This window comes from Mesorhizobium sp. M1295 (assembly GCF_040318135.1).
Classification (GTDB): Bacteria; Pseudomonadota; Alphaproteobacteria; order Rhizobiales; family Rhizobiaceae; genus Mesorhizobium.
In genome coordinates, this window is sequence record NZ_JAMYLU010000003.1 from 113,397 (window position 1) to 169,761 (window position 56,365).

Annotated in this window: 56 protein-coding genes (2 of these 56 only partly in view); 15 read left to right on the plus strand and 41 right to left on the minus strand. The window is 63.3% G+C overall.

Translation table 11 applies throughout. The features are described from left to right. Positions 1-683 carry the 3' portion of a GntR family transcriptional regulator gene (locus NKH29_RS05830; protein ID WP_352591855.1) on the plus strand. It extends 64 nt beyond the left edge of the window, so only the last 683 of its 747 coding nucleotides appear in the window; the start codon falls outside the window, past its left edge; it ends in the stop codon at positions 681-683. A 66-nt stretch (positions 684-749) separates the two neighbouring features. Here the strand turns inward: NKH29_RS05830 and NKH29_RS05835 are convergent, their stop codons facing one another. The 5 genes from NKH29_RS05835 to NKH29_RS05855 all read right to left on the minus strand — a co-directional run bounded on the left by NKH29_RS05835 (position 750) and on the right by NKH29_RS05855 (position 5,782). Further along, positions 750-2,408 carry an FAD-binding dehydrogenase gene (locus NKH29_RS05835; RefSeq protein ID WP_352591858.1) on the minus strand — a complete coding sequence of 553 codons (1,659 nt, stop codon included), beginning with the start codon at positions 2,406-2,408 and terminating at the stop codon, positions 750-752. 59 nt (positions 2,409-2,467) lie between these two features. Further along, on the minus strand, positions 2,468-3,454 hold the full coding sequence (locus NKH29_RS05840; RefSeq protein WP_352484691.1) for a Gfo/Idh/MocA family protein: 987 nt from the start codon (positions 3,452-3,454) through the stop codon (positions 2,468-2,470). Between the two features lie 154 nt (positions 3,455-3,608). Then, positions 3,609-4,184, minus strand: coding sequence for a YceI family protein (locus NKH29_RS05845; RefSeq protein WP_352484690.1), 576 nt, complete (start codon positions 4,182-4,184; stop codon positions 3,609-3,611). A gap of 68 nt (positions 4,185-4,252) precedes the next feature. Continuing rightward, positions 4,253-4,831, minus strand: a complete 579-nt coding sequence (locus NKH29_RS05850) for a cytochrome b (protein WP_352484688.1) — start codon at positions 4,829-4,831, stop codon at positions 4,253-4,255. A gap of 60 nt (positions 4,832-4,891) precedes the next feature. After that, positions 4,892-5,782 carry a LysR family transcriptional regulator gene (locus NKH29_RS05855; RefSeq protein WP_352484687.1) on the minus strand — a complete coding sequence of 297 codons (891 nt, stop codon included), beginning with the start codon at positions 5,780-5,782 and terminating at the stop codon, positions 4,892-4,894. Between the two features lie 105 nt (positions 5,783-5,887). Here NKH29_RS05855 and NKH29_RS05860 point away from each other — a divergent pair, with 105 nt between their 5' ends. Further along, complete coding sequence (locus tag NKH29_RS05860) at positions 5,888-6,883, plus strand: aldo/keto reductase (RefSeq protein ID WP_023718302.1); 996 nt, start codon at positions 5,888-5,890, stop codon at positions 6,881-6,883. A 267-nt stretch (positions 6,884-7,150) separates the two neighbouring features. On the opposite strand, the gene NKH29_RS05865 is transcribed toward NKH29_RS05860, so the two are convergent. From NKH29_RS05865 to infC, 7 genes are all read right to left on the minus strand, one after another. Next, positions 7,151-7,753 carry a nucleotidyltransferase family protein gene (locus tag NKH29_RS05865; protein ID WP_352484467.1) on the minus strand — a complete coding sequence of 201 codons (603 nt, stop codon included), beginning with the start codon at positions 7,751-7,753 and terminating at the stop codon, positions 7,151-7,153. A 39-nt stretch (positions 7,754-7,792) separates the two neighbouring features. After that, entirely contained in the window at positions 7,793-10,201 is a 2,409-nt protein-coding gene (gene pheT / locus NKH29_RS05870; RefSeq protein WP_352999191.1) for a phenylalanine--tRNA ligase subunit beta, read from the minus strand. A 106-nt stretch (positions 10,202-10,307) separates the two neighbouring features. After that, the gene (gene pheS / locus NKH29_RS05875) at positions 10,308-11,393 is read right to left on the minus strand and encodes a phenylalanine--tRNA ligase subunit alpha (protein WP_023718300.1); all 1,086 of its coding nucleotides are present in this window, start codon (positions 11,391-11,393) and stop codon (positions 10,308-10,310) included. 96 nt (positions 11,394-11,489) lie between these two features. Next, positions 11,490-11,891, minus strand: coding sequence for a 50S ribosomal protein L20 (rplT, locus tag NKH29_RS05880; protein ID WP_006201247.1), 402 nt, complete (start codon positions 11,889-11,891; stop codon positions 11,490-11,492). Between the two features lie 147 nt (positions 11,892-12,038). After that, the gene (gene rpmI / locus NKH29_RS05885) at positions 12,039-12,242 is read right to left on the minus strand and encodes a 50S ribosomal protein L35 (RefSeq protein ID WP_006201248.1); all 204 of its coding nucleotides are present in this window, start codon (positions 12,240-12,242) and stop codon (positions 12,039-12,041) included. Between the two features lie 178 nt (positions 12,243-12,420). Then, positions 12,421-13,062: a methyltransferase family protein gene (locus NKH29_RS05890; RefSeq protein WP_023718299.1), complete on the minus strand. Its 642-nt coding sequence runs from the start codon at positions 13,060-13,062 to the stop codon at positions 12,421-12,423. Between the two features lie 202 nt (positions 13,063-13,264). Further along, positions 13,265-13,801, minus strand: coding sequence for a translation initiation factor IF-3 (infC, locus tag NKH29_RS05895; RefSeq protein WP_023677573.1), 537 nt, complete (start codon positions 13,799-13,801; stop codon positions 13,265-13,267). 214 nt (positions 13,802-14,015) lie between these two features. Between infC and NKH29_RS05900 the strand changes: the two genes are divergently transcribed. The 4 genes from NKH29_RS05900 (at position 14,016) to NKH29_RS05915 (ending at position 17,383) form a co-directional block, all read left to right on the plus strand. Next, positions 14,016-14,786 (plus strand): alpha/beta hydrolase, encoded by a 771-nt coding sequence (locus tag NKH29_RS05900; RefSeq protein ID WP_352999193.1) that lies wholly within the window; start codon positions 14,016-14,018, stop codon positions 14,784-14,786. Between the two features lie 4 nt (positions 14,787-14,790). Next, on the plus strand, positions 14,791-15,933 hold the full coding sequence (locus tag NKH29_RS05905) for a benzoate/H(+) symporter BenE family transporter (protein WP_352484470.1): 1,143 nt from the start codon (positions 14,791-14,793) through the stop codon (positions 15,931-15,933). A 116-nt stretch (positions 15,934-16,049) separates the two neighbouring features. After that, positions 16,050-16,526, plus strand: coding sequence for a DUF2852 domain-containing protein (locus tag NKH29_RS05910; RefSeq protein WP_352495238.1), 477 nt, complete (start codon positions 16,050-16,052; stop codon positions 16,524-16,526). Between the two features lie 98 nt (positions 16,527-16,624). Then, positions 16,625-17,383 (plus strand): M48 family metallopeptidase, encoded by a 759-nt coding sequence (locus NKH29_RS05915; RefSeq protein ID WP_023718295.1) that lies wholly within the window; start codon positions 16,625-16,627, stop codon positions 17,381-17,383. A gap of 9 nt (positions 17,384-17,392) precedes the next feature. On the opposite strand, the gene NKH29_RS05920 is transcribed toward NKH29_RS05915, so the two are convergent. Then, entirely contained in the window at positions 17,393-17,611 is a 219-nt protein-coding gene (locus NKH29_RS05920; RefSeq protein WP_023718294.1) for a hypothetical protein, read from the minus strand. A 138-nt stretch (positions 17,612-17,749) separates the two neighbouring features. On the opposite strand from NKH29_RS05920, the gene NKH29_RS05925 reads away from it, so the two are divergent. From NKH29_RS05925 to NKH29_RS05950, 6 genes are all read left to right on the plus strand, one after another. Continuing rightward, a complete protein-coding gene (locus NKH29_RS05925) occupies positions 17,750-18,409 on the plus strand; it encodes a phosphoribosylanthranilate isomerase (RefSeq protein WP_352999293.1) in 660 nt (219 codons plus the stop codon). 33 nt (positions 18,410-18,442) lie between these two features. After that, positions 18,443-19,693 carry a tryptophan synthase subunit beta gene (gene trpB / locus NKH29_RS05930; RefSeq protein ID WP_352999195.1) on the plus strand — a complete coding sequence of 417 codons (1,251 nt, stop codon included), beginning with the start codon at positions 18,443-18,445 and terminating at the stop codon, positions 19,691-19,693. Between the two features lie 2 nt (positions 19,694-19,695). After that, the gene (gene trpA / locus NKH29_RS05935) at positions 19,696-20,535 is read left to right on the plus strand and encodes a tryptophan synthase subunit alpha (RefSeq protein WP_352999197.1); all 840 of its coding nucleotides are present in this window, start codon (positions 19,696-19,698) and stop codon (positions 20,533-20,535) included. 95 nt (positions 20,536-20,630) lie between these two features. Then, positions 20,631-21,557 carry an acetyl-CoA carboxylase, carboxyltransferase subunit beta gene (gene accD / locus NKH29_RS05940; protein WP_352999199.1) on the plus strand — a complete coding sequence of 309 codons (927 nt, stop codon included), beginning with the start codon at positions 20,631-20,633 and terminating at the stop codon, positions 21,555-21,557. A gap of 62 nt (positions 21,558-21,619) precedes the next feature. Beyond that, positions 21,620-22,945, plus strand: coding sequence for a bifunctional folylpolyglutamate synthase/dihydrofolate synthase (locus NKH29_RS05945; RefSeq protein WP_352547987.1), 1,326 nt, complete (start codon positions 21,620-21,622; stop codon positions 22,943-22,945). A 62-nt stretch (positions 22,946-23,007) separates the two neighbouring features. Further along, positions 23,008-23,427, plus strand: coding sequence for a VOC family protein (locus tag NKH29_RS05950; RefSeq protein ID WP_023718288.1), 420 nt, complete (start codon positions 23,008-23,010; stop codon positions 23,425-23,427). 47 nt (positions 23,428-23,474) lie between these two features. Here the strand turns inward: NKH29_RS05950 and NKH29_RS05955 are convergent, their stop codons facing one another. The 13 genes from NKH29_RS05955 to NKH29_RS06015 form a co-directional block, all read right to left on the minus strand. Beyond that, positions 23,475-23,756, minus strand: a complete 282-nt coding sequence (locus NKH29_RS05955) for a cupin domain-containing protein (protein ID WP_023718287.1) — start codon at positions 23,754-23,756, stop codon at positions 23,475-23,477. 132 nt (positions 23,757-23,888) lie between these two features. Further along, positions 23,889-24,212: a thioredoxin gene (gene trxA, locus NKH29_RS05960; RefSeq protein WP_023677558.1), complete on the minus strand. Its 324-nt coding sequence runs from the start codon at positions 24,210-24,212 to the stop codon at positions 23,889-23,891. Between the two features lie 73 nt (positions 24,213-24,285). Next, positions 24,286-27,798, minus strand: coding sequence for a double-strand break repair helicase AddA (addA, locus tag NKH29_RS05965; protein ID WP_352851531.1), 3,513 nt, complete (start codon positions 27,796-27,798; stop codon positions 24,286-24,288). Beyond that, positions 27,795-30,932: a double-strand break repair protein AddB gene (addB, locus tag NKH29_RS05970; protein WP_352999201.1), complete on the minus strand. Its 3,138-nt coding sequence runs from the start codon at positions 30,930-30,932 to the stop codon at positions 27,795-27,797. The genes addA and addB overlap by 4 nt, the downstream gene beginning before the upstream one ends. Next, positions 30,929-31,672: a nucleotidyltransferase family protein gene (locus NKH29_RS05975; protein WP_198030473.1), complete on the minus strand. Its 744-nt coding sequence runs from the start codon at positions 31,670-31,672 to the stop codon at positions 30,929-30,931. The genes addB and NKH29_RS05975 overlap by 4 nt, the downstream gene beginning before the upstream one ends. Before the next feature lie 50 nt (positions 31,673-31,722). After that, positions 31,723-33,234: a tRNA (adenosine(37)-N6)-threonylcarbamoyltransferase complex ATPase subunit type 1 TsaE gene (gene tsaE / locus NKH29_RS05980; RefSeq protein ID WP_352495246.1), complete on the minus strand. Its 1,512-nt coding sequence runs from the start codon at positions 33,232-33,234 to the stop codon at positions 31,723-31,725. A gap of 8 nt (positions 33,235-33,242) precedes the next feature. Further along, a complete protein-coding gene (locus NKH29_RS05985) occupies positions 33,243-35,804 on the minus strand; it encodes a sensor histidine kinase (RefSeq protein ID WP_352484479.1) in 2,562 nt (853 codons plus the stop codon). 188 nt (positions 35,805-35,992) lie between these two features. Further along, complete coding sequence (ahcY, locus tag NKH29_RS05990) at positions 35,993-37,393, minus strand: adenosylhomocysteinase (RefSeq protein ID WP_352495247.1); 1,401 nt, start codon at positions 37,391-37,393, stop codon at positions 35,993-35,995. A gap of 168 nt (positions 37,394-37,561) precedes the next feature. Further along, a complete protein-coding gene (locus NKH29_RS05995; protein WP_023718281.1) occupies positions 37,562-37,858 on the minus strand; it encodes an HPr family phosphocarrier protein in 297 nt (98 codons plus the stop codon). Further along, positions 37,855-38,256, minus strand: a complete 402-nt coding sequence (locus tag NKH29_RS06000) for a PTS sugar transporter subunit IIA (protein ID WP_023718280.1) — start codon at positions 38,254-38,256, stop codon at positions 37,855-37,857. The genes NKH29_RS05995 and NKH29_RS06000 overlap by 4 nt, the downstream gene beginning before the upstream one ends. 164 nt (positions 38,257-38,420) lie before the next feature. Further along, positions 38,421-38,867, minus strand: a complete 447-nt coding sequence (locus NKH29_RS06005) for an HPr kinase/phosphorylase (protein ID WP_352516065.1) — start codon at positions 38,865-38,867, stop codon at positions 38,421-38,423. Positions 38,868-38,898: 31 nt separating this feature from the next. Then, positions 38,899-40,683, minus strand: coding sequence for a sensor histidine kinase (locus NKH29_RS06010; RefSeq protein ID WP_352484482.1), 1,785 nt, complete (start codon positions 40,681-40,683; stop codon positions 38,899-38,901). Between the two features lie 22 nt (positions 40,684-40,705). Beyond that, positions 40,706-41,407 carry a response regulator transcription factor gene (locus tag NKH29_RS06015; RefSeq protein WP_023677547.1) on the minus strand — a complete coding sequence of 234 codons (702 nt, stop codon included), beginning with the start codon at positions 41,405-41,407 and terminating at the stop codon, positions 40,706-40,708. A gap of 342 nt (positions 41,408-41,749) precedes the next feature. On the opposite strand from NKH29_RS06015, the gene NKH29_RS06020 reads away from it, so the two are divergent. From NKH29_RS06020 to NKH29_RS06030, 3 genes are all read left to right on the plus strand, one after another. Further along, positions 41,750-43,360 carry a phosphoenolpyruvate carboxykinase gene (locus NKH29_RS06020; RefSeq protein WP_352484483.1) on the plus strand — a complete coding sequence of 537 codons (1,611 nt, stop codon included), beginning with the start codon at positions 41,750-41,752 and terminating at the stop codon, positions 43,358-43,360. A gap of 69 nt (positions 43,361-43,429) precedes the next feature. Further along, positions 43,430-43,867 (plus strand): alternative ribosome rescue aminoacyl-tRNA hydrolase ArfB, encoded by a 438-nt coding sequence (gene arfB, locus NKH29_RS06025; RefSeq protein ID WP_352999204.1) that lies wholly within the window; start codon positions 43,430-43,432, stop codon positions 43,865-43,867. 131 nt (positions 43,868-43,998) lie between these two features. Further along, a complete protein-coding gene (locus tag NKH29_RS06030) occupies positions 43,999-44,616 on the plus strand; it encodes an alpha-ketoglutarate-dependent dioxygenase AlkB (RefSeq protein ID WP_352484500.1) in 618 nt (205 codons plus the stop codon). Here NKH29_RS06030 and NKH29_RS06035 read toward each other — a convergent pair. The 15 genes from NKH29_RS06035 to hisB all read right to left on the minus strand — a co-directional run. Beyond that, positions 44,579-45,280, minus strand: coding sequence for a hypothetical protein (locus tag NKH29_RS06035; RefSeq protein WP_352484484.1), 702 nt, complete (start codon positions 45,278-45,280; stop codon positions 44,579-44,581). The two genes, NKH29_RS06030 and NKH29_RS06035, sit on opposite strands and share 38 nt — an antisense overlap. A gap of 75 nt (positions 45,281-45,355) precedes the next feature. After that, a complete protein-coding gene (locus tag NKH29_RS06040; RefSeq protein WP_352591231.1) occupies positions 45,356-46,849 on the minus strand; it encodes a hypothetical protein in 1,494 nt (497 codons plus the stop codon). Between the two features lie 196 nt (positions 46,850-47,045). After that, complete coding sequence (locus NKH29_RS06045; protein ID WP_023718273.1) at positions 47,046-48,536, minus strand: hypothetical protein; 1,491 nt, start codon at positions 48,534-48,536, stop codon at positions 47,046-47,048. A gap of 73 nt (positions 48,537-48,609) precedes the next feature. Further along, on the minus strand, positions 48,610-49,005 hold the full coding sequence (locus tag NKH29_RS06050) for a GtrA family protein (protein ID WP_023718272.1): 396 nt from the start codon (positions 49,003-49,005) through the stop codon (positions 48,610-48,612). A gap of 7 nt (positions 49,006-49,012) precedes the next feature. Next, the gene (locus NKH29_RS06055) at positions 49,013-49,783 is read right to left on the minus strand and encodes a class I SAM-dependent methyltransferase (protein WP_023718271.1); all 771 of its coding nucleotides are present in this window, start codon (positions 49,781-49,783) and stop codon (positions 49,013-49,015) included. After that, entirely contained in the window at positions 49,783-50,790 is a 1,008-nt protein-coding gene (locus tag NKH29_RS06060; protein WP_031193759.1) for a glycosyltransferase family 2 protein, read from the minus strand. Before NKH29_RS06060 ends, NKH29_RS06055 begins: the two co-directional genes overlap by 1 nt. Positions 50,791-50,866: 76 nt before the next feature. Continuing rightward, the gene (coaA, locus tag NKH29_RS06065; RefSeq protein WP_023718269.1) at positions 50,867-51,826 is read right to left on the minus strand and encodes a type I pantothenate kinase; all 960 of its coding nucleotides are present in this window, start codon (positions 51,824-51,826) and stop codon (positions 50,867-50,869) included. 18 nt (positions 51,827-51,844) lie between these two features. Then, on the minus strand, positions 51,845-52,171 hold the full coding sequence (locus tag NKH29_RS06070) for a phosphoribosyl-ATP diphosphatase (RefSeq protein ID WP_254815934.1): 327 nt from the start codon (positions 52,169-52,171) through the stop codon (positions 51,845-51,847). A gap of 36 nt (positions 52,172-52,207) precedes the next feature. Further along, the gene (hisF, locus tag NKH29_RS06075; protein WP_352999295.1) at positions 52,208-53,002 is read right to left on the minus strand and encodes an imidazole glycerol phosphate synthase subunit HisF; all 795 of its coding nucleotides are present in this window, start codon (positions 53,000-53,002) and stop codon (positions 52,208-52,210) included. Beyond that, complete coding sequence (locus NKH29_RS06080; RefSeq protein WP_023718266.1) at positions 52,999-53,835, minus strand: arginase family protein; 837 nt, start codon at positions 53,833-53,835, stop codon at positions 52,999-53,001. The genes hisF and NKH29_RS06080 overlap by 4 nt, the downstream gene beginning before the upstream one ends. Continuing rightward, positions 53,832-54,581, minus strand: a complete 750-nt coding sequence (gene hisA / locus NKH29_RS06085) for a 1-(5-phosphoribosyl)-5-[(5-phosphoribosylamino)methylideneamino]imidazole-4-carboxamide isomerase (protein ID WP_023718265.1) — start codon at positions 54,579-54,581, stop codon at positions 53,832-53,834. Before hisA ends, NKH29_RS06080 begins: the two co-directional genes overlap by 4 nt. A 2-nt stretch (positions 54,582-54,583) precedes the next feature. Further along, on the minus strand, positions 54,584-54,853 hold the full coding sequence (locus NKH29_RS06090; protein ID WP_352640263.1) for a DUF1330 domain-containing protein: 270 nt from the start codon (positions 54,851-54,853) through the stop codon (positions 54,584-54,586). Between the two features lie 24 nt (positions 54,854-54,877). Beyond that, positions 54,878-55,528 carry an imidazole glycerol phosphate synthase subunit HisH gene (gene hisH / locus NKH29_RS06095; RefSeq protein ID WP_352484488.1) on the minus strand — a complete coding sequence of 217 codons (651 nt, stop codon included), beginning with the start codon at positions 55,526-55,528 and terminating at the stop codon, positions 54,878-54,880. Between the two features lies 1 nt (position 55,529). Then, positions 55,530-56,003 carry a DUF2628 domain-containing protein gene (locus NKH29_RS06100; protein WP_352999205.1) on the minus strand — a complete coding sequence of 158 codons (474 nt, stop codon included), beginning with the start codon at positions 56,001-56,003 and terminating at the stop codon, positions 55,530-55,532. Between the two features lie 4 nt (positions 56,004-56,007). After that, on the minus strand, positions 56,008-56,365 hold the 3' portion of the coding sequence (gene hisB, locus NKH29_RS06105) for an imidazoleglycerol-phosphate dehydratase HisB (protein ID WP_352717183.1). Its footprint extends 242 nt past the window's final position; 358 of the gene's 600 nt are visible here — the last part of the coding sequence; its start codon lies beyond the right edge, outside the window — the gene reads right to left on this strand; it ends in the stop codon at positions 56,008-56,010.

Genomic DNA, 56,365 nt, shown 5'->3' on the forward strand with positions numbered 1-56,365 from the left:
CAGCCGCCGACGTCCTTCGCAGGGAACAGGCATATGAGCAGCTGAGGAACGACATCATTGCCTGCGTGCTGCGCCCCGGCGAAGCGCTGACCGAGAAACAGATCGGCGATCGATACCTGATCAAAAAGGCGACCATCCGCGCGGCGTTGGCCCGCCTGATGCAGGAAGGGCTGGTCAGGAGCGAGCCGCGCCGCGGCTACGTCGTTGCGACGCTCAGTCTGCGGGACGTCAACGAGATCTTCGATGTCCGCAGCTTGATCGAGCCGGAAGTGTTCAGGGTGGCGGCATCGAACATGACCGAGCGCGGGCTGGAGGATATCAGGCTGGCAGCGAAAAAAGTGCTGAAGCCGGAGACGCTACGCAGCCACATTGCCTTCCTTGCGGCCGATCGTGCTTTTCGTCTGGCCCTGGCGGAGCTCTCGGGAAATTTACGACTGGCGCATCTACTGGACCAGATACTCGACCAGTCGGCGCGGGTTCTCCACCTGGGCTTCAAGTCGCGCGACTTCACCCAGTTGATCATCGCCCAGCAAAAGGAACTGGTTCTTGCCTGCGAGGCAGGCGACGTTTCGGCCATCGTGAAACTTGCCCGTGCGCAGTGCCTGTTTTTGAAGAAGCAGGTGCTCGAGGCTTTGCTTGCCGGTTCCAAGCTTCAAGACGTCAATTTGCAGCCCTTCGCTTAGAGGGCGGTTTGGCCAATCGGTGCGACCCCGCCACCCTTGGCGCAACGACTGCCGGCGGGCCTTGTTTCACCTCACCGCTCGCGCCGCCGCTCGTCCGGCACTGCGGCCGGAAAAGATGCAGCCGCCGAGAAACGTGCCTTCGAGCGCTGCATAGCCGTGCATGCCGCCGCCGCCGAAACCGGCGGCCTCGCCCACCGCGTACAGCCCTTCGACCGGTTGGCCGCCGGCGCCCAGCACGCGGCTGTCGAGGTCCGTCTCAAGCCCGCCGAGCGTCTTGCGGGTCAGGATGCCGAGCCTGACGGCGATCAGCGGGCCATTGGCGGGATCGAGCAGCTTGTGCGGTCTTGCGGTACGGATCAGCCGGTCTCCGAGATAGGCTCGCGCGCCGCGCAGCGCGGTGATCTGCATGTCCTTGGAGAACGGATTGTCGAGCTGCCGGTCGCGGGCGCGGATTTCGCGCTCGACCTGCGCCAGTTCGAGCAGCGGCTCGCCTCCGGCCAGTGCGTTCATGCGGGCGACCAGCGCCGGCAGTTCGGGCTCGACGATGAAATCCTCACCCTTCTCCATGAACGCCTTGACCGGCGCGGGCACGCCGCTGGTGGCACGGCCAAGCACCTGGCGCCAGCTTTTCCCCGTCAGATCGGGGTTCTGCTCGGAGCCGGACAGCGCGACCTCCTTCTGGATGATCTTTTTGGTCAGGATGAACCAGGAATAGTCGTATCCGGTGCTCATGATGTGGCTGAGCGTGGCCAACGTGTCGAAGCCGGGATAGAGCGGCACCGGCAGGCGTTTGCCGCGCGCATCGAGCCACAGCGATGACGGGCCGGGCAGAATGCGGATCGCATGATCGGTCCAGATCGGTGCCCAGTTCCTGACGCCCTCAACATAGTGCCACATGCGGTCGCGGTTGATGAGCCTGCCGCCGGCAGCCTCGGCGATCGCCAGCATGCGGCCGTCGACATGGTCGGGAACGCCGGTGATCATGCGTTTCGGCGGCGCACCCAGCCGCTGCGGCCAATTCTCCCGGACCAGCTGGTGATTGGCGCCGATGCCGCCGGAGGCGACGATGACGGCCTGCGCCTTCAACTCGAAATCGGCTGTGATCTCGCGCGAGCTCTTGCGGCCGCGCTCGGCATCACTCGCCGCCAATATGTCGCCGCGCACGCCGTCGACGGCAGCACCCGTCCGGCTCAATTCGTTGACCCGGTGACGGAACCTGAAGCTGATCAGCCCGCGCTTCTCGGCCTCGCGCACGCGCTGCACGAACGGTTCGAGCACACCAGGCCCGGTGCCCCAGGTGACATGGAAGCGCGGCACCGAATTGCCGTGGCCGACGGCGTTGCCGCCGCCGCGTTCGGCCCAGCCGACCACCGGAAAGAATTTCAGGCCGCGCTGCATGAGCCAGGAGCGCTTCTCGCCGGCGGCGAAGCCGAGATAGGCCTCGGCCCAGCGGCGCGGCCAGAGATCTTCCGTGCGGTCGAAGGCTGCAGTGCCCAGCCAATCCTCGAGCGCCAGCTCATACGAATCGCGGATGCGCATGCGCCGCTGTTCGGGCGAATCGACAAGGAAGATGCCGCCGAGCGACCAGAACGCCTGGCCGCCAAGCGACTGCTCCGGCTCCTGCTCGACGATGATGGTCTTCTTGCCGGCCTCAGTCAGTTCGGCCGCCGCGACAAGACCGGCAAGGCCGGCGCCGACAATGATCACATCCGCGTCGTTTGGCATCTATTTGGCCATGATCTCGTCCAAAAACCGGTCCCTCATTTTTTGGGATCATGGCCGGCCTAGACTGTCTCCCAGCCTTCCTTCTCGCCGGCGCGGAAGATGGCATCGATGACCTTCTGGTTGAGCACCGATTCTTCCAGGGTGAAAACGCGGTCCTTGCCGCCCTGTGCCGCCCGCGCGAAGGCCTCGACTTCCAGCCGGTATTGCTGCGTGCCGGGAAAGCGGAATACCTGCGCCTCGCTGTGGTTCTGGTTGTGCAGCTCGACGCGGTGATGGTCATAGAGCCCGGCGTTGAACGGTGAGAACACCTCGATGAATCCCTTCTCGCCGTGGAACACCATCACCTGGCGTGCCGCCATCTGCGTCGACAGGTAGAATGACAGCTCGAAATCGCCGAAATCGGCGCGGATCGAGGAATAGATGTCGGTGCCGAACGTCTTGTCGCGCTCGATCGTCGCCTGGACGCGCAGCGGCTCCTTGCCCGTCGAAAAGCGTGTCGACACCGTCGGGTAGACACCGATGTCGGGCAGCGCGCCGCCGCCGAGATCGAGCTTGTTGCGCATGTTGTTGGGGTCGACATTGTAATAGGAGAACGCGCCCTGGACATGGCGCAGCCGGCCGATGGCGCCGTTGGCGATCAGCTCGCGCACCTTGATCCATTGCGGATGGTAGACGACCATGAAGGCTTCGCAGACCAGCACCTTCCTGGCATCGCGCAGCTTGATCAGCGGCGGAATATCCTTGGCATCGAGCGCCAGCGGCTTTTCGACCAGAACATGCTTGCCGGCCTCGATCGCCTTGGCCGTCCATTCGACATGCTGCGAGGTCGGCAGCGGAATGTAGACGCCGTCGATGTCGCTGGAGGCGAGCAGCTCCTCATAGGAGCCGAAAGCGTGGCGCGCGCCGAAGCGTTCGCCCAGTGCCCGGGCTTTCGACAGATCGCGGCTGGCGATCGCCGACAGCACGCCGTTCTCCGCCTCGACGATTGCCGGCAAAAGCTGCTCGCGGCCGATCTTGGCCGTCGACAAAACACCCCATCGGAACATCAGATTTCTCCTCTCGATTGCAGGCCTGGAGGTTTGCCCTAATTCAGGAGAAAAGCCAATGCGGGAGCCTGGCGGCGAACAGGGCGATCATCTGCGGCTTTTCCGGATGCCGGCGCTGCTCTTGCGGGGGCGACGAACCCAGGTCCTGCAAAGACTATCCCCTTCTACCCGTCAGCGTCATGTCGAAGTCGACGACGTTGGAGTAAATCGGCGTGCCGACATCCATGCCGTAGCGCGACCGCAACACCTTGCCGGTGACATGGAATTTTATCGTGCCCGCCCTGAGGCCGCCGAGCTCGGCCGTGAACTTTTCCTGAAAGGTCTTGCCGCGCGCCGTCAGCCGGCCGGTGACAAGGGCTGACGTGGCGCCGGTGCGTTTGACGCTGGTCGAACGGAACTGGATCTCCGGATTGTTGGCCGCGTCGAAAACCGCGTCCGAGCGAAGAAAGGCGTCGATGCGACTTTGGCCGGTACCGACGCTTTCGGGGAAGATGGTGAAATTGACCTGGGACCGGCCGACATCGCTGTTGTCGATGAGGATACTGCCCTTGAAGCGGGAGAAAGCACCGTCGAGCCCTCCGCCGCCGAGCTTGCCGATCGAGAAGTGGATGCTGGAACTCCCCGGGCTGATGGTGTAGCTGCCGGCCGCGTCGCCAAGGGCGACGGCGGCGAAAACAGGCATAGCAAAACAAGCGGCGGCTGCCGCAAATCCGAAGATGCGCGCGTACATGGAAATGGTCCTCTTGGCAGGCAACGCTTTCTTGCGTCCTCGCCCCATGAACGAATGAGCCGCCCGCTCTATTCCGTGTCGCGATGTGACGAAGCCGTGATCATGCGCATCAGCACGGTATCCCTCAGCCAGAAATGATGACGCAGCGCCGCGGCCAGATGCAAAGCGACAAGTCCGATGCCGGCATAGGCGAGATACCAGTGCGTCGCTGCCCAGAAGCTTTCAGCCACGTCCGATTCGCCAAGCGGCAGATTGGGCATAACAAACAGATTGAACGGCACGCTCGGGATCTCCAGCACCGAGACCGAGACCAGCGCCCAGCCGGACAGCGGCAGAGCGAGCTGAAACGCATAAAGCGCAAGATGGACAAGTGGCGCGATGCGGCGCTCGAACGGGCCGACCGAGCGCGGCAGCGGCGGGGCCGGTCTGCCAAGGCGCCAGGCGATGCGCAGGATGACCAGCCCAAGCAGCAGGAAGCCGAAGGATTTATGCAGCTGGATCAGTTCGAAGGCGGTGCGCTGGCTGGACAGTCGCACCATGACGAAGCCGAGCACGAACTGGCCGATAAAGAGCGCCGCGATCAGCCAGTGAAGGATGATCGCCGTCCAGCCGTAGCCGGTGGCCTGGTTTTTGGGCAGTGCTGACATGGTCGGTGAACGAATGCCAGGTCGCCTTTCTTCCACCTCTCCCTTATGGGGAGGGTTGGCTTACTCGCCGACCTTGAAGAAATCGACAAAGGCCCTGAGCGCCGGCCGCATCTGGCGGCGGCTTGGGTAATAGACGAAGAAGCCGTCGAAAAGCGGGCACCAGTCCTCCAGCACGCGAACAAGCTTGCCGGCGGCGAGCGCGTCGCGGACATAGTCCTCGAACACGAAGGCGAGCCCGGCGCCGTCGACCGCGGCGTTGGCAATCAGATGGTCCTCGTCGAGGATCAGCGGCCCTTTCACCGGGATTTCGATCTCCTCGCCGTTCTTCTCGAATTCCCAGCGATAGAGAATGCCGCTGGAGAAGCGGAAGCGGATGCAGCGGTGACCGGCAAGATCGCGCGGATGCTGCGGCTTGGGCATGGTCTCGAAATAGGATGGCGCGCCGACGACTGCGCCGCGAAGGTCCGGCCCGATGCGCACGGCGATCATGTCGCGCTGCAGGCTCTCGCCCAGCCGCACGCCGGCATCGAAGCCGCCCTCGACCACATCGGTGAAGCGGTCCTCGATGACGATCTCCAGCACGATGTCGGGATAGGCAGCGGCAAAGGCGCCGAGCCTTGGCGTCAGCGTCAGGTGGGCCGCGGTGCGCGGCACGGTCAGCCTGAGATTGCCGGCCGGCCGGTCGCGCGCCTCGATCGCCGATTCCAGCGCCAGGTCGATCTCCGACAGCGCCGGCCTGAGGCGCTCGAGCAGCTGCGCGCCCTCCTCGGTCGGAGCGACGCTGCGCGTGCTGCGCGCCAGAAGGCGCACGCCGAGGCGCGCTTCGAGGCTGGAAACCGCGTGGCTGACCGCCGATGGCGCGATTGCCAGTTCCTTGGCCGCGCCGCGAAAACTGCCGCATTGGGCGACCGTAGCCAGTACAGCGAGCTGTGAAAGATGGGTTCGCTTCATTGATCTATTTTTTGGAACAGCCTGTGCAAATTAGAGCCGATTATCGAACGCAGCGCAAGACGCTATCTCTGCGGCATCACAACCATCACAACAAGGAGATACGTGATGCAAACCCGCAAGCTCGGCAATGAACTTGACGTCTACCCGGTCGGCCTCGGCTGCATGGGGATGAGCTTTGCCTATGGTGGCCAGCCGGAGGCGGACGCGATCGCCACGCTGCGCCACGCTGTCGACATCGGCGTCAATTTCTTCGACACGGCCGAAGTCTATGGCCCCTACGAGAACGAAATCCTGGTTGGCAAGGCGCTGAAGCCGGTGCGTGACAAGGTGACGATTGCGACGAAATTCGGCTTCAAAATCCTGGAAGAAGGCAGCGGCATGGAGCGCATGGCCGGCGTCGACAGCCGCCCGGAACACGTCAAGGCGGTTGCCGAAGCGTCGTTGAAGCGGCTGGATACGGAGGTCATCGACCTCTATTACCAGCACCGCGTCGATCCCAACGTGCCGATCGAGGATACGGTCGGCGCCATGGCCGAGCTGGTGCGCGAGGGCAAGGTGCGGGCGCTCGGCCTGTCGGAGGCGAGTGCGGCGACCATCCGCCGGGCGCATGCGGTGCATCCGATCGCCGCGGTGCAGAGCGAATATTCGCTGTGGAGCCGCGATCCGGAGGAGGAGGTGTTTGCCGTCTGTCGCGAGCTCGGCATCGGCTTTGTCCCCTATAGCCCGCTCGGCCGCGGCCTGCTCACCGGCACGATCGCCAAGCCCGATGTTCTCGGCGCCGACGACTGGCGCCGCGGGTTGCCGCGCTTCCAGGCCGACGCCATGGCGGCCAATGCGGCGGTCGTCGCCGTGCTGGAAAAGATGGCCGCCGAGAAGGGCGTGACGCCGGCGCAGCTGGCGCTCGCCTGGGTGCTGCATCAGGGCGACTTCATTGTCCCGATCCCCGGCGCGCGAAAAATCCGCCATCTGGAGCAGAATACGGCGGCAGCCGATATTGTGCTGAGCCAGGCCGAAGTGGCGTCCATCGGCGACGCGCTGTCGCCGGAAAAGGTGGTCGGCAAGCGCTATACCGAGGAGCTGCTGGCCCTGGTCAACGGTTGAACGGCGATCGACGGCGTAATCGAAACGGGGCGTTTCGGCGCCCCGTTTTCGGTCGCACCGCAATGCAAATAATTGCGAGATATTGGCGCGAGGCACCCCCCTCTGTCCTGCCGGACATCTCCCCCTCAAGGGGGAGATTGGACGTCACCTCGGCTTTCGCCAATCACGGACGTTGCAGGAGCGAGCGGATCGCCGAAGCTGCCGATCTCCCCCCTTGAGGGGGAGATGTCCGGCAGGACAGAGGGGGTGCTGTCCCGCCGACATTTCCTACCAAGGCACGACACTGATCTCCGGCCAGTTCTCCCTCGCACGCGCGCCCTTCATCTCGTGCGTCTGCTGATTATCTAGTGCACGGTTCGGGGTAACGCGAAACGAGAAGATGTCGTCGAGCCCGAACGGCGCCACGAGCGCGAGTTGCCCATCGGTGCCGAATCTAACGCCGACCGCATGGGTTTTCGAAGCGAAATAGGACAGCGCCTCGGCGGACGACGACAGTCTGGGATAGGAACCGCCAAAGCGCGCCTCAAACCACAGATGCACCCGCGCCTGGTTGCGCACTTCGACCGGCAGCGTCAGTCCTTCGAACTGCTTCGCCGCCCGGCGGATGACCGTGTCCTCGGCCTCGTAAGACAGATCGCTCTCATCGAAATAGAACAGATCGACATCACGAATGCCATATCCCGAAGGCTTCGCCGTCAGATGATTCCAGACGCTGTTGTAAAGCGCGCCGGACACGACCAGCCAGTCGGGGAGGTCGAGCGCCCGTACCCGCGACAGCGTCTCGCCGACCAGCGGATCGGCCGAGACGATATCGAGAAAGGCTGCACGCTGTTCCTCGAAGGGCAGCCCTGAATAGCGCAAATGGTTCATCGCCCTTTGGAGGGCGATTCGCCATGCGTCCGCAATCCCTCAGCCGCGCAGCACGCCGCCGGTCTGTTTGCCGACATTCTCGACGATGCGCTTGGCCAGCGCCTCGAAATCCTCGTCGGTCAGCGTCTTTTCGACCGGCTGGATCGAAACTTCGATGGCGATCGACTTCTTCGCCGCGCCGAGCGCTGCACCCTCGAAAACATCGAACACCGAGACGCCGGAAATCAGCTTCCGGTCTGCGGCAAGGGCGGCGCGAACGAGTGTGCCGGCTTCGACCGCCTTGTCGACGACGAAGGCGAAATCGCGCTTGACCGCCTGGAAGGCGGACAGATCGAGCCTCGGCTTTGTCCGCGTCGGCTTGGCCTTCGGCTCGGGCACGGCATCGATGAACACCTCAAACCCGCAAAGCGGACCGGAGACGTCAAGCCCCTCCAGCGTCTTCGGATGGAATTCGCCGAACGTGCCGAGCACGACCTTCGGCCCGAGCTTGATCGTGCCGGACCGGCCGGGATGATACCAGGCCGGGCCGCCGGCCTCGATCTGCAGCCGCTCGACCGGCGCGCCGCAGGCTTCGAGTGCAGCGATGGCGTCGGCCTTGGCATCGAAGACGCCGACGGCGCCGGCACTGCCTGCCCAATGGCGGCCGGAGCCCTCGAGCTTGGCGGTGCCGCGCCGAACGCCGGCGGCAACACGCCGCTGCTGGTCGGCGCCGTCGCCCTCGTAAGTGCCCGACACTTCGAACAGCGCGACATCGCCGATGCCCTTGTCGGCGTTGCGCTGCGCGGCCGCGATCAGGCCCGGCAGCAGCGACGGCCGCATGTCCGACATATCGGCGGCGATCGGGTTGGCAAGCTTCAGCGCCTGCTGGCCGCCGCCGAACAAATCGGCGTGTTTTGCCGGAATGAACGACCAGGTGACGGCCTCCATCATGCCGCGCACGGCAAGTGCCCGCTTGGCGGCGCGGGTGCGGATCTGCAGCACAGTCAGGATCTTGGCGTTGACCGCGTCGTGGCTGCCGAGCGGCTGCGGCGCGATATTGTCGACGCCGTGGATGCGCATGACCTCCTCGACCAGGTCGGCCTTGCCGTCGACATCCGGCCGCCAGGACGGGACCGCCACATTGACGACATCGCCCGTGCCCTCCGGCTTGAAGCCGAGGCGGGCAAGAATGTCGAGGCTCGTCGAGCGCGGCACTTCGATGCCGGTCAGCCGCTTCACGTCCGACAACGGGAACGAGACGATCTTCGGCCGATGGCCGGCATAGCCGACGACTTCGGTTTGCGTCGGCGTACCGCCGCAGAAATCGAGCACCAGCCTCGTCGCCAGCTCCACACCGGGAATCATCATTTCCGGGTCGACGCCACGCTCGAAGCGGTAGCGTGCATCGGTGATGATGCCGAGCGTGCGGCCGGTGCGGGCGGTGGCGATCGGGTCCCAAAGTGCCGACTCGATCAGCACGTCGGTGGTGTTCTCGTCGCAGCCGGAATGCTCGCCACCCATGATGCCGGCGATCGACTCGATACCATCCTGGTCGGCGATGACGCACATCTCCGGCGTCAGCGTGTATTCGCGGCCGTCGAGCGCCAGCACCTTTTCGCCGTCGCGTGCCCGGCGCACGGTGAGATTGCCGGTGACCTTCGCAGCGTCGAAGACATGCAGCGGCCGGCCGCGATCGAAGGTGACATAATTGGTGATGTCGACCAGCGCACTGATCGGCCTCAAGCCGATGGCGAGAAGCCTTTGCTGCAACCATTTCGGCGACGGTCCGTTCTTGACGCCGCGCACCAGGCGCAGCGCAAAGCCGGGACAGAGCTCCGGCGCTTCGATCGTCACCTTGACCGGCGTCTCGCCCTTGCCGGGGATCGGCTCTATCGGCGCGCTCTTCAGCGTGCCGAGCCCGCTCGCCGCCAGATCGCGGGCGATGCCATAAGCGCTGGTCGCATCCGGCCGGTTCGGCGTCAGATTGATTTCGATCAGCGGATCGTCGAGATGGGCATAGGCGGCGAAACTGGTGCCGACCGGCGCATCGGCCGGCAGGTCGATGATGCCGTCATGCTCCTCGGACAGTTCGAGCTCGCGCTCGGAGCACATCATGCCGTGGCTTTCGACGCCGCGGATCTTGCCGACGGTCAGCGTCACGTCGATGCCGGGAATATAGGTGCCGGGTGCTGCAAAGGCGCCGATCAGGCCCGCGCGGGCGTTCGGCGCGCCGCAGACAACCTGCACCGGCGCCCTGCCGTCGCCGGTGTCGACGGTCAGCACGCGCAGCCGGTCGGCGTCGGGATGCTGGACTGCCGTCAGCACCTTGGCGATGACGAAAGGTTTCAAGCTCGCCCGGTCGTCGACATGCTCGACCTCGAGGCCGATCGAGGTGAGACGTTCGACGATTTCCGCCAGCGAGGCATCGGTCTCGAGATGATCCTTGAGCCAGGAGAGGGTAAGTTTCATGACTGTGTTCCGTCTGGTCTGGGCACGCTGGGCTTGAAGCTATGCGGCCGCGCGTCGGACATGTGCAGGAAGGCTAGCTGCCCGCGGATTTGCTGCGGCCCGGTTGTCACGCGCTTAGCCCGCCAAACAGCGTCGGCATGTCGAGCGGCCTAAAACCGTAATGCGACAGCCAGCGCACATCGGCGTCGAAGAAGGCGCGCAGGTCGGGCATGCCGTATTTCAGCATGGCGATGCGGTCGATGCCCATGCCCCAGGCGAAGCCCTGGTATTCGTCGGGATCGAGGCCGCCGTAGCGGAGCACGTTGGGGTGGACCATGCCGCAGCCTAGGATCTCCAGCCAGTCTGAGCCTTCACCGAAGCGCACCTCGCCAGGCCGCGAACGGTCGCACTGGATATCGACCTCGAGGCTGGGCTCGGTGAACGGGAAGAAGGACGGCCGGAAGCGCATCTTGACGCTCGGCACCTCGAAGAAGGCCTTGCAGAACTCCTCCAGTACCCACTTCATGTTGGCGACGTTGGCCGATTTGTCGATCACCAATCCCTCGACCTGATGGAACATCGGTGAGTGGGTGGCATCGGAATCCTGCCGGTAGGTCTTGCCAGGAATGACGATGCGGATCGGCGGCTTCTGCATCTCCATGGTGCGGATCTGCACCGGCGAGGTGTGGGTGCGCAAAAGCTTGCGTTCGCCCTGCTCGTCCGGCTGGAAGAAGAAGGTGTCGTGCATCTCGCGCGCCGGGTGGCCTTCCGGGAAGTTCAGCGAGGTGAAATTGTAATAGTCGGTCTCGATGTCGGGACCTTCGGCGATGGCAAAGCCGAGATCGCCGAAGATCGCCGCGATCTCGTCGATAACCTGGCTGATCGGATGGATGCGGCCGCGCTCGGCCGGCGATTGTCGCACCGGCAAGGTGACGTCGACCTTCTCGGCGGCAAGCCGTGCCGTGATCGCCACATCTTTCAGCTCGGCGCGACGGGCCGAAAGTGCCTCGGTGACGCGGTTCTTGAGGCCGTTGATTGCCGGGCCTTTGACCTGGCGCTCCTCGGCGCTCATCGAGCCGAGTGTCTTCAGTATCTCGGAGACCGAACCCTTCTTGCCGAGGGCAGAGACACGCACCGCCTCGATTGCTTGCTCGTCGGCGGCAGAGGCGATCTCGGCCATCAGGGAATTTTCGAGAGTTTCCATGTCACTCATGTTCCAGACCCGATTGGAAGCAAAGAAAAACCCGCGCCAGCCCTGCCAGCGCGGGTTTCCCAAATCAAGTGTCGAATAGCTTGGGAAGCGCTGGTCTTAAGCGACAGCGCTTTCAAAAGCGTTCGGCGTGGTGTTCTTGAGGTATTCGAGCGCGACCTTGGCCTTGGCCACGAGTGCGGCAAAAGCCTGCGGCTCGTGGATGGCCATGTCCGACAGGATCTTGCGATCGATCTCGATGCCGGCCTTGTTGAGACCGTCGATGAAACGGCCATAGGTCAAGCCATGCTCATGCGTCGCCGCATTGATGCGCTGGATCCACAGCGCGCGGAACGAACGCTTGCGATTCTTGCGGTCGCGATAGGCGTACTGCAGCGACTTTTCCACCGCCTGCTTGGCGATGCGAATGGTGTTCTTGCGGCGGCCGTAAAAACCCTTGGCGGCTTTCAGGACCTTCTTGTGCTTGGCGTGCGAGGTGACGCCTCTCTTTACGCGTGCCATGTCATGATCTCCTTAAAAGCAATTCCAGGAAAAGTGCCTAGCGGTTTTCCGTTCGGAATTGCGTAAAACAAATGCGTGTCCAGACCGAATGCCCTTATTTGGCGCATGATGTTTTCCAAAAAGTTTGCAACTTTTTGGCATCATGCCCTAGAGGCCGTTCGGCAGAAAATTCTTGATGACCTTCTTGCCATCCGGTTCAGCCAGAACCATCGTGCCGCGGGCATTTCGAATGAACTTGTTGGAACGCTTGATCATGCCGTGACGCTTGCCGGCCGCAGCCGACAGAACTTTACCCGTACCTGTGATCTTGAACCGCTTCTTGGCGGCCGATTTGGTCTTCATCTTGGGCATTTTGCTACTCCGTTTATATGCGCACCAATGCGCTTTTTGTTCGCTTCAGTCCGACCAAAGCCCGAAAAGCAAATGAAACCGCCACGGCATGCCCTGCCGGGCGGTTTTTTTGGAACGCGGTCATATACGTCAAAGCGAGGGCGCGCGCAACACCCAGCGCTCAGCAACCTTGTAGTGCTCAGGGGAAACGGAACAGCACCGGTAATATGCCCGACTGCTGGGCGCCGTCGATCAGTTCGAAAGCCGGCAAGGCAAGGAGGAACACCAGCCCGTCCAGTAACGTGGTTCGCAGCAGGCGCGGCTTGAAGCTGCCGGTGTCGCCTTCCTGATACAGTGACAGTTTCGGGAAGAAGCGCGGCACTTTCGCCAGATAGGCCTGGTATGGCGCGCCGAGAACCTCCTTGAGGAATTTCTCCTCGCGCAGGATAACGATGTAAAAGGCACCCGCGCAGAGCGCTCCAAAGCCGATCGTGGCCGCGATGGAGCCGATCTGTGCGCCGACACCAGCGGCAGCTAAAGTGGAGAAAAGGTAGAGTGGGTTGCGCGTGATCGAATAGGGTCCGCCGGTCACCACTTCGGAGGATTTGCGTCCGCCGATGTAAAGCGTCGACCACAAGCGCCCGACGATGCCGAGAAAGATCAGCACGACGCCGACCATTTCGATCGTTTCATGCACTGGCGTATCGGGAGGGAAAACCGACTGGCCGAACAGCAGCGCCGCGAACATCACCATGATGAGAACGGCAAGTACCATCCTGCGCATATGCTGGTAGCTGCCAAGCCCGTGCTTAACTTGCGCGTATCTGACTTCATTGACCATGTCGGGAATCCGATCGTCGAGGGAACCAGAGCGTCGTTGCTCTCGCCGGCGATCGCAGCGTCTGGCCAAGAAAACAGGCGCCCCGCCGATCGCCGGGACGCCTTGCAACATGATTCAGGCGGATTTAATGCATGTCGCCCAAAAGTGCGCAGCGGTTTTGGGACAACGACATGCACAAAACAGAACTAAAGCGCAACGCGCTTTAGCGGGGCGCCAGCACCATCATCATCTGGCGGCCTTCGAGCTTCGGTTCGGCTTCGACCTTGGCGATGGGCGCCACTTCCTCGCGAACCTTATTCAGAAGCTGCATGCCGAGTTCCATGTGCGCCATCTCGCGACCGCGGAAGCGCAATGTCAGCTTGACCTTATCGCCTTCCTCGAAAAAGCGCCGGACGGCCTTCATCTTGGTCTCATAGTCGTGGCTGTCGATGTTCGGGCGCATCTTGATCTCCTTGATCTCGATGACCTTCTGGTTCTTGCGCGCCTCGGCCGCCTTCTTCTGGTTGGCGTATTTCAGCTTCCCGAGATCGAGGATCTTTACGACGGGCGGCACTGCATTGGGCGATATCTCGACCAGATCGAGCCCAGCCTCTTCGGCGAGCAGCAATGCGTCGTTGATGGAGACATCGCCCCGGTTCTGGCCTTCGGCGTCGATTAGCTGGACCCGGGGAACCCGGATATCACGGTTGGAGCGCGGGCCTTCCTTGGTGGGCGCCGCTGCTTTGAAAGGTCTGCGAATGGTCGTGGTCTCCTTGAGCCGTTTCGTTAAGGGGTTCTTCAGTTCAGAATTGCGAACGCGCAATGTGGTGAGCGCGCGGCCGGAGTCAATAGCACAGCATTCTCAGGAAATCACCTGCTCGATGAATGCTCCTCTGCACCAAGCGAAGAAAGTAACAGAGCACTTTTCGTTGAACCCCCGCTTGTGCCAAAAGACCGGCGCGAGGGAATACACCATGAGCACCACCACCCCGATCTTCCTAGACGTCGACGGGACGAGCATCGCCGTCAGGCATGCGGCAGGTACCGAGCCCGGCATCGTCTGGCTTGGCGGCTACAAATCCGACATGCTGGGCACCAAGGCCGAAACCCTGTCGGAATGGACGCGCAAAGACGGCCGGGCCTTCCTGCGCCACGATTATTCCGGCCATGGCGAATCGGGTGGCGCCTTTGCCGACGGCACCATCTCGAAATGGCTGGGCGAGAGCCTGGCGGTTTTCCGCCGCTTCACCCAGGGCAGGCAAATCCTGGTTGGTTCGTCGATGGGCGCGTGGATCGCGCTGCGCATGGTGCAGGAATTGCGTAAGGCGGGCGAGAACAGCGTCGCCGGCCTTGTGCTGCTGGCCCCGGCGCCCGATTTCACGTTCGAACTGGTGGAGCCGGTGCTGACTGGGGCGCAGAAGCGCGACCTCAGGAAAAAGGGTTTCTTCGAAGAGCCGTCGGACTATTCCGTCGAACCGTACATCTACACCCGCGCACTGATCGAGGACGGCCGCAGCAACCGGGTGATGACCGGGCCGGTCGACACGCACTGTCCGGTCCATATCCTGCAAGGCCTGGCCGATCCCGACGTGCCGTCGAGCCATGCGCTCAAGCTGGTCGGCCTGCTGCCGGCCGACGACGTCACGCTGTCGCTCATTCCGGACGGCGACCACCGCCTGTCGCGACCTCAGGATCTCGATATGCTGGTGCGGGCGGTGGACGCGATGGTGCGGCAGGCGGGATAGAGACATGCGCATTTCCATTCCGGTGTCCGCCTTTGTGGCGGCGATCGTCGGCTTCGGCGGTACGCTGGCCATCGTCATTGCCGCCGCCAAGGCGGTCGGCGCAACGCAGGTCGAGACCGCAAGCTGGGTGACGGCACTCTGCCTGGCGATGGCCATCGAGAGCCTGTGGCTGTCGTGGCGCACGAAAATGCCGGTCATCACCGCATGGTCGACGCCGGGCGTCGCGCTGATCGCCGCATCGACCGGCTTTTCGATGGGCGAGGCGGTTGGCGCCTTCATCGTCACCGGGGTCCTGCTGGTCGCCACCGGCCTGTTCGGGCCATTGACCAAGCTGATCGCCAGAATACCGGCTTCGGTCGCGTCCGGAATGCTGGCCGGCATCGTCGTAACCTTCGCCATCAATGCGGTGAAGACCGTGCCCGTCGACCCCTGGCTGATCCTGCCGCTGGTTGCGGTCTTCTTCGTCATCCGCCTGTTCAACCCGGCGCTGTCGGTGCTGTTGGTGCTGATCGGCGGCGGTCTCGCGGCCTTTCTTACCGACCGGGTCGGCGGTCTGCCGGCACCGGAACTCTCGAGCTTGACGCTGGTAATGCCGCAGTTCACCGCCGCTTCGATCATCGGCCTGGCATTGCCGCTCTATCTGGTCACCATGGCCTCGCAGAACCTATCCGGCCTCGCCGTGCTGAGGGCAGCCGGCTATCATCCCGAACCCGGGCCGCTGATCGGCGTCACCGGCCTGTTTTCGCTGCTGACGGCGCCGTTCGGCGCCTCGACGACCAATCTGGCGGCGATCTCGGCGGCGATCTGCACCGGACCCGACGTGCATCCTGATCCGGCCGAGCGCTGGAAGACCGGCCCGTTCTACGCGCTGGCCTATCTTGTCTTTGCCCTGTTCGGCGCCTCGCTGGTGGCGATCTTCGCCGTATTGCCGCAGAGCCTGATCGCGCTGGTCGCCGGCCTGGCGCTGATGGCACCGCTCGCCAATGCGCTGTCGATCGCCTTGAAAGACGAGGACGAGCGGATGGCCGCTACCGTCACCTTCGCCGTCACCGCATCAGGGCTGACGCTGTTCGGCGTCGGCGCGGCGTTCTGGGGCCTGATCGCCGGATTGGTCGTGCTTTTCCTTGAAATGCTCAAAAAGCGATAATCATTTCAGCCGCTTGTCCGGTTTTGGCGGTTGCTGTCTTGAATCGCCGTTTTCTCCATCCCATTTCGATTCCACGCAGCCGGATTTGGCTGTCTCCAACTGAAGGATTGGGAGAAATGAACACATCTGCATTGATCCGTCCGGCCTGGACGCCGGCGACCATCGCGCTGATGGTGATCGGGTTCATGGTGTTCTGGCCGCTCGGCTTCGCCATGCTCGCCTACATCATCTGGGGCGACCGGCTCGACGGCTTCAAGCGCGACGTCAACCGCGCCACCGACGGCATCTTCGCCGGCTGCCGCCGCGGTTCCGACAAGGCCGCGCGCTGGGGGCATGGCTCCGCCCGCACCGGTAACGTCGCTTTCGACGACTGGCGCGAAAAGGAACTCGAGCGGCTTGCCGAGGAACGCCGCAAGCTCGACGAGATGCTGAGCGAGTTCGACGAATATGCCCGCGAATTGCGCCGCGCGAAGGACCAGGAAGAGTTCGATCGTTTCATGGCCAACCGCAACAAGTCGACGTCTCCCACGACCGGGTCGACGACGAACAACAAAACCACCGGCAAGTCCACGCCAGGCCTGCTCGACGAGTAAGGGTCCCGTGCCCAGATAGATAATCCAACGGCGTCGCGTCAGCGGCGCCGTTTCTTTTTTGTTCTAGTCGTTTCCCTCGAATCACGTATCGTCCCGGAATGTCCTTCGGCTTCTTTCGCACCCCGACGAAACCCAAGCCCACGCCCGTCGTGGAGCGCGAGCATTGCGTTGCCGGCCGCACGCTGCCGCTCAAGATCGTCGAGAACGACAGGGCGCGGCGCCTGACGCTGCGCATCGATTCCGGCGGCCGCGGCCTGCGCATCACCGTGCCGCCGGGGCTGCGGCGCGGCGAGGTGGAAAGATTCCTCGACCGTCATCAGGACTGGCTGGAGCAAAGGCTGGCCAAGGTGCCCAACCGGCCGCAGGTGCGGCCCGGCATCAAGATACCGGTGCGCGGTGTGCCGCATCGCATCGTCCATGAACCGTCGAAACGCGGTACAGTCACGCTGTCGCGCGACGAGCGCGGTCCGCTGATGATCGTGCATGGTGAGCGCCTGCATCTGCCGCGCCGCATCGCCGATTTCCTCAAGCGCGAAGCCAAGCGCGAGATCGAGGCGCTGGTGACCAAGCACAGTGCTGCGGTCGGCAAGCGCGCCAAGGCGATCCGCTTCAAGGATACGTCGAGCCGCTGGGGGTCCTGCACGTCGGACGGCAATCTGTCGTTTTCCTGGCGCATCATGATGGCGCCGCGGCCGGTGATAAACTACCTCGTGGCGCACGAGGTGGCGCATCTCAAGGAGATGAACCACGGCCCGAAATTCTGGAAATTATGCGAGCAGCTGTGCCCGGACACCGAGCGCTGCAAGGATTGGCTCAAGCGCAATGGCGGCGCGCTGCAGGCGATCACGTTCGAGTAGTTGTCCGATTCAATCGTCGTTGGCGGCGTTCAACTCCTCCGGCCGCAATCCCTCGTCGACATGGCGCGGCCAGGGCAGGAAATCCTTCTCGAAGCCATCGTTGCTGAAATAAGCCAGCGCCCGATGCGCCTCCGCGCCGTTGAAGGCTGCCTTGTCCATCAAATGAGCGATGACCTCATGGGCCTGCGCCAGCTTTTGCCTGAGTTCCGCGACGGTCTTTTCCGGCATGGTCTTTGTTCTCCCGCCTTTGTGCCTGAGCAAGGTAGCGCGTTCCGCTCTTACATTAGCAAGGTAGCGCGTTCCGCGCCGGCGGCAAACAGGATGCTTTTTCTCGACTCTTTGGTCGTTTCGTGCCAATCCCGCGCCATGGCGCTGGACATCAAGATATGCGGATTGAAGACTGACAAGGCACTGGCCGCGGCATTGGCCGGCGGCGCCAGCCATGTCGGCTTCAATTTCTTTGCCAAAAGCCCGCGCTATGTCGAGCCGGTGGAAGCCGGCCGCCTGCGCGAAGCGGCGCGCGGCAAGACCAAGGCGGTTGCGGTGACGGTCGACGCCAGCGACGCGTTCCTGGACGAGATCTTCGAAAAAATGCAGCCCGACATGCTGCAGCTTCACGGCGCCGAAACGCCCGACCGGGTGGCTGAGGTGAAGGCGCGCTACGGCTTGCCGGTGATGAAGGCACTGCCGGTCAGCGAGGCTGCCGATCTCGAGCGGGTTAAACCCTTCATCGGCATTGCCGACCGCTTTCTGTTCGATGCCAAGCCGCCTAAGGGTTCGGAACTGCCGGGCGGCAACGGTCTTGCCTTCGACTGGCGCATTCTGGCCGGCCTTGACGCCGGCGTCGATTACATGCTTTCCGGTGGGCTCAATGCCGGCAATATCGGCGACGCCCTTCGGCTGGCGAACCCGCGCGGAATAGATCTTTCCTCAGGCGTGGAAAGCGCGCCGGGCGTCAAGGAACCGGCGCTGATCGAACAATTTTTCCGGGCCGTCGGGGCAGCACGCGACAACCGCGCCGCCTGACCACGCTTCAAACCACAGACCAGGAGATCGGCGATGGATAAGCCGGCGATACCGAATTCCTTCCGCACCGGCCCCGACGAGCAGGGCATGTTCGGCATTTTTGGCGGTCGTTTCGTTGCCGAAACGCTGATGCCGCTCATCCTTGAGCTGGAGCGGCACTGGAACGAGGTCAAGAACGATCCGGGCTTCAAGGCCGAACTGACCGATCTCTCGACGCATTACGCCGGGCGGCCGTCGAAGCTCTATTTCGCCGAAGGCTTGACCAGGCATCTTCGCGAGGTTTCCGCAGCCAAGGGCCTCGGGGGCGGCGCAAAGGTCTATTTCAAGCGCGAGGATCTGAACCACACCGGCTCGCACAAGATCAACAACTGCCTCGGCCAGATCCTGCTCGCCAAGCGCATGGGCAAGACGAGGATCATCGCCGAGACCGGAGCCGGCCAGCATGGCGTCGCTTCCGCTACAGTGGCGGCGCGCTTTGGGCTTCCCTGTATCGTCTATATGGGCGCGACCGATGTCGCCCGGCAAAGCCCCAACGTCTTTCGCATGAAGCTTCTGGGCGCGGAAGTGCGGCCGGTGACCGCCGGCCACGGCACGCTGAAGGACGCCATGAACGAGGCGTTGCGCGACTGGGTGACCAATGTCGAGGACACCTATTACCTGATCGGCACCGCCGCCGGCCCCCACCCCTATCCAGAGCTGGTGCGCGACTTCCAATCGGTGATCGGCACCGAGGCGCGCGCCCAGATCCTCGAGCAGGAAGGCCGGCTGCCGGACACCATCATCGCTTGTGTCGGCGGCGGTTCCAACGCCATCGGCCTGTTCCATCCCTTCCTCGACGACAAAGAGGTTCGCATCATCGGCGTCGAAGCCGGCGGCCGCGGCCTCGATGGCATCGAGCATTGCGCTTCGATGAGTGCCGGCGCGCCCGGCGTGCTGCATGGCAACCGTACCTACCTCCTGCAGAACGCCGACGGCCAGATCATGGACGGCCACTCGATCTCGGCCGGGCTCGACTATCCTGGCGTCGGGCCAGAGCACTCGTGGCTGCGCGATTCCGGCCGCGTCGACTATGTGCCGATCCTCGACGACGAGGCGCTGGAGGCGTTTCAGCTGACGACGCGCGTCGAGGGCATCATTCCGGCGCTGGAATCCGCCCACGCCATCGCGCAGGCGGTGAAGATCGTGCCTGATATGGACAAGGACCAGATCGTCATCGTCAATCTGTCCGGCCGCGGCGACAAGGACGTGCATACGGTAGCCAATATGCTGGGCATGGAGATCTGATCATGACCACCCGTATCGACCGCCGCATGGCGAAGCTGAAGGCCGAAGGCCGACCGGCACTCGTCACCTATTTCATGGGCGGCGACCCCGACTACGACACGTCGCTGTCGATCATGAAAGCGCTGCCTGGCGCCGGCAGCGACATCATCGAGCTCGGCATGCCGTTTTCCGATCCGATGGCCGACGGCCCGGCGATCCAGGCGGCCGGCCTGCGGGCGCTGAAGGGCGGCCAGACCCTGGTCAAGACGCTGAAGATGGCCTCGGAATTCCGCGCCGGCGACAGTGAAACACCAATCGTTTTGATGGGCTATTACAACCCGATCTACATCTATGGTGTCGACCGCTTCCTGAAGGACGCGATTGCTAGCGGCATAGACGGGCTGATCGTCGTCGACCTGCCGCCGGAGATGGACGAGGAGCTTTGCATCCCGGCACTCAAGGCCGGCATCAACTTCATCCGGCTGGCGACACCAACCACCGACGACAAGCGCCTGCCCAAGGTGCTGCAGAACACATCGGGCTTCGTCTACTACGTCTCGATGACCGGCATTACCGGTTCGGCGCTGGCCGACACCGGCAAGGTGGCGGCAGCGGTCAAGCGCATCAAGAGCCATACCGACCTGCCCGTCTGCGTCGGCTTCGGCGTCAAGACCGCCGAGCAGGCGCGCACCATCGGTGCCTCGGCCGACGGCGTCGTCGTCGGCACGGCGATCGTCAATGCGGTCGCCAACGTGCTCGGGCCGAAGGGCGAAAAGACCGCCGATCCGGCAGAAGCCGTCGCCACGCTGGTCAGCGGGCTGTCGCAAGGGGTTCGCGCGGCTCGCCTTGCTGCCGCCGAATAGTCTTGATCATCTGGTTGACCATGATCTTTGCCGAAAACCGGTTTCCACTTTTCGGGATCATGGTCTAACTCTTCGTAAGGACAGGAGCCGAAGCGATGAACTGGATCACCAATTACGTCCGCCCGAAGATCAATTCGATGCTCGGCCGCCGCACCGACATGCCGGAAAACCTGTGGATCAAGGATCCCGAGACCGGCGAAATGGTGTTCCACAAGGATCTGGAGCAGAACCAGTTCGTCATCCCGTCCTCCGGCCACCATATGAAGATATCGGCCAAGGAACGGCTGAAGTTCTTCCTCGACGACGGCAAATACGAAACGCTGGAAAACCGCAAGGTGGTGCAGGATCCACTCAAGTTCCGCGACGAGAAGCGCTATGTAGACCGGCTGAAGGATGCCAAGGCCAAGACCGGCATGGAAGACGCCATCATCAATGCGCTGGGTACCGTCGGAGGCCTGCCGGTGGTGGTGACGGTGCAGGATTTTGCCTTCATGGGCGGCTCGCTCGGCATGGCGGCCGGTGACGCCATCGTGCATGGCTTTGAGGTCGCCCTGCAGCGCAAGCGGCCGCTGATCCTGTTTGCGGCCTCCGGCGGCGCCCGTATGCAGGAAGGCATCCTGTCGCTGATGCAGTTGCCGCGGACCACGGTCGGCGTCGACAGACTGAAGGAGGCCGGCCTTCCCTACATCGTCGTCCTGACCAACCCGACGACCGGCGGCGTCACCGCCTCCTACGCCATGCTGGGTGACGTGCACATTGCGGAGCCCGGCGCCCTGATCGGCTTTGCCGGCCCGCGCGTCATCGAGCAGACCATCAGGGAAAAGCTGCCCGACGGCTTCCAGCGCGCCGAATATCTGATGGAACACGGCATGGTCGACATGGTGGTGTCACGGCTGGAGATGCGCCAGACGATTGCGCGGCTGCTGAGAATGCTGCTCAAGCTGCCGGAAGAGCAAAAATCGCAGGAGCCGGAAATCCTGCCGCCGTCGGTGATCCCGGTCGAGGCCAGGCCGCAAGCCTGACACGACATCATGCGGCGCGGGCGGCTGTTGTGTGCCGTTGTGCGCACGCTTAGGATTCCTTCATGACCACGCTTGCCGCCGACCGCGAAATCGAAAGCCTGATGGCGCTTCACCCGAAGGGCTTCGACCTTTCGCTTGACCGCATTTCGCGGCTACTCGAGCGCCTCGGCAACCCGCAGGACCAGCTGCCGCCGGTCATCCACATCGCCGGCACCAACGGCAAGGGCTCCTGTGCCGCCTTTTCACGGGCGCTGCTCGAAGCCGCCGGCTACCGCGTCCATGTCCACACATCGCCACATCTGGTGAACTGGCATGAGCGCTACCGACTGGCCGCCGATGGCGGCGGCAGGCTGGTGGACGACAAGGTCTTCGCCGAAGCCATCGCCCGCGTCGCCAAGGCCAATCAAGGCCAGAAGATCACCGTGTTCGAAATCCTCACCGCAGTCACCTTCGTGCTGTTTTCCGAATATCCGGCCGATGCCGTCATCCTCGAGGTCGGCCTTGGCGGCCGATTCGACGCCACCAATGTCATCGCCGAGCCGGCCGTGTCGGTGATCATGCCGGTCTCGCTCGACCACGAAGCCTATCTCGGCGACCGCGTTGAACTGATCGCCGCCGAAAAGGCCGGCATCATCAAGCGTGGATGCCCGGTCGTCATCGGCGCGCAGGAAAGCGAGACGGCGCAGCAGGTGCTCATCGAAACCGCCGAACGGCTCGACTGCCCCGCCTTCGTCTATGGCCAGGATTTCCTCGCCTATGAGGAAAACGGCCGCATGGTCTATCAGGACGAAGACGGATTGATGGACCTGGCGCCGCCGCGCCTGCCGGGGCGCCACCAATTCGCCAATGCGGCAGCGGCGATCGCGGCGGTCAAGGCGGCGGGCTTCGAGATCAGCCACCGCGCCGCCGAGAAAGCGATGGCCAATGTCATCTGGCCGGGCCGCATGCAAAAGCTGCCGCAGGGGCGGCTGGGCGAACTGGCGCCGAAGGGCGCCGACATCTGGCTCGACGGCGGCCATAATCCCGGCGCCGGCGTGGTCGTCGCCGAGGCGCTGGCCGAGCAGGAGGAAAAGAACCCGCGGCCGCTGTTCCTGATCTCGGGCATGATCAACACCAAGGACCAGAGCGGCTATTTCCGTGCCTTCAAAGGGCTGGTGCGGCATGTCTACACCGTGCCGGTGAGCACGAGCGACGCCGGCGTGCCGAACGACGAACTGGCGACGCGCGCCATCGAGGCCGGCCTGTCGGCCGAACCCGTCAGTTCCGTCGCCAATGCGCTGATGCTGCTGCGCGACACATGGGACGGACCGCCGCCGCGCATCCTTATCGGCGGCTCGCTTTACCTGGCCGGTGCGGTATTGGCCGAAAACGGCACACCGCCGGTTTGAGGCGTGCCTCCACCCGGGCCATGATGACGCCACACCTATCAGATCACCGCGAGGAGCCAATCATGATCAAGGTAAAGCAGCTCGCTCACGTTTGCATTTTCGCGAATGACCTGGAGAAGACGCGAAGCTTCTATCGGGACGTCCTCGGCATGGATACGCAGTTCAATTTCCTGCGCGACGGCAAGATTTTCGGCTTCTATCTCAATTGCGGCAGCCGTAGCCATGTCGAAGTGTTCCAGAAAGACGGCGCGAGCTATAGCGACTTGAACCAGATCAACCACTTCTGCCTCGAAGTGGAAAACATCGACGCCGCGATCGCCCATCTGAGGTCAGAGGGGGTTGATGTCACTTCCAAGAAACGCGCGTGCGATGACACCTACCAGGCTTGGATCCGCGACCCCAACGGCGTGAAGATCGAACTGTTCGAATACACTGAGAAAAGCGCACAATTCGTCGGCGGCGATCGCATCGCGGATTGGTGATCGCGCCTCGCCGGACAATTGTAGCGGCGCAGCCGATGGTTGGTGGACTACTTCAGCTCGACCTCGATGAAGGCGAATTCGCCATCGTTTGCGCTGATGACGTCATGTTCGACGCCCTCGTTGCGGAAATAGGGCGCGCCCTTCTTCATTTCGGCGAAGGATTCGCCATCCTTGGTCAGGAGCTTCACCTTGCCGTCGGTCAACGGCACGATCACATAGTCGTGGCCATGGCGGTGCCAGCCGGTGTTGTCGCCCGGGGCGAAGCGGTATTCGGTGACGATGACGCGCTCATTGTCGATGAAGACGGTGGCCTTGGCGGATCCGGTCATATCGCTTCTCCTTTGTATTCAGAAGAGAAGAATACGGGGCGGCAAGCCGCGAGTGCCAGAGCGGCCCACCAATGACGCCAGCAAAAGAAAGCCCGGCGCGAGGCCGGGCTTTTCTGCAAAATTTTGATCGGATCAGGCGAGACTGCCGTTGATCCAGTGCGACAATGCCGTTTTCGGCGCAGCACCGACCTTCATATCGGCGACTTCGCCGCCCTTGAAGATCATCAGCGTCGGGATCGAGCGCACGCCGAACTGCGCGGCCAGCTCAGGATTCTCATCGATGTTGAGCTTGGCGATCTTTATCTTGCTGCCGAGTTCGATGGCGATATCCTCAAGCGCCGGGGCGATCATCTTGCACGGGCCGCACCATTCCGCCCAGAAATCGACCACGACCGGCTCTTTGGCGTTGAGCACGTCGGCCTGGAAATTGCTCTTGTCGACCTTGACGGTGGCCATGCTGAGATCCTTTCGATTTGTTCGTCGCACCAAATGTGGTGGTGATCGTGTCCGTCTTCAAGCAAGTGTTGTGTCACGCTCCCGTGAGTCTAGCAAGCGCGTCGTCCATTGCGGCCGCCGGCAGTTCGATCAGCCGCGGCGCCTCGGTGAACAGCAGCGCCGCCGAGACCTCGCGTCCCGGATAGAGCGGCTGAAGCAGCGCGCGATAAAGTGCGAGTTGCAGAACATAGGCTTGCGGCACTTCGGCGAGCGTAGCTGGCGCTGGCCGATTGGTCTTGTAGTCGACGATCGAAACCTTGTCCGGCGTTACTGCCAGCCGGTCGATCTTGCCGGAGATCGAGCGCAGTTTGCCCCTCACCTCCAGGCTGCCCATGATGGCGACTTCAGCGCGCGAGTTTGGTGCAAACAGCGGCGCGAAGCGGCTGTCGGCAAGAATTCTGGAAACGCCAGCCAAGGCTTTGTCGCGCTCGTCTTCAGGCCATTGAGCTCCGGCGCGCGCCAAATAGCGCTCGGCGGCATCCTGGCGTTTTCCCTCGGCGATGCCGGGCAGCATCTGCAGCAATTTGTGCAGCGCCAACCCGCGAATCACGGCAAAGCCGGGCTCGGCGTCGGCATCCAATACCGGCGAACGCGTGTCGGCCACCGCTTGCCGCGCCTCGTCGATCAGCACCGAGGCGCCGGACGGCGAGAGCGGCCGCGGCAGTTCCTCGAAAGGCGGCAAAGGCTGGAACAGGGTTTCCGGCAGTGGCGCAAAGCGTTCCGCCTGCCGTGCCTCATCCACTGCCGCCAGTGGCATGGGCGGCAGCTTCGTCACCTGGAAACGATGCACGGTCTCGCCAGTGGCGGGATGCCGGCGTTCCGCGCTTTCAGCGGCGCCGACCAGCGCGCGGCTGACGACCGAATGCCAGGTGCCGGTATTCTGCGCCCGCTTGCCATGGTAGCCGCAGACGATCAGCCGATCCTCGGCGCGAGTCATGCCGACATAGAGCAGCCGGCGGTATTCGTCGTCGGCGAGCTCGCGGGCGCGGGCCGATGCGGCGCGTGAAAATCCATTGGCGACATCGCTGGCCGACCGCCAGAGATAGCCCTTGCCCTCCCAGCAGTCGCCCGACCCTTCGAACGGCATCAATCTCGGCAGGTGCTGGTCGCTGAACGGCGCGGAGCCGCCATCGACCAGGAATACCACCGGCGCTTCCAGGCCCTTGGCGGCATGCACGGTCATGACGCGAACCTCGTCGCGGGTCTGGTCCATTTCGCGCTTGATCTCGGGGCCGGCGTTTTCCAATGTCGACAGGAAGGATTCCAGTCCCGGCAGGCCGGTCCGCTCCTCGGCCAGGCAGAAATTCAGGAATTCGTCGAGGATGTCGCCGGCCTCCGGACCGAGCCGCGCGATCATCTTCTTGCGCAGGCCGTCGCGGGCGAGAGCTCCGGCGTAAAATTCGAACACCGGCTTGAATGCGACTTCGTTCGACCATGTGTCGAGCCGGCTGACGACGGCGGCCAACGCCTCGCTTTCGCCGGCATGCCGGCGCAGCGAGGCGAACAGCGAGACGCCCGACGGCCTCTCGGCAGCAAGCGCGAAAAGCTGCTCTTCCGAGACATCGAAGATCGGGCTGCGCAGCACGGCGGCCAGCGACAGATCGTCCTGCGGCTGGATGAGAAAATGGCCGAGTGCGATCAGGTCCTTCACCGCGATGTGGCCGGGCAGGCTGAGCCGGTCGGCGCCGGCCACCGGAATGTCGCGGCGCTTCAGCGCCCGCGTCAGCGCATGGACGAAGCGATCGCGCTTGCGCACCAGCACCAGCACGTCGCCGGGCCGCAGTTTCTTGCCGCGGCCTTCGATGACCTCACCGTTGCCGATCCAGCCGGCAATGGTTGCGGCGACGTTTTCCGCAACGCGCACCGCCGGCGCATGGGCATGGTCGACCGCTTGCGTCCAATCGTCTGGTTCGTCGACGACATCGGCGCCTATCGACGGCCAGACCTCGACATAACCCGGCGCATCGGTGCGGATCGCCTTGTGGTCGAGCGGATCGGGATCGTGGCTGATGCCGCGCCGCACGTTCGGGTCGGCAAAGACACGATCCACCGCCGCAAGCACGTCGTCGGTCGAGCGAAACGACCAGGTCAGCTTGAGATCGGCGAAGGCGGCGTCAGCGGATCTGACTTTGCCCGCAAACAAAAGCCGGCTGTCGGCAAAGGAATCCGGAGCGGCCCCCTGGAAGGAATAGATCGACTGCTTTTCGTCGCCGACCGCAAAGATGGTGCGGTGGACGGTGTCGCGTGCGCCGAGCCCGGCAAAGAACTCCTCCGCCAGCCGCTTGACCACCTCCCACTGGTCGGGACTGGTGTCCTGCGCCTCGTCGAGGAGGATGTGGTCGATGCCCTGGTCGAGCTTATATTGCACCCATGGGCCGGCGTCGGGCCGCGCCAGTAGATTGACAGTGCGGGTGATCAGGTCGTTGAAGTCGAGGAAGCCGCGGGCGCGCTTCAATTGCTCGTAGCGGGCGATCAGCCAGTCGGCGATGGTCAGCGCGGCACGCGTGCCTTCCAACATCCTGAACAAGGCCAGCCGGTCGGAGATTTCGAGAATGGCGTCGACCGCCACGAGATAACGTTCGGCAAGATCGGGCAGCCGGTCGAGCAGCGCCTTCTTGAACGTCTTTGCCGGATCATAAGGCTCGCCATCGGCCCTCAGGAGAGCCTTGGCAAGCAGATTCAGGCGTCGGACCGGATCCTGCTCGGCGAAGGCAAGACGGGCGTATGGCAGCAGATTGTTCAGCACGATGCGTGCATCGGCGGCCTCGGCCGCCCGTGAAAAGGTGACGAGATAATCCGGGAGGAAGCCGGGCAGCGGCCAGACCGAGTCGGCTATGCCTTCGGCGGTCTGGCCGGCTCGGAATTGGAACTCGTCGAACAGCGCCTGAAAACCATCGCCGCCGGCCATGGCGATGAAGGCGCGCAGACCGTCGCGCTTGCGCACGATTTCGGCCAGCAATGCGTCGAGCCCATGTTCGCCGCCGCGCTCCAGCACGGTGGCAAAAGCTTCGGCCAGTGCCGCATCGCCTGCAACACCGCCGGAGATCATGTCGCGGCGGGCGGCGGCAAACAGCGAAGCCTCCATTTGCGGATCAAGCATTTCGAAATGCGCCGGGATGTTGGCTTCCAGCGGGAACTGATGCAGCACCGATTCGCAGAAGGCGTGAATGGTCTGGATCTTCAGCCCGCCCGGTGTTTCCAGCGCCTCGGCAAACAGCCGCCGCGCCCGGCGCATGGTTTCGCGGTCGGGCTGGCGGCTGTCCAGCGCCTCTATCCGTGTCGAGAGCTCGGCATCACCAAGCGCCGTCCATTGCGACAGGGTCGAAAACACCCGGTTCGACATGTTGGCGGCGGCGGCGCGCGTATAGGTCAAGCACAGGATCTTGGACGGATCGGTGCCGCGCAGCAAAAGCCGGATGACGCGCTGGGCGAGCACATGGGTCTTGCCCGATCCGGCGTTTGCCGACACCCATGCGGAGTTATGCGGGTCGGAGGCGCTCGCTTGGCTGGCGGCGGTGTCGCTCGGGATGGGATAGGCCTTCTTCACGCCTCCCCTCCCTCCTCGTCGGCGTCGCCGCCGGCGGACCATTCCAGCACGCGGGCGAGATGGTCGTAGTCGCCGTCGGTCTCACCTTCGCGGAACGGCAGCGCCCGCGACAGATAGCCGGTCGCCGGGTCGGCGTAGTGGATCAGCAGTTTTTCCAGCCGCGCCCAAGCCTCTTCGGCGAGATCGGCGGCGGTTCGCGGCTTGCGGTTGTATTCGAGGATCGATTCCTCGAACACCTCTCCGTTCGGCTTCAGCCGCACGAAGGCCAATTGCGACGGCTCGCATGCGCCAAGCTCCTTGAAGGCGCCGCGACGCAGCAGCGCGCCCTCCAGCGCCAGTTGCGGCGCGAGCAGCGTGTGCGCCTGCGCTTTGGATGGCGAGGAGCCGGTCTTGTAATCGAGGATGTCGGCCATGCCGCCGGCCAGCAGATCGATGCGATCGGCATAGCCGGACAGGGTCACGCCGGATCGGCCGACGCCGGTCTTTTCGGCGCGTTCCTCGGCGTGCCGCCGTACCACGGCGGCGGCCCGGCCGCGCTCCCATTCGATAATGCCGGCGGCAAGCTTTTCGAAGCGCGGCCACCACACCGCCTCGACATCGGCGGGCAGGGCAGCATCGGCAAAGCAGGACCGGCCGGCGGCGATGAGCCCGTCCAGCGCCTCCGGCGCGCGCGGGTCGGCCACCCTCGCTGAGAAGAGGTGCAGAATGGCGTGAAACAGCGTGCCGCGCTCGGCAGCGCCCGGATCACGAACGACCGGATCGAGTGGCATCAGGCCGAGTATCCTTCTGGCATAGACCGCATACGGGTCGCGACGTAGCGTCTCGATCTCGGTGACCGAGAAGTGGTGCGGCCGCAGGGCGAGCGGCGGTTTCGGCTGCGGCCTCGGCGCAAAGTCCTGCTTTTCGCCGGCATCAAGCGCACGCGCCCAGGCAAGCAGTTCATCGCCGCGCCGGCGAAGTGCCACAGCATGGTCCTCGCCGACGAAGGTAAGGATACGCTGCAGCCAGCGCGACGGCACCGACGGAGCGTCGCCGGAACGGGCGGAGCGAGCCAGCACCACTTTTTTGGCGCCCATGGCCATCTGGAAATCATGGGCGGCAAGGCCGATGCGCCGCTCCGGCGGTTCAAGATCGATGCCGGTCTTCATCAGCCGCGACATAAAGCGGTCACTCTCCAGCTTGCGCGGCCACACGCCTTCGTTGAGTCCGCCGACGACCAGCGTGTCGATATCCTGAAGCCGCGCTTCCAGCACGCCCCAGATGGCGATGCTCCTGTCGGTGCCCTGCGCCGGCTTGACCATTTCGGGCGCAATCAGCGCCTCCATCACATCGGGCCATTCGTCCGCGGCGAAGGAGAACGACACCGAGGCCGCGATCAGACCGCGCAAGAGCTCGGCAAGCTTTTCACCGGCATCGCCGGCATAGAGTTCGCTGAGGCTTCCGTCAGCAGCGCGGCCGAGGCTTTCGAGCACGCCGACACTGGCGCGCACAAGCGTGGCAAGATCGGCATTCTCCTCGCCGCGAAAGGCAACCAGCGGCGCCAGCGCAGCCGTTAGCCGGATCAGCAGATCGCGCGCCTGTTCGATGCGCCTGACCGAGAGGCGCGATCGCCAGAAAGGCGGGCGGCGATTGCCGCCGTCGTCGAATTCGGCAAGCCGGGCACCGAAGAGTTGCGGCAGCGACGCGACGTCCGGGCGACCGGTGCCGCCGCGCAGCGCCACGAGTTCGACGATTTCGGCCGCATGGCGGACGCTTGCCCGCTCCAGGCCGAGGCCAAGCAAGGGATGCTTGAGCAGTGACAGCAGGGCGACCGGATCGCCCGGGCGGAACGCCGCCTGAAGCGCCAGCCGGAGCAGGCTGGCGGCTGGCGTGTTGATGAGCGGCGTGCCGCCGGAATCGTCGGCGGCGACGCCGAAGCGCAACAGCTCGACCGAGACGCGTCGCGCCAGCGCGCGGTCGCCGGTGACCAGTGCGGCGCGCTGGCCGGGCCGTTCGACGGCCTGTTTGAGCGCAACGGCGATCGCCACGGCTTCGTCGCGTTCGCTGGCGGCCTCGAGAAGCGTCACACCAGCGAAGGCCTCGGCACTATCGCCAGCGGTGAAGCGCGCGCGCGTCTCGGCCCAGAGCTCGGTGGTCTCCGCCGGCCGCAGCGCCTCGCCGACAAGTGCGGCGCGCAGCGCAAGTGGCCGCGGCGCAACAGCAAGCTCCCCGACATCGGCCCGAAGCACCCCGATCTTGCCGATCAACTTTGCCAGGCCGTATTGCGGATGGCCAAGCAAAGCCGGCCGCGCACCAGGTGCACTGACGGCGGCAAAGGACGGCTCGTCCAGCGTCCGGTCGAGGCCGGGCAGCACAACAGCGCCATTGGGCAGACCGGCGATTACGGCAAGCAGCTCGGCCGTGGCGGGGATGGAGCCGGTAGAGCCGGCGGCGATCACCGGCCCGGCGGGTGGATTGCGCTTCAGCCGCGCCGCTTCCAGCCTTATCAGGGCATTGCGATGCGATGCCGGATTGGAGCGACGGCGTTCCTCGAGCAGCTTCGGCCAGTTCTCAGTCACGATGGTCAGGAAATCGAGCGTCACCTGCCACCAGCCTGCAAGGTTGCCGGTTACAAGGTCGGCGAGCCTCGCCCAATCCGTGCCTTCCGTCTCGATCTCATCCATCAGCCGTGCAAGGTCGCGCGCCAGCCAGATGGCGTCGGCGGCGGAGGCCGGGATGACGATCTCCTCGTCGAACAATGCCGCGACATGTGCCGGCAGGCGGCGTTTCCACGCCCGCACCAGCGGCGCAAGCAGCAGAAGACGCTCGACCGCGGCGATCGGCGGCGCAAAGTCGATGGCGGCCGAAGCTTCCGTCTCGAAGGCGGCTTCATCTTCATCAAACTCACCAAGTGGGCGGATGACCGGCAGGATCGCCGAACGGCTTCCGGAGCGCGAGAGAGCATCGACGAAGACGCCGCGAAGCGCCCGCGCTGCACGGCGCGTCGGCACGTAGATGGTGAGATCGGCCAGCACCAGCGGATCGCCATCATAGGCAAAGCCGGGAACCAGGCGCCCTGCAAGCAGCGCCTCGGCCAGCGTCGGCAGGAACGGCGCTCCGGGCGGGATCGAGAAAACGCGGCGGGAGCCGCTCATTTCGACTCGGCAAGAGCGCCGGGTGCCTCAGCAAGAGCATCGGGCGTGCCGGCAAGCGCGGCAGCGACCACTGCTTCCGCCCGCGGGATCGCGTCGGGTGTGCCGACAGTGATCCAATGGCCACGCATCGTCATGCCGAACAGGCGGCCGGCGGCGATTGCCGCATCGAAATAGGCGTTGAGCGACAGCGGGCCGGCCGGCGCGTCCTTGAAGATGCGCGGATGGACGATTGCGGCGCCGGCATAGATCAGGCCGGCCGGATCGTTGTTCGCACGCCGCAACGCGCCGTCCGGCGCCATCAGGAAATCGGTGCCGCCGCTATGTCCGGTTGCCGACTGGAGATCCGCAAGCATCAGCAGAATGTCCATTGTCGCGCCCTCCCATGCAAGGGCAAGTCGCCTGAGATTGGAAACGCCGCTGTCGATCCAGAAGGTGTCGGCGTTGAGCACATAGAAGGGTGCCCCTAACCTGGGCAATGCCTTGACGATGCCGCCGGCAGAGTCGAGCAGGCCGCTGCTCTCATCCGAGATGACGATTCTCGGCGCACTGCGGCGGGCTACATGGTCCACGATCTGTTGCGGCAGGTAATGGACGTTGACGACGGCCTTGGCGACACCGGCTTCGGCTAGGCTGTCCAGCCCCCAGTCGAGCAATGTCTTGCCGGCGACCTTGACCAGCGGCTTCGGCATGGTCTCGGTGATCGGCCGCATGCGCTTGCCGAGCCCGGCGGCAAGCACCATGGCGGTCGTCGGCATCGGTCCCGACGCTTTCAGGCCCAAATCCTTAGCCTTCAAATCGAGCGTTCCTCCAGCAAGCCGTGGGCGATGTAGAAATCCTGCAGCCCGGCCAGCGCCGGATGCGCCAGCGCCCGGCGAAGATAATCGCGGATGCGCGGCAGATGCTTCAGATAATAAGGCTTGCTGTCGCGTTTTTCGAGCCGCACGAAAATGCCGAGGATCTTGGAATTGCGCTGTGCAGCCATGATTGCATAGGTTTCGCGGAATTCGTCTTCATCGAAGACGCCGGCGTCGCGTCGCGCGGCGATATAGGCGGCGAGCGTGTGCTTTTCGATTTCAGGTGAAATGGTGACGCGCGCGTCCATGGCGAGCGAGGCGACGTCGTAGGCTGACGGACCGATGAGCGCATCCTGGACATCGACGACGCCGAGACGATCGTGACCGGAACGGTCACCGCGCCAGATCAGGTTGGGCGAATGGAAGTCGCGCAGCATTAGCGTGTATTCGCGCCCCTCGAGCCGATCGAGCACCGCATTCCATTCGCTGCGATAACCGGCGCGCAACGCCTCGCTTGGCGGAGCGCCTGATATCGCAGAGACATACCAGTCGACCAGCAATTCGGCCTCGATCATCATGGCGTCGCGATCGAAAGGCGGCACCTCGTGGAAGACGCCGGGGCCGGCCTGCATGCTGGCCGGCCATGTTTTGCCGTGCATCATGGCAAGCAGTTCGGCCGCCGCCGCGTAGCGCTCGGCCACCGGCTGGCCGCGCTTGTCCAGGAACCCTTGGGACCCGAGATGCTCCAGCAGCAGAAAACCCTGGTCGAGATCCTGGGCATGGATTTCCGGGACGCTGACGCCGCCGGCCCGCAAGGCACGGTCAATGGCGACGAACGCCGAAACGGATTGCGCGGTGTGGGCGATCTCGGCATAGGGTTTGCCGTCGCGGACTGGCGGTCCGAGCACCAGCCTTGGCGAGTTCATCAGCACGCGCGGCGGAAATCCGGCGAGCGTGACGATCTCGTAGGAGCGAGCCGAGGCATCACCGATGAAATATCGCCGCTGCGCTTCGCCCCAACCGGCCTGGCCGAGAAAATCGCGCATGGCCAGCGATCGCGCCGCGCGCTCGAAGGCGGCGCCCCCTCCCGATAGTCTCGCCAATCGGCCGTCGCCCTGCTGGAGAAGTTCGACCAGCACCGAGGTTTTCGGCAAATATGCCTCTGCCCGTTCCGGCCATTCGACCAGTGCGGCCCCTTGCGTCAGCGCCTCGTCGAAACCCAGCTCGTCCAACTCGGATGCCGCGCCCAAGCGGTAGAGATCGAAATGATGGACCGGCACACGCGTGTCGTAACTCTGGACCAGCGTAAAGGTCGGGCTCGGCACGTCGAGGCCGGCATCGTCGGCCAGTGCCTTGACCAGCGCCCGCGCCAAGGTCGACTTGCCGGCGCCGAGATCGCCCTTGAGAGCGAGCACGTCGCCAATGCGCAGCGACATGGCGAGGTCCTCACCAAGCCTTGCCGTCGCAGCCTCGTCGGCGAGAAAACGCTCGAGCACCAATACCGCCATCGAACGCGCTACTCGGCCGCCGCGCGGATGCCGGACGGCGTGTCGGGAAAGGCGCAAACAACCGTCGTGCCCTTGTCCCTGCCGGTCTCGATGCGGACGCTGCCGCCATGCAGTTCGACAAAGCTCTTGACGATCGACAGGCCGAGCCCGGCGCCGCGGCGGCGGCCGCCATTGGTGCGCGGCTCGAAGCGCCGGAACACTGAGTCAAGCAGGTCCGGCGGCATGCCGGGACCGTCATCGTGAACGGAAAATTCCACGCCGTCGGCAAGTTGGCGGCAGGCGAGCGTTATGGTGCTCGCCTCCGGCGCGTAATTGGCGGCATTGCTGAGCAGATTGTAGAGGATCTGGCGGACGCGGATTTCGTCGCCGTGGAAGGTTTTCGGCGCGGCCGCCGCGTCGATCCTAAGCTTGATCGCATGTTCCTCCAGTCGGTCGGCGACCAGTTCGGCGGCGGCTGTAATGGTTCGATCGATGTGAACTTCGGAAATGTCGAGTTCCATGATGCCGGCATCCACCGTCGCCAGATCGAGGATGTCGTTGACGATGGTGAGCAGGACCGAGGAGGACGAGCCGACATGCCCGATATATTCGCGTTGCTTCTGGTTCAACGGACCAGTCGACGGCAGTGAAAGAAGCTCGGTAAAGCCGATGATGTTGGTGAGTGGCGAGCGCAGCTCATAGGAGACGTGCTGCACGAATTCGTTCTTGATCTGGTCGGACTTTTGCAGCGCCTCATTCTTGTCCTTCAGCGCCCGCTCGACATTGACGCTGTCGGTAACGTCGACGAAGGTCATCATCACCTGGCCGTTGGGCAAGGGGATGACGGCGTAGCGCAAAACGGTGCCGTTGTTCAATTCGGTCTGGCCGTGGCGGTCGCGGCGCTCGTCGTCGAAGCCGGTGATGGCGGCAACGAACCCGCCCCACGGACTGTCGACGGCACGGCGGTCGCAAAGGTCGCGGATCGTCGAGACATGGACGTTGGGTTTTGAGGCATCGGCATCCAGCCCCCACAGTGCTGCGAAGGCCGGGTTGGACAATCTCAGCCTGCCGTCGGGACCGAATACAGCGACGCCTTCGGCAAGGTTGTCGAGCGTCTCGCCCTGAACCCGGACGGCGGTCTGGTAGCGGCTTTCAAGGTCCATCTTCTCGGTCAGGTTCTCGAACACCCAGGTGACGCCGCCCTTGGGCTGCGGGTTGGCGACGACGCGAATGGTCTTGCCGTCCGGCAGATGCCACCAATGCTCCTGCGATTCAACCGCGCGATAAGCGCCGAGCAAGCTCTCTTTCCAGCGCCGCCATTCGGGCTGCTCGGCAATCTTGCCTTCGCTGCGCAGGCGGTCGAGCAGCAAGGCGTTGTCCGGCGCGCTGTGCAGGAAGCCGCTGTCGAGGCCCCATAGTTTCTGGAACGCCTGATTGAAAAACCGCAATTTCTCGTCGGTATCGAAAATCGCCACGGCAGTGTTGAGCTGATCGAGCGTATCGGCGTGGCTCTGCACGGTCCGCTCATACTCGGCGCGAATGGCCTCGATGGCGCTGATGTCGCAGGCAAGACCAGCCGAACCATCCGCCCCGGCAAAGTCGGTCACGGCAAACATACGGCGGTCGCCTTCGATCACAGTGGAGAGCGTCTGTTCGAAGACGGGGTGCGACTTGTGCTGCGCAGCAATCGTGTCGCGCGCCTGGCCGCCGAGGAATTCCTTGCTGTCACGAACCGCCGATTCGGCATTCTCGGCCTCGACCGCTTCGGCATAGGCCCGGTTGACCCATTTCAGCCGCCCGTCGACGGTGCGTAGCCATGACGGCATCTTGAGCGCATCGAGAAGTCCGATCAGCGTCTCATGGTCGGCGGCCAAGCGCTGGTTCTCGATCTTCAGCCTGGCCTGGCTTCGCTGTGTCTCCGAAAGCGAGACGAAGCGAACCAATACATGCGCCGCACTCTTGCGGCCGTGAACCTCGAGCGGCTGGCCGGCCTGCGATTCGATGACCAGATCGAAGGGCTTTGCCTTGTCCCGCAGCGCCGCCACGGCATGTTCCAACGCGGCCGCCGAACGCGGCATCAGCCAGCGGCCGAAAGCCAGGAAGGCCGCCCGGTCCTCCGGCGCGCCGCTCTCGATCGGCAATGTTCCGACAAGCTCGGGTTTCTTGTTTTCGGCGGCCCATACGACCACGCGCTGGTCGCGGGAATGGAGCAGCGCCTCGGAGCGCTGCAGCGCGGCATTGACGTCGGCGATGCGGGTCCTGAGCTCGGCATTTTCCGCCGCGGTGCGCGCCCTTTCGCGGATCAGAAAGATGGCCGACAGCAATGCCGCCCCCATGACGCCGACAAACATGGCGAGTTGCATGACCTCGACCGTGCTGACCGACAGCCCGGCCTTTTGCGCCACGCGGGTTTGGGCATGTGCGGCAAAGCCAAGCAGCGGACCAACCAGCGCGGAAGAAGCAAGCAGCACCCCGACACGGCTGCCGGCACGGCATAAAAGGCTGCCGCCTCTGGCAGCGGAGCCCGTGATCGAATCGTTATGGCCGCCGGAAACGGCCTGTCCCGCGCAAGGCGGGTTATCCCCCGGCATGTCTTGGTCCTCTTCGCCGCCTGAATGCAAGACCGCCCTGATGCGTGCGCCCGGGCCTCGTCCCCGGACCGCGAATCAGCACCATAGCGCTTGCGCGAATCGGCGTGAAGAATCAATCAGCGCAAAAATAAAGCCGGGCGAAAAGTCAATCGCCCGGCTTCAATATCTAGTGGCAAGTTTCGCCGTGGTTAATAGCGGTAGTGTTCCGGCTTGAACGGTCCCTGCGGGGTGACGCCGATATAGGCGGCCTGTTCGCCGGACAGTTCGGTCAGGCGGGCACCGAGCTTATCGAGATGCAGGCGCGCGACCTTTTCGTCGAGATGCTTCGGCAGGACATAGACCTGGTTCTCGTACTGACCGGGCTTGGTGTACAGCTCAATCTGGGCCAACACCTGGTTGGTGAAGGACGCCGACATGACGAAGCTCGGGTGGCCGGTGGCGTTGCCGAGGTTGAGCAGACGGCCTTCCGACAAAAGGATCATCCGCTTGCCGTCCGGGAAGGTGATCATATCGACCTGCGGCTTGATGTTGGTCCATTTCAGGTTGCGCAGCGACGCCACCTGGATCTCGTTGTCGAAGTGACCGATGTTGCCGACGATCACCATGTCCTTCATCAGGCGCATGTGGTCGAGGGTAACGACGTCCTTGTTGCCGGTGGTGGTGATGACGATGTCTGCCGTCGGTGCCGCGTCTTCGAGCGTGACCACCTCGAAACCGTCCATCGCTGCCTGCAGCGCGCAGATCGGATCGACCTCGGTGACCTTGACGCGGGCACCGGCACCCTTGAGCGAAGCCGACGAGCCCTTGCCGACGTCGCCATAGCCGCAGACGACCGCGACCTTGCCGGCCATCATCGTGTCGGTGCCGCGGCGAATGCCGTCGACAAGCGATTCCTTGCAGCCATATTTGTTGTCGAATTTCGACTTGGTGACGGAATCATTGACGTTGATCGCCGGGAACGGCAGCAGGCCTTTTTTCTGCAACTGATAGAGCCGGTTGACGCCGGTCGTCGTCTCTTCGGTGACGCCGCGGATCGCTTCCTTCTGCTTGGTGAAGAAGCCGGGCGATGCCTGCATGCGTTTCTTGATCTGGGCAAACAGGATCTCTTCCTCTTCGCTGCCCGGATTGGACAGCACATCCTCGCCGGCCTCGGCGCGAGCGCCGATCAGGATGTACATGGTGGCATCGCCACCGTCGTCGAGGATCATGTTGGAGGTGCCGCCATCGGCCCACTGGAAGATCTTGTCGGTGTAGACCCAATAATCCTCCAGCGTCTCGCCCTTGACGGCAAACACCGGAATTCCGGCCTCGGCAATGGCCGCGGCAGCGTGGTCCTGGGTCGAGAAGATGTTGCAGGAAGCCCAGCGGATATCGGCGCCGAGCGCCTTAAGCGTTTCGATCAGCACCGCGGTCTGGATGGTCATGTGCAGCGAGCCGGTGATGCGCGCGCCCCTGAGCGGCTTCTTGTCGCCGAATTCCTCGCGGCAGGCCATCAGGCCCGGCATTTCGGTTTCGGCGATCTCGATCTCCTTGCGGCCCCAGCCGGCAAGCGCGATGTCGGCGACCACATAATCCTTGCTACCCGTCATGGCAGTGCTCCGATGCGAATTGATTGCGGGACGCGCCCCGCCCCGAAGGCGTGTGGGAGGGCGCGAGTTGCCGGCCTGACTAGCAGATCGGGAGTCGGACGACAATGGGATATAAAGAAATCTTTATCCGTGCATGTCTTCAGCGGCAACCAACACGAGAGAGCGCCGTCAGCATTCCTCGCCAAAACGGGAAGCAACCAGTTGCTCCAGCGCATCGATGACCTCTTCGGCCTGCGGGCCGCTGGCGGTGACGCGGATCGAATAGCCGGGGCTCGCCGCCAGCATCATCAGGCCCATGATCGAGGTGCCGCCGACCTTGACGCCGTCCTTCTCGACCTGGACCGTGGCATTGAAGCCGCTGGCAATTTGAACGAACTTGGCCGAGGCGCGCGCGTGCAGGCCGCGCTGGTTGACGATCGGAAAGTCGCGAACGATCTTGTCCTTTTCCGGCAACAGCGCGCTCATTTGCTGCTCAGGAGCTGACTGGCGACGTTGATGTATTTGCGGCCGGCAGCCTGCGCCTCATCCAGCGCGGCCGCCATGTTGTCGCCTTTGCGAACGCTGGACAGCTTGATCAGCATCGGCAGGTTCATGCCGGCAATGACCTCGATGCGGCCGGATTCCATCACGGAAATGGCGAGGTTGGAGGGCGTGCCGCCGAACATGTCGGTCAAAACGATGACGCCTGATCCGGTATCGACGCGGCCGACTGCGTCGATAATGTCGCGGCGGCGTTGTTCCATATCATCGTCGGCACCGATCGCCACGGTCTCGAAATTGTCTTGTGGCCCTACGACATGTTCCACGGCATTGCGGAACTCGGCGGCCAGTTGACCGTGCGTTACAAGCACGAGTCCGATCATTCTTTGGTGGCTCCCGTCATCGCCGCTTCACAGGCGCATTTTATGCTCGCCGACCGTTCCAGGTGGCGGGAGCGCTATCTTGTCGACGCAAGGCCCGTTGACAAGCCCAAAATTGCGCCGGCCCAGACCAATTTGACGCATTGCAGCAAAAAATCCAAATCGGATCACAGGAAAGGCGCAATCGACAGGCGCGACATCACTGCCGGCAAGGCCGCCGCGACATTGCGCCCGGCAAGATCGATGCGCGGCACTGGTACGCCGAAAACGAGTTCGCTGCAGTCTTCCTGGAAGCGGGCCATTTTGCCGGCTGGCACCAGCCGGATAATGAGGTCGATCACGCAGCTTGGCTCGAATGGTATCGGCTTGGGGCCGAATCCCGGCACCTCGACGAGGCCGGCTATGCTGACTGGTGCGCGGCAGACCAGCCGCCCCTCGCAATCGGCAGCAAAGAGCTGGTCATCGCCGATCAGCCGCGAAAACAGCCCGCGCTGGCTGCAATGATCGATCAAGGCGAGCGCCAGCGTCGTCTTGCCCAAGCCGGACGGTCCGGTGATGAGAATGCCGCAATCACCTATCAGGATGGCGGTGCCGTGAATGTTTTCAGGCTGCACAATAGGACCAGGCGTGATTGGAATTCATCCGTCAGCCTTCGGCCGGCAGCGTCACCACGAAGCGGGCGCCCTTGATCTCGCCAGGCTTGGTGCCCGGGATGTTCTCGGCGCTCAACGTGCCGCCATGGGCTTCGACGATCTGCCGGGATATCGACAGGCCAAGGCCCGAGTTCTGGCCGAACGCCTCGCCGGCCGGCCGGTCGGTATAGAACCGCTCGAAAATGCGATCGATGTTGTCGGCCCGGATGCCGGGGCCATTGTCGTCGACGGTGACGATGTTGAACTTGCCGGCGCGCGCCAGCGATATGGTGATGTGGCCACGTTCTTCGGGAACGAACGAGCGGGCATTCTCGATCAGGTTGGTGATCACCTGGCCGATCCTCAGATCATGGCCGACGACGAAGTAGCCTTTCACGCCCTGCGGCAGTTTGGCGACCTTGAATTCGATCTCGACCGCCTTCTTGTTGCGTGTGGCCTCGCGCGAGACGGCGACCAGATCGGTGATGAACTTCTTCAGGTCGACAGTTCCCGCGTCTTCCCGCGCCAGTTCGGCATCGAGACGGGAGGCATCGGAAATATCGGTGATCAGGCGGTCCAGGCGCCTCACATCGTGCTGGATGATATCCATCAGCCGGCTGCGCGAATTGTCGTTCTTGGCCAGCGGCAATGTCTCCACCGCGCTGCGCAGCGAGGTGAGTGGGTTCTTCAATTCATGCGAGACATCCGCGGCAAAACTTTCGATCGCCTCAATGCGGGCGTAGAGCGCATTGGTCATGTCGCGCACGGCGATCGACAAATTGCCGATCTCGTCCTGGCGGTCGGAGAAGTCGGGAATTTCCTCGCGGTTCTTGACACCGCGGCGAACCCTGACCGCCGCCGCGGAAAGCCGGCGCAGCGGGTTGGCGATGGTGGAGGCCAGCAGCATCGACAGGATAGCGGTAACCAGCGCGGCGATGCCGAACACGCGCAGGATCGCCTTGCGCTCGGCCGCGACGATCTTGTCGATGTCGCCACCTTCGGTCGACAGCATCAGTACGCCGAGAACGGCACGGAAGCGCTGGATCGGCACCGCCACGGAAACGATCTGCTCGCCCTGCTCCGAGATCCGCACGATCGTCGACGGACTGCCGGTAAGCGCCTTGACCACTTCGGGAAACGCGGCACCGTTGCCGCCCGGCTGCTCGCGATAGACGGGCAGCTGCTTATTGCGGAAGAAATCGAAGACGAATTTCTGGATGCGCTCCAGAAGATCCGGCTGCTCCTCTTCGACCGGCGGCAGATCGTAGCGAAGGATCTGACCGCGCGAATAGAGATGGCGGGAATCGAGCAGCAGGTTGGCGTCGCGGTCGTAAATGCGGGCGCGCGTGCGCGTCGGCGAGATCAACCGCCTGAGCACCGGCGCCACGCGCTCCGGATTGATCGGGAAATCGAGATTGTCGAGCTGATCGGAGCCCGGGCCGAGGCTTTCGCCAGCCTGCAACTCAAGCAGCTTTTCCGGATCGATGCTGATCGAATCGGTCTCGACCGTCGCCGATGCGGCAATCGCGCCGGCAATGATCTCGCCCTGGGTCATCAGGCTCTCGACACGGGCGTCGATCAGCCCGTCTCGAAAGGTGTTGAGGTAGAGAATGCCGGTGACCAGGACGGCCAGGCCGGCAAGATTGAGAAAGAGAATACGCCGCGTCAGGCTGGAAAAGATGTGATGGCCGAGAAACCGGCGCATCGGCACCGTGATTTTCGACACGAAGGCGGGCAGAATCCGCGGCGGGCGCCTGGCGGCGCCCGATCGTCTCACTCGCTCTACTTCCACTGCCATCGAATAGCAGCTCCCGCTCGACTCAAGCTTCGCGGAACCGATATCCGACTCCGTAAAGGGTTTCGATCATTTCGAAGTCATCATCGACGGCCTTGAACTTTTTGCGCAGCCGCTTGATGTGACTGTCGATGGTGCGGTCATCGACATAGACCTGCTCATCATAAGCCGAATCCATCAGCGCATCACGGCTTTTTACGACGCCTGGACGCTGGGCCAGCGAATGCAGGATGAGGAACTCGGTGACGGTAAGCGTCACCGGCTCGCCCTTCCAGGTGCAGGTGTGGCGCTCCTGGTCCATGACAAGCTGGCCGCGCTCAAGCGACCGAGCCTGCTGGTTGGGCGCCTTGGCGGCCGCCTCGCGGGTACTGGCGCGGCGCAGCACGGCGCGGACGCGCTCGACCAGAAGACGCTGCGAGAAGGGTTTGCGGATGAAGTCGTCGGCGCCCATCTTGAGGCCGAACAGTTCATCGATCTCGTCGTCCTTGGAGGTCAGGAAGATCACCGGCAGGTCGGATTTCTGGCGCATCCGGCGCAGCAGCTCCATGCCGTCCATGCGCGGCATCTTGATGTCGAGGATGGCGAGGTTCGGCGGGCGCGCCGCCAGTCCCTCCAGCGCCGACGCCCCATCCGTGTAGGTTTCAACCCGATAACCCTCGGATTCGAGGGCGATCGAAACCGAAGTCAGAATGTTGCGATCGTCGTCGACAAGCGCGATTGTTGCCATTTCAAGCGGCTCCCTCATGAGCTGTCCCTTCTTTCGTCGAGAAGGGGCTTTTGCAGGACAAATTAGGTACAAAATGTGGCATAGGCTCTATCCGCTGTCACGCGCGGCATGCCGGCGGCCACAATTGTACCTCGATATGGATTGGACGAATGAACATCGCCAATCCTTTGGGCAACCATCAGTGTTTTTGCACATATAAACGATTTAAACAACTTTCAAAATATTTAAATCGATTAATGATTTGATATCATTCGCCTTTTCTGGTTTTGACGTTTTTAGCTCCTGCAATGGGGGTTCCGGAATTCGCCGGTAAAGACGCGGTAAATCGAAGAAGGGACACCCATGTCGGAAGCCGGCAAACGCAATCCTGCATGTACAATCGATCGGATCGGCCTGAGAACCACGGGCGTGGTGCGCTATAATTTCGGCGCGGCCGCGCTCTACGAGGAGGCAATCCGCCGTGGCGAGGCCCGACTCACCGCGCATGGCGCGCTTGCCGCCGAAACCGGGCAGCACACCGGCCGCTCGCCCAGGGACAAATTCGTGGTGCGCGACGAAAGCACCGCGCCGCATGTATGGTGGGACAACAACAAAGCGATTTCGCCGGGGCAGTTCGATACGCTGCTTGCCGATTTTCGCGCCCATGCGGCTGGAAAGGACCTTTATGTGCAGGACCTGGTCGGCGGCGCCGACGAGGAGCTGAAGCTGCCGACCCGGGTGATCACGGAGCTTGCCTGGCACTCCTTGTTCATCCGCAATCTGCTCATCCGGCCGGCAGCCGCCGAACTCGAGCATTTCGTGCCCGATTTGACGATCATCGACCTGCCGTCGTTCCGCGCCGATCCCGCCCGCCACGGCACGCGCGGCGAAACGGTGATCGCCGTCGATCTTTCGCGCATGATCGTGTTGATCGGCGGTACCTCCTATGCCGGCGAGATGAAGAAGTCGGTATTCACCGTGCTCAACTATCTGCTGCCGGCAAAAGGCGTGATGCCGATGCATTGCTCTGCCAATGAAGGACTCGCCGGCGACGCGGCCGTCTTCTTCGGCCTTTCCGGGACCGGCAAGACGACGTTGTCGGCCGACCCGTCGCGCACGCTGGTCGGCGATGACGAGCATGGCTGGGGACCGCACGGCATCTTCAATTTCGAAGGCGGCTGCTATGCCAAGACGATCAAGCTTTCGGCCGAAGCCGAGCCGGAGATCTTCGCCACCACCCAGCGCTTCGGCACGGTGCTGGAGAATGTCGCGCTCGACGCCGGTCGCGTGCCGGATTTCGACGATGGCGGGCTGACCGAAAACACACGCTGCGCCTACCCGCTCCACTTCATTCCGAACGCCAGCAAGACGGGGCGCGCCAACCACCCGAAGAATATCATCATGCTGACCGCCGACGCGTTCGGCGTGATGCCGCCGATCGCGCGGCTGACCCCGGCGCAGGCGATGTACCATTTCCTCTCCGGCTATACCGCCAAGGTGGCGGGGACCGAGAAAGGCGTTACTGAACCCGAAGCGACATTTTCGACATGCTTCGGCGCACCGTTCATGCCGCGGCATCCGTCGGAATACGGCAATCTGCTGCGCGAGCTCATCGCCCGCCACGGCGTCGATTGCTGGCTGGTCAACACCGGCTGGACCGGCGGCGCTTACGGCACCGGCAAGCGGATGCCGATCAAGGCAACGCGGGCGCTGCTTGCAGCAGCACTCGACGGCTCGCTGAAAGCGGCCGACTTCCGGACCGACGCCAATTTCGGTTTCGACGTGCCGGTGACGGTTACCGGCGTCGACCGCGCCATTCTCGACCCGAGATCGACCTGGATCGACAAGCCCGCCTATGACCGGCAGGCGGCAAGGCTGGTTGGCATGTTCGTCGACAATTTCGAAAAGTTCGAGGCCCATGTCGACGCAACCGTGCTCGGCGCTGCACCACGCATGCAGGTAGCGGCTGAATAGCCGTCGCGCTTCAAGGCCCGGCTTCGATCGGGCCTTTTCTTTTTTCGCCTGCCGCGCCATGACTGCGGCATGAACGCCGACGAAAAAATCATCATCACCGACGATGCGGTGATTAATCCGGGTGACCTGCACGAGGACTTCATCCGTTCGTCCGGCCCGGGCGGCCAGAACGTCAACAAGGTGGCGACGGCGGTGCAATTGCGCTTCGATGCTGCCAATGCACCGGGCCTGTCGGAGCGTGTGCGCGAACGGACCATCAAGCTTGCCGGCCAGCGCGCCACCAAGGACGGCGTCATCATCATCGAAGCCGGACGCTTCCGCACGCAGGAGCAGAACCGGGCGGACGCCCGGGCGCGGCTGACGGCACTGGTCGCCAAGGCCGCCGAACCGCCGCCACCGCCGCGCAAGAAGACAAGGCCGTCCAAGGGCGCGGTCGAAAGACGGCTGAAGAGCAAAGCCGGGCGCGGCTCGATCAAGAAAATGCGTGGCCGGGTCGAGGATGACTGACAGCCGAATCGGCTTCGGATCCCAGATCGCCGGTGTGAAATGTGCAGCCACTGCCGGAGGCGGCTTTCGGGTCGCCGTTTTCGTTTGACGGTGGCATTCTGATTTTCCAGACCAACGGATCAAGCGACCCGATGCTCGTGCTGCCCAAAGGCGTCCGCCATATGCCTGGTTACCTGTCGCGCGCCATGCAGGAAGTGCTGGTGGAAGATATCAGGGAGGTCGTGCAGGAAGCCCCGCTGTTCGTGCCGGCGATGCCGCGTACCGGCAAGGAGATGAGCGTGCGCATGACCAATTGCGGCCCGCTGGGCTGGGTCACCGACAAGGAGCACGGCTATCGCTACCAGCCGACTCACCCGGTGACCGGAAGGCCATGGCCGCCGATCCCGGAGATGCTGCTCGAACTGTGGCGGGACGTATCTGCCTATGCGCACCCGCCGGAGGCCTGCCTGGTCAATTTCTATTCCCAGGATGCCAAGATGGGTCTTCACCAGGATCGCGACGAGAGCGATTTCTCCGCGCCTGTCGTCTCGGCCTCACTCGGCGACGATTGCCTGTTCCGGGTCGGCCAGACCATGCGCGACGGCGCCACCAAATCGTTCAGATTGAAGAGCGGCGACGTCGTCGTGCTCGGCGGCGAAGGCCGCCTCTGCTTTCACGGCGTTGACCGCATCTACCCCTCGACCTCGGCATTGCTCAAGAACGGCGGCCGCATCAATCTGACGCTGCGTCGGGTGACGATGCCGAAATAGGCTGTTCGGGTGGCCGGTCGCCCGGCCGGACATAATCGTCGCGCAGATAGATGCGCTCGGTCTCGTCCTCGACGAGAATGCGATAGTGCGCCAGGATCGCGTCAAAGCCAAAACGCTCCATCAGTTGGCTTGTCCAAGGGCCATCATCTTTCCTGATAACTTTCGTAGAGATAATAATATCAGGGCGCAGACGCTCAAATTCTTGGCGTTTGCTTTCAGCGTAACGCTCCATGATCATCTCGTAATGCGTGGCTTGGGCGACGTCACGCGAAAGCGTGGCTTGCCGGGACAGAGCCATTGCAAACGCTCCAAGCCAGTCATTGGGATCGGCCGAAACGAACTGGCCGCCGATCATGCGGCTTAGTGGATGTCCAGTGTCTATATCTGGACTGATCAAGGCGACGTTTGGTCGATCGGTCGCGGCGCGTATCACGGCGACCAACACCGCGCCTGGCTTCTGAGTGCCCCAGTTCGGTAAGAAGGCAGCCACAATCGCCAGCGACACCAAGGCTCGCGGGGGAGCCGCCAGGCGGGAGAGCAGCCCTGCCGATTGCCGCTCGCTTCTCGGCAAGGCCAGCAAGCAAAGACTAGCCGCTACAGCGTAAAAAATCGATGGGTAGGCATGATACGTCCAGCCTTTGTCCTGGTAGAACAGCGGGAACAAGCCGGCAATAGATGCTGCCAGCGCTACGGCAGCCAGCTCTGGGAAATGGCCGACCGGCCACGACCACCAGCCGCGTCATGGTTTTTCCGAGGCCTTGCTCAATTCGGGTGGCCGGTCGCCCGACCGGACATAATCGTCGCGCAGATAGATGCGCTCGGTCTCGTCCTCGACGAGAATGCGGTAGTGCGCCAGGATGGCGTCAAAGCCAAAACGCTCTGTCAGTTGGCTTGTCCACATCGCGTTGTTTTTCTTGAAGACAATGATATCTGGGCGCAGACGCGCGAATTCTTTGCGTTTGCTTTCGACGTAACGCGCCATGATGGCCTGGTAACGCGTGGCTTCAGCGGTATCACCGGAAAGGGCTGCCTGCCGGGACAGGGAAAGCGCGAACACTCCGAGCCAATCGCTGACATGGGTCGAAACGAACTGCCCATCGATCATGCGGGTCAACGGATGTCCCGAGGACATATCCGAACTGATCAACGCAATAGTAGGCCGATCGGTCGCGGCGCGAATGGCGGCAACCAGCGCCGGCCCCGGTTTCTGGGTGCTCCAGTATGGCAAGAAAGCGATTGCCACCCCCGCCAGTGCCCAAGCTCGCGAAGGCGCCGTCACGAACGCCAACAGCTTCGACGGCTGCCGCACGATCCTGGGCACTGCCAGCAGGCACAAAATGGCTGCCACGGCGCAAAAGATCGCGGGATAGGCATGATAAGACCAGCCTTTCGCTTGGTAGAACAGGGGAAACATGCCGGCGATCGATGCAGCCAGCGCTACCGCCGCCAGCTCTGGAAACCGCCCGGCCGGCCACAGCCACCAAATCAGGAAGACGAGGAAACACCACGCGAAACCGTGGCCGATCACGATGGGCCAAAAGATGCCGAGCTTTCCATAAACATCCGCCAAGAGGGGATAGATGTCGCGCAGGAATTCCGGATGGATCAGCGTGACCGCGCCGAGATAGACAATGCAGATGCCGCCAATGACCCAGTGTTCCAGGGCGAAGATCGATTTCAGGCTGCGCCGGCGCACTGCAACGACCAGCGCTGGCGCCAACACCATGATCGCATAGTAGGGCTTGACCAGCAGCAAAATGCTGCCCGACAGGCCGGCGAGTACGGCGATCCCCGGGCCTGGTTGGGCGGCTGCATCTCTGCGCGCACGCCAGGCGTGAAGCGCAAGCAGCGGCATGAAAAGCGCCATGCCGATATGCTCTCGCTCGCTGAAGGCGTTGCCGGGGAAGATCACCAGCATTGCGCAAAACGCTGGCCCCAGTGCAAACAGTGATGCAGTTTCGGTGAAACCCCCGCGCTTGACGATCACGCCCGAGAGCGAAAGTCCGATAAGCACGGCAAGGTATGTCCAGGCCTCAACCAGGATTTCCGGGGCGGCGCCCAGCAATCTGGCCACAGCCACTGGCGGCAGATAGAGCCATACGCTGAATGGAGGGTTGGTCTCGTGGATCTGCGAGTAAAGCCGCTCACCGGAGAGCATCCGCTCGCATACCGTGATCAGCCAGCTAGTATCGGGAACAGTCCCCCAACGCCGCTGCCAGACGATGGAGAACACGGTGACTGCGGCAATGGCCAGGACATTGCGGCTAGGAAGCAGCGCCGCCGCGATATTCCGGCCGCGCCACCGGCTCAAGCCGTCAATGTCGTTCGAGACGCTCATGATGTTGCACCGAGGCTCTCGAGCTCGAGCCATACGTCGTCCAGCGGAGCGATTGGATCCAGCCGTGCCATGGTCTTCCGGGAGCCTCTGCTCAATTGGTTTGGAGCGGCGCAGGCGCCGTGTAACGCAGATAGACAGTGATTTCCGGCTCGTGGTGCAGCAGACGATAGTCGGCCAAGGCGGCTCCGATCCGCTTGTCCTGCAGCATCAGGGCTGTCCGCGCGGGCGAGCCTGACAGCACGACATCGGGCTTCTTCGCTGATATCTCGGCGGCGTATTCGCCGATCACCCGATCGCGGATGCTTTCAAGTTCCCGTCTCCGTTCGAGATCGCCGGTGGCGCGGGCGAGCGTGTCAGCGTTGGAGACCGCCCAGGCGCTCGGATGGCGTGATATGAACCTGCCGTCGACCAGCCTGGCGAGGGGATGGGCAACCTGCATCCGGTCGGCGATCGACATGATGGTCGGGGTTTCGACCGTTGCGCGGATCGCGGCGACAGAGCGCCCGATCGGGCCGTTGTCCGTCGTCAGCGCCGCGTACTGTGCCCTGACCGCTAGTTGCAGCACCAGCACGCAGCCGAAGATCAGGGCGGCCTTGCGAATGAAGCCTGCACTGCGGAATGTGCCGAACCGCAGAAGCTGGATGCCAAATGCAAGTGTTGCAACAACGACCATCGCCAGGGCGTGATTGGGCCAACCCTTGCCCATGACGATGAAGGCCGGAATGAACCCCAGTGCGGTCAGAAGCGGAATCCTGACGTCCCAGTTCGTCTGCCTCAGGCCGCCGGCCGCAAGCACGGTAGCGGCGGCCAGAAGCAGCACCACTTTCGGCCAGTTCGCCAGCATATCGGCGGTAGAGGCCCTCAACGGAAGATAGACCTCGCTGACCAAGGGCAGGACTTCGCTTAAATAAGCACGGTCGAAGAGCGCGATGGACGCGACATAGGCGGCCACGATCGTAGCGCCAAGCAGGTTCTCCACGACGAAGAGCGGTTTCAGCGACCGCCTTTCAACCGCAAGACAGAGTGACGGCAACATGAAGGCCAGCGCAAAATAGGGCGGCTTGACCATGACCACGATCGCCGCGCCGAAGCCCGCGACCATGTGCTCCAGGCGCGAGCCGGCGCTGAAATCCGGGTTCCGCTGACGTGTGCATTGCAACGCCACCCAAGGCAGAATGGCAATCAACGCGAAGTGCTCGCGTTGGCCGAATTGATCCGGCATGAAACAGAGAACCCAGCCCAGGGCCGCCGCTGCTGCCCAGAACGCATGGGGCTGCCGGTAAACCGGTTCATCGCGCGCGAGAATGCGGACAGAAACGAAAAGACTGGCCAGGCTCAGGCAAACGACACCAAGCGTCAGCCAGAATTCCGCACGTATGCCGGTGAGCTTTTCCAGGAGCATGAACGGCATGTAGAGCCAGATCGAGAAAGGTGGGTTGGTCTCCATGATGTCGGTGTTGAGCCGCTCTCCGCCAAGCAGCCGATCACAGACGACCAGAAGCCATGACACGTCGACATTGGTCGGTATCGCAATTGTTGTCAGCCAGACGGCGTATATGACGACCAGGCAGGCCAGCAGCAACGGGGCGCCCGCCACGCCCGCAAACGGCGAGAAACGGTTGGCACCGGGCAGCAGTTCACTGAGGGATCGCGCGCTAGAGACCACGAAACACCCAGCGTCCGAGGACGACATAGTTGATGACCGGCACGGCAATGCAGGTAAGCAGGATCGGGACTGCGGCAGGGACGCCGAGCATCTGGGTCAAAAGCCCCGGCAGGGCGATTGCGACAGCGAGGCCGGAAGCGGTGAGCAGGAGAAAGCGGGGCAGTTCCATCGCGTGGCTGCCGCCCGAGGTGAAGGTGAAATATTTATGCCCGGTGTAAGAAAACAGCGCGGCAACGGCGTAGGCCGCAAACGATGTGAGCGCCGCCGGCAGGGCCGCCGTCGCCTGCCCACGCGACAGCAGGAGAGCACAAACGGCATAGATCAGCGTCGACGCAATGCCAATTAGCGCAAAGCGCGATAGTCGACGATACGAACCGGTGCCCATTGCGCGGTCAAGCTGCCAATTTCTCGTCGAGGCGACCGGTTTCGACGGCGTCGTCCTTGCGGAATACCGCCAGCAGCGAAACACCGAAGGGCAGGCTTGCATTTGGTATGATGCGGCCTTCCGCCGAAAACACTGCCTTCATCGCCGCATTCAGTGGTTTCGACGGCGTTGCATGGCCGGCTGGCAAGGCGGGCTTGCGCAACCTATCCACCAGCCGTGCCAGTGCCGCTACAGGAAAGAGTGCGGCATTTGTGTAGCTCAGCCGGTCGATCCTGAAACCAGCCCTTTCAATTCGTTCACGCAGCAGATTGCGTGAATAGCGCCGCATATGATGCAGCCCCACATCATGCGTGCTCCACAACCATTGGTGTGCGGGCACCGTAAGGATGACGCTGCCGGCTGGTTTCAGCATCTGGCGGATCGCGGCAAGCGATGCCTCGTCTTCGGCGACATGTTCCAGCACGTCGAACAGGCAAACCAGGTCGCAGCTTTGCGGCGTGACAGGAATGTTGTCCGGCAGATGTCCGGCAAGGAAGTCGCGGCCGGTCTTTTCCCAGGCAATCCTGCGTGCGAGATCGCTCATCTCGACTGCCGTCACGGTGCCGAACTGCTCCAGCATCCGGATGTTGCCGCCGGTGCCGGCGCCGATCTCGACGATGCGCGCCTTTTCGGGCAGGTCGATGCTGCGAATGACCGCCTCTGCGATGGCGCGACGCCCGCAGAACCACCAATGCTCGTCTTCGGTGGCGGCCATCTGTCGGTAGGCGTCGAGCTCCATTAGCTCATTCCCTCATATTTGCGGCGCACAATGTAGATCGGACGCTGCTTGATCTCGGCGTAGACCCTGCCGAGGTATTGTCCGATGATGCCGATGCCGAGCAACTGGATGCCGCCAAGAAAAAGAACGCTGACCAGCAGCGAGGCGTAGCCGGGCACATCAACGCCAAAGATCATTGTCTTGGCGACGATCAGCAGGCCGTAGAGGAACGACAGCGCGGAAATCGTCGCGCCGACATAGGTCCAGATTTCAAGCGGAGCGGTGGAGAAGCTGGTGATGCCTTCGAGCGCGAAGTTCCACAGCTTCCAGCCGGAGAATTTCGACTGGCCGGCGATCCGCTGATCGCGGACATATTCGACGCTTGCGGTGCGGAACCCGACCCAGGCGAACAGGCCCTTCATGAAACGACGGCGTTCGGGCAAAGACCGCAGCGCCTGGATGACCTGACGGTCGATCAAACGGAAGTCGCCGACATCGTGCGGGATCTTCTGCTGCGCGATCCAGTTGTGAACGCGGTAGAACATCGAGGCGGAGCGCTGCTTGAGAAAGCTGTCGCTCGACCGGTTGGCTCGCTTGGCAAGAACAACCTCGAACCCCTCGCGCCACTTTTCCACAAGCAAGGGGATGACATGCGGCGGATCCTGCATATCGACGTCCATCGGGATCGCGGCATCGGCATCGCAGCTGTCGAGGCCCGCGGTCATCGCGGCTTCCTTGCCGAAATTGCGTGAAAGGTCGATTATGTGGATGCGAGGGTCTGCTTGTTGGGCTTCGATCAGCTTTTCGAGCGTCGTATCGCTGCTGCCGTCGTTGACGAAGATGAACTCGAGGGCAACGCCATTGTCCTTCAGCGGAGCGGTGCTTTCGCACACCGCCTTCAGGAACGGGGCAATCGCGCCTTCCTCATTGTGGACCGGCACGATCAGGGCAATCGTGGCGGCGCCGCTGCCCGGATGTGCGACGCGGTCCGCTGCCGGCCGATCAATATTTAGGAATGGCGCATTCATTGTTTGCCGAGCCCGCAGATCAGGCCTGACAATAGGAAGACGGGGTTAAGATGACTTTAAGGAATGAATCGGGATTTCACAGTTTTCGGAGCGCCACTTCCTCGACCAGATGATTGGCGCCCTTGCGCAGGATGAGATCGGCGCGGGCGCGGGTCGGCAATATATTCTCGCGCAAGTTCTTCAGGTTGATGTTGGTCCACAGGCCCTCGGCGATGGCGCGGGCCGCATCCTCGGAAAGTTGCGAATAGCGGTGGAAGAAGGAGGCTGGGTCGCGGAAGGCGGTTTCGCGCAGCCGCATGAAGCGGGCGATATACCAGTGATGGATAAGCGCCTCCTCGGCATCGATATAGATGGCGAAGTCGAAGAAATCTGACAGGAAAGGCACGATCTTGCCGTCCTTCGGCAGCTTGCCAGGTTGCAGGACATTGATGCCCTCGAAGATCAGGATGTCCGGCCTGTCGATGGTCTGGAACTCGCCCGGGATAACGTCATAGGTCAGGTGCGAATAGACCGGCGCGCGGACGTTGCGCTGCGCCGATTTGATGCCGGACAGGAAACGCAGCAGCGCGCCGACGTCGTAGCTGTCGGGAAAGCCCTTGCGCTCCATCAGATTGTTGCGGCGCAGGACTTCGTTCGGCAGCAGGAAACCGTCGGTGGTGACCAGATCGACCTTGGGACTCGACGGCCAGCGCGCCAGCAGCTCCTTTAGCACGCGCGCCGTGGTCGATTTGCCAACCGCCACGGAACCGGCAATGCCGATGATGAACGGTGTCTTGGCCACGTCCAGCGCGTTGAAAAAAACCTGGCGTTGCCTGAACAGGAGTTGACTGGCTTCGACATGGGCCGACAACAGCCGCGACATCGAAAGGTAGATGCGCTCGACCTCGTGGAGATCGACCGGATCGTTCAGCGACCGCAGACGACGGACCTCGTCCTCGGTGAGCGTCATCGGCGTATCGGCGCGGAACCGCGACCATTGCTCCGCCGAGAAGAACCGATAGGGTGAATACTTCTCGGTAGGAGCGAGCTGGTCCATCGAGTTCCTCCGCAGCGATCAGCCCCGGTCCAGCCGAGACGCCTTTTCGGCGATGCCCGAACGACCGGTGCGGCGTTCAAGCTCGTTGAGCACATCGCTCAGCGGAATGTCCGCTATGCCGAGAACGACAAGCCAATGATAGATGAGATCGGCGCTTTCCGAAACGAGCGCGTCCCTATCGGCGCTGACGGCTGCGATCACCGTTTCGACCGCCTCTTCGCCGAGTTTCTGCGCTGCCTTGCTCATGCCGCGCTGAAAGAGCTTGGCCGTCCACGAATCCGGATCGCCGGAACGTGCGCGTTCGCCAATGATCTTCTCCAGATCGGAGAGTGAGAACTCGGTCATGACGGCGTTTACAGCCTCTTCTTAGCCGGAAAGGCTCTAGGACCGATTACCCGGCGAGTCCAGCCGCATCGGCAGTCCGGCCTGAGCCATATGCATCTTGGCTTCAGCGATGCTGTAGGTGCCGAAATGGAAGATCGAGGCCGCCAGCACCGCGCCTGCATGGCCGTCGCGAATGCCTTCGACCATGTGATCGAGCGTGCCGACGCCACCGGAAGCGATGACCGGCACGCGCACGGCGTCGGCGACCGCGCGGGTAAGCGCTATGTCGTAGCCGGCCTTGGTGCCGTCGCGGTCCATCGACGTCAACAGGATCTCGCCGGCGCCGAGATCGACGATCCGCCGAGCGAACTCGACGGCATCGATGCCGGTCTTCTCGCGGCCGCCATGGGTGAAGATCTCCCAGCGATCAGCCTCGCCCACAGCGGACACTTTCTTGGCATCGATGGCGACGACGATGCACTGGTTGCCAAACTTGTCGGCAGCCTCGGCGACAAAATTTGGGGTTTTCACCGCCGCCGTATTGATCGACACCTTGTCGGCGCCGGCCAGAAGCAGCTTCCTGATGTCGGCGACCTGGCGGACGCCACCACCGACAGTCAGCGGCATGAAACATTGTTCGGCCGTTCGGGTAATGACATCGAAGATGGTCTCGCGGTTTTCCGACGAGGCAGTGATGTCGAGAAAGCAGAGCTCGTCGGCGCCGGCCGCGTCATAGGCTTTTGCCGCTTCGACGGGATCGCCGGCATCGACCAGGTCGACGAAATTGACGCCCTTGACGACGCGACCGTTCTTGACGTCGAGACAGGGGATGACGCGGGCTTTCAGCATCAGATCCTCTCGATCGCCGCAAGAAAGTCGACAAGCAGCTGGCCGACGACGGACGGAACCTCGGACTGGGAATCAAAGGCCGGATCGTAGGCCGAGAGCGTCACGCCCACGATCGGGATGGATCTGGCCAGCCCGCAGGCAAGCTGCCGCAGCTGTTCCGGACTCGGACCGCCCGGATGCGTGTAGCGGTTCACCTGCAGCACATCCGGATCGAGGACATCCAGGTCCAGATGCAGATGTCCCCGAACAGCCCCTGCCGCTGTGAGCTTTCCCACCATATCGAGCGCACCGGCACATTCGGCGCGCACGATCGGCAAAGTTTCCAGCAGGCGCTTTTCGTCGGGATCGAGGTCGCGGGCATCGACCAGCATGCAGTGCGCCGGGTCCATCGGCCGGAATCCCGGAATTGCTGCCGCCATCGGACGCCAGCAGAGCCCGAGTGTCGCCGCCAGCGCCATGCCGTCGAGAAAGCCGTAGGCGGACGTCTCTGGCGTGTTGAGATCGCCATGCTGATCGATCCAGATAATCGAATCCGCGTCTTCACCGGCAACCGCACCGGCGGCGGTCAGGCAATTTCCAGCAAGGACAATGGGGAAGCCTCCTCCGTCGCGGGCGAGGCCGACCTTGGCCGCGACGGCGTTGCAGACGGCGAAGCCGGTTGCGATTTCGCGCCCCTGCTCGTCTCCCACCTTGCCGATATCTTCGACGGCGACGTCATGGCCGGCCACGGTCAGAGCTTCGACGAGCCCACCGCCGATGATGGCGTCCGGCCCCTGGCCGCACCCTTCATGATGGTGCCCGCTGTCATAGGGGGCGAGGATAATCGAGACTTTCATGATGACGCCCCTGCCATCGGTTTGCCACGCAGGATCGCCAGTGCCTCGGCCGGGTCGATGCGGCCGTCGTAGAGCGCGCGGCCGGAGATCGCGCCTTCGAGCTTCCGCGCATCGGGCATGGTCATACGCACAATGTCGGCGATCGAGGCGAGCCCGCCCGAGGCGATGACCGGGATCGAAACCGCCTCGGCGAGATCGATGGTGGCGTCCCAGTTGATGCCGGTCAGCACCCCGTCTCGATCAATGTCGGTGTAGATGATGGCAGCAACGCCGGCGCCCTCGAATTTCCTCGCCAGTTCGATGACGCCGAGGCTCGAGGCCTCCGCCCAGCCTTCGACCGCGACCTTGCCGCCCTTGGCGTCGATGCCGACGGCGATCTTGCCCGGGAATGCCTTGCAAGCCTGCCTGACCAGATCCGGATCGCGCACCGCCACAGTGCCAAGAATGACGCGGGCCAGCCCACGGTCGAGCCAGTCCTCGATCTGCGCCAGAGTGCGGATGCCGCCGCCGAGCTGCACCGGGTTGTTCGTCGCCTTGAGGATGGCGCCGACTGCCGCGCTGTTGACGCTCTGGCCCTTGAAGGCGCCGTTGAGGTCGACGACGTGCAGCCATTCGAAGCCCTGCTCTTCGAAGGCGCGCGCCTGAGCGGCGGGATCGTCATTGTAGACCGTCGCGGTCGCCATGTCGCCATGCTTGAGGCGCACGCATTTGCCGTCCTTGAGGTCTATCGCCGGAAACAGGATCACCTTCAGGCGCCTTCGACGATGACAAAGTGGCCGGTCGAGCCGGCGAGCCTGTACTTCAAGGCCTCCTGGTATTCAGGCGAGCCGTAGCAGGCGATCGCCGTCTCGTAGGATTCGAATTCCACCAGCACGTGGCGATTGCCTGTCGGCCCTTCCGGGCTGGTATACCGTCCGGCGCGCACGGGAAACTTCGCGCCGTATTTCGCAAAAGCCGCGGCATTGGCCTCGATGTACTGCTTGTAGACCTCGGGGTCGCGGACATCGACCATCGCCATTCAATAGCCCTTCTTGCTCATGACCTAGGGCCTCCATTGCAGGAAGTTGGTGATCAAAGCGAGGCCGAGCGCCTGGCTCTTCTCGGGGTGGAATTGCGTTCCGGCGAGATTGCCGCGGGCGACAGCGGCCGTCACCGGGCCACCGTAGTCGGCGACCGCCAGCACCTCGTCCTCCTTCCGTGCATCGAGATGGTAGGAGTGGACGAAGTAGGCGTGCAGCCCCTTCCCGCCCGTCGCAATGCCGGAAAACAGCGGATGCTTGCGCTTCAGGTCAATCGTGTTCCAGCCGATCTGCGGGATCTTCAGTGTCGGATCGGCCGGCGTGATCTCCTTGACGTCGCCGGCGATCCAGCCAAACCCTTTCGTAACCGTTTTCTCCAAGCCTCGCTCCGACATCAGCTGCATGCCGACGCAGATGCCTAGGAACGGCCGTCCCTTGACGATCGCGACCTCCTCGACCGCTTCCCACATGCCGGCCACAGCGCGCAGTCCAGCGGCGCAATCGGCATAGGCGCCAACGCCGGGCAGGACGATGCGGTCGGCGGTCCTGACCCGCTCGGCATCGGCTGTGAGTTCAATCGCGGCGGCAATGCCGGCTTCATGAGCGGCACGCTCGAAGGCCTTGGTGGCCGAGCGCAGATTGCCCGACCCGTAATCGATGATCGCGACCCGCATCTCAGCGCTTTCCCGGAATATGGGTCAGCCCCAGTGCCATGCCCATCGGCGTCGGCCGGGCAAGTGCTGCGTCCGGGACGATGCGCTGTGCGGGGGACCGTGCATTCGAATCCGCATCGGTTTCCAACGCGTAGCGAATGTCGGCATCGTCGAGCCTGTCGGCCTCGACGACACCCCATTCACGCCAGCCACGGCGGCGCAGTGCTGCGATCCGCAGGGCCTGCCCTTCCAGTCCGACAAAGAGCATGACAAGGAGGGACAAAAGCGAGCCTGCGCTTTCCAGGCCCAGGCTGTCGCCCAGCATCGAAAGCAGGCCCATGGCGACAAAGGCCAATGCCGCCTCGACCCACAGCCGGTGCCAGGCCAGCCACAGCGGCGGCAATAGGAAGCCGAGCCAGGCAAAGCCGTCACGGACAAAGGTGGTGTCCACCCTTTCGCTGCGGCCTGGCGGTTCCATCGCGACATAGATGGCCATGGCGCTACCCTTTCAGGGATCCCTTGGTGGAGGGAACCGCGTCCGGCTGGCGCGGGTCGCGCTCAAGCGCCGAACGCAGCGCACGCGCCACGGCCTTGAAGCAGGTCTCGGCGATGTGGTGATTGTTGGCGCCGTAATGATTGGTGACATGCAGCGTGATGCCGGCATTCTGCGCCAGCGCGTGGAAGAATTCGCGCACCAGCTCGGTGTCGAACGTACCGATCTTCGGCGATGAGAACGAAACATTCCAGACCAGAAAAGGCCGGCCGGAGACGTCGATCGCCGCCCGCGTCAGCGTCTCGTCCATGGCGAGATCGATCGAAGCATAGCGCATGATGCCGCGCCGCTCGCCCAATGCCTTG

Coding starts and splice junctions, on each gene's coding strand:
- NKH29_RS05835 (WP_352591858.1), bottom strand. CDS start 2,408: ATGCCAAACGACGCGGATGTGATCATTGTCGGCGCCGGCCTTGCCGGT.
- NKH29_RS05840 (WP_352484691.1), bottom strand. CDS start 3,454: ATGTTCCGATGGGGTGTTTTGTCGACGGCCAAGATCGGCCGCGAGCAG.
- NKH29_RS05845 (WP_352484690.1), bottom strand. CDS start 4,184: ATGTACGCGCGCATCTTCGGATTTGCGGCAGCCGCCGCTTGTTTTGCT.
- NKH29_RS05850 (WP_352484688.1), bottom strand. CDS start 4,831: ATGTCAGCACTGCCCAAAAACCAGGCCACCGGCTACGGCTGGACGGCG.
- NKH29_RS05855 (WP_352484687.1), bottom strand. CDS start 5,782: ATGAAGCGAACCCATCTTTCACAGCTCGCTGTACTGGCTACGGTCGCC.
- NKH29_RS05860 (WP_023718302.1), top strand. CDS start 5,888: ATGCAAACCCGCAAGCTCGGCAATGAACTTGACGTCTACCCGGTCGGC.
- NKH29_RS05865 (WP_352484467.1), bottom strand. CDS start 7,753: ATGAACCATTTGCGCTATTCAGGGCTGCCCTTCGAGGAACAGCGTGCA.
- pheT (WP_352999191.1), bottom strand. CDS start 10,201: ATGAAACTTACCCTCTCCTGGCTCAAGGATCATCTCGAGACCGATGCC.
- pheS (WP_023718300.1), bottom strand. CDS start 11,393: ATGAGTGACATGGAAACTCTCGAAAATTCCCTGATGGCCGAGATCGCC.
- rplT (WP_006201247.1), bottom strand. CDS start 11,891: ATGGCACGCGTAAAGAGAGGCGTCACCTCGCACGCCAAGCACAAGAAG.
- rpmI (WP_006201248.1), bottom strand. CDS start 12,242: ATGCCCAAGATGAAGACCAAATCGGCCGCCAAGAAGCGGTTCAAGATC.
- NKH29_RS05890 (WP_023718299.1), bottom strand. CDS start 13,062: ATGGTCAATGAAGTCAGATACGCGCAAGTTAAGCACGGGCTTGGCAGC.
- NKH29_RS05900 (WP_352999193.1), top strand. CDS start 14,016: ATGAGCACCACCACCCCGATCTTCCTAGACGTCGACGGGACGAGCATC.
- NKH29_RS05905 (WP_352484470.1), top strand. CDS start 14,791: ATGCGCATTTCCATTCCGGTGTCCGCCTTTGTGGCGGCGATCGTCGGC.
- NKH29_RS05910 (WP_352495238.1), top strand. CDS start 16,050: ATGAACACATCTGCATTGATCCGTCCGGCCTGGACGCCGGCGACCATC.
- NKH29_RS05915 (WP_023718295.1), top strand. CDS start 16,625: ATGTCCTTCGGCTTCTTTCGCACCCCGACGAAACCCAAGCCCACGCCC.
- NKH29_RS05920 (WP_023718294.1), bottom strand. CDS start 17,611: ATGCCGGAAAAGACCGTCGCGGAACTCAGGCAAAAGCTGGCGCAGGCC.
- NKH29_RS05925 (WP_352999293.1), top strand. CDS start 17,750: ATGGCGCTGGACATCAAGATATGCGGATTGAAGACTGACAAGGCACTG.
- trpB (WP_352999195.1), top strand. CDS start 18,443: ATGGATAAGCCGGCGATACCGAATTCCTTCCGCACCGGCCCCGACGAG.
- trpA (WP_352999197.1), top strand. CDS start 19,696: ATGACCACCCGTATCGACCGCCGCATGGCGAAGCTGAAGGCCGAAGGC.
- accD (WP_352999199.1), top strand. CDS start 20,631: ATGAACTGGATCACCAATTACGTCCGCCCGAAGATCAATTCGATGCTC.
- NKH29_RS05945 (WP_352547987.1), top strand. CDS start 21,620: ATGACCACGCTTGCCGCCGACCGCGAAATCGAAAGCCTGATGGCGCTT.
- NKH29_RS05950 (WP_023718288.1), top strand. CDS start 23,008: ATGATCAAGGTAAAGCAGCTCGCTCACGTTTGCATTTTCGCGAATGAC.
- NKH29_RS05955 (WP_023718287.1), bottom strand. CDS start 23,756: ATGACCGGATCCGCCAAGGCCACCGTCTTCATCGACAATGAGCGCGTC.
- trxA (WP_023677558.1), bottom strand. CDS start 24,212: ATGGCCACCGTCAAGGTCGACAAGAGCAATTTCCAGGCCGACGTGCTC.
- addB (WP_352999201.1), bottom strand. CDS start 30,932: ATGAGCGGCTCCCGCCGCGTTTTCTCGATCCCGCCCGGAGCGCCGTTC.
- NKH29_RS05975 (WP_198030473.1), bottom strand. CDS start 31,672: ATGGTGCTTGCCGCCGGGCTCGGCAAGCGCATGCGGCCGATCACCGAG.
- tsaE (WP_352495246.1), bottom strand. CDS start 33,234: ATGGCGGTATTGGTGCTCGAGCGTTTTCTCGCCGACGAGGCTGCGACG.
- NKH29_RS05985 (WP_352484479.1), bottom strand. CDS start 35,804: ATGCCGGGGGATAACCCGCCTTGCGCGGGACAGGCCGTTTCCGGCGGC.
- ahcY (WP_352495247.1), bottom strand. CDS start 37,393: ATGACGGGTAGCAAGGATTATGTGGTCGCCGACATCGCGCTTGCCGGC.
- NKH29_RS05995 (WP_023718281.1), bottom strand. CDS start 37,858: ATGAGCGCGCTGTTGCCGGAAAAGGACAAGATCGTTCGCGACTTTCCG.
- NKH29_RS06000 (WP_023718280.1), bottom strand. CDS start 38,256: ATGATCGGACTCGTGCTTGTAACGCACGGTCAACTGGCCGCCGAGTTC.
- NKH29_RS06010 (WP_352484482.1), bottom strand. CDS start 40,683: ATGGCAGTGGAAGTAGAGCGAGTGAGACGATCGGGCGCCGCCAGGCGC.
- NKH29_RS06015 (WP_023677547.1), bottom strand. CDS start 41,407: ATGGCAACAATCGCGCTTGTCGACGACGATCGCAACATTCTGACTTCG.
- NKH29_RS06020 (WP_352484483.1), top strand. CDS start 41,750: ATGTCGGAAGCCGGCAAACGCAATCCTGCATGTACAATCGATCGGATC.
- arfB (WP_352999204.1), top strand. CDS start 43,430: ATGAACGCCGACGAAAAAATCATCATCACCGACGATGCGGTGATTAAT.
- NKH29_RS06030 (WP_352484500.1), top strand. CDS start 43,999: ATGCTCGTGCTGCCCAAAGGCGTCCGCCATATGCCTGGTTACCTGTCG.
- NKH29_RS06050 (WP_023718272.1), bottom strand. CDS start 49,005: ATGGGCACCGGTTCGTATCGTCGACTATCGCGCTTTGCGCTAATTGGC.
- NKH29_RS06055 (WP_023718271.1), bottom strand. CDS start 49,783: ATGGAGCTCGACGCCTACCGACAGATGGCCGCCACCGAAGACGAGCAT.
- NKH29_RS06060 (WP_031193759.1), bottom strand. CDS start 50,790: ATGAATGCGCCATTCCTAAATATTGATCGGCCGGCAGCGGACCGCGTC.
- coaA (WP_023718269.1), bottom strand. CDS start 51,826: ATGGACCAGCTCGCTCCTACCGAGAAGTATTCACCCTATCGGTTCTTC.
- NKH29_RS06070 (WP_254815934.1), bottom strand. CDS start 52,171: ATGACCGAGTTCTCACTCTCCGATCTGGAGAAGATCATTGGCGAACGC.
- NKH29_RS06080 (WP_023718266.1), bottom strand. CDS start 53,835: ATGAAAGTCTCGATTATCCTCGCCCCCTATGACAGCGGGCACCATCAT.
- NKH29_RS06090 (WP_352640263.1), bottom strand. CDS start 54,853: ATGGCGATGGTCGATGTCCGCGACCCCGAGGTCTACAAGCAGTACATC.
- hisH (WP_352484488.1), bottom strand. CDS start 55,528: ATGCGGGTCGCGATCATCGATTACGGGTCGGGCAATCTGCGCTCGGCC.
- NKH29_RS06100 (WP_352999205.1), bottom strand. CDS start 56,003: ATGGCCATCTATGTCGCGATGGAACCGCCAGGCCGCAGCGAAAGGGTG.